Below are 57,671 nucleotides of genomic sequence, written 5' to 3' on the forward strand. Positions count from 1 at the left end.
GTGATCCTCTATGGCGATCAGCGCCTCCACCAGCGGTTGCGGCACCTGATCCAAGCGGATCAAAATGCGATCCTCGCGCCGAGCAGGATAGATGTTTGCGATATGGGCTGGATCCAGTCGGACCAGAGGCAAGGCTGTACCGTCTCGAGCATTGCCCAGCTCCGCTACGCGGTCATCACCGCCAAAGCGCACATGCAAAATTCGCGCAGGCTCCCCTCCGTCCCAGAATCGAAAAGCCCGCGTGTGGACTCGGAAGGTCTCGCCCTGATGAACATACGAACCAGGCTGCTCCACACTCGCCGATTGGCGGTAGCCGGCGGCTCGCAATTCGACCAAAAAATTCTCCGGACTCAGGCGCTCGCCTGGGTACAGCTCAAGTGGGCGGGCGAAAACTCGAGCCGGGATAGCCCAGCGCTTGCCTTCGAACTCGTTGACGATGCGACGATTCAACCAATACGTGTAGGCTGCGCCGCCGGCTACCAGAAGCAGTAGGAGAAGCAGAAACAAACGCCGCAGAAACCGACCGCCCCGGGGCGAATTTCGTTTGCGGTTAGGCTGCTGCTTGCGCCGACGTTTGGCCATGGTTTGGATAGCTCGGATGCAACGCCCGCGTCAACGGCGGGAACCGGGCGGATGCGAGCGCGCACGCCCCCAATTCACCAGCACGCTCGCCACGCCGAGGGCGACGAAACCCGCCAGACTCCAGGCCGGAAGGGAAACCCCCAGCAGTCGATCCACCTGCGCGCATTCACCGGAGCCCTGCAGCACCATACGCACTGCATCCGCGAGTGGGAGCGTCTCGAACAGGTAGTCCAGGCCCGGCCCACACGCTGGAACCTGATCCAGGGGCAACGATTGGATCCAAATATGGCGTGCGGCCAGCCCACTTCCTACGGCCGCGATGGCGAGCAGCACCACAGCATAAACGCGGGCGCCACCCCGGTGCGGTGCATGCACCCCGGCACTAAGGAATCCGCCGCCCAATACAAGGAACCCAATGCGCTGGAATACACACAGCGGACACGGTTCCATACTGTGTGCAAACTGCAGGTAGTAGGCAAACACCAGTAAAGCCGCGCAGGTCGCGGCGCCAACCAGATTCAGGGGTCGACGCCAACCGACTAATCTTTCGAGCATAATCTTCGTGACGTCGGCTGCTACAGGGAGTCCAGCCATATTACCAGAACTCAGCTCTCGACCCAGTTCCAACGGCTTGTCCAGAATCGACGAATTTCCATTTTCCATACGCTATAGTATGGATTCGAGCGAGCCCAGCTTGCTAGAGGGTATGGGCGCAACATACCGCAAGATTTAAGGAGCGACCTGATGCTGACTCTTTTATGGCTGGCCTTGTTCGTAGGTTTGATCGGTATCCTCGCGTTCAATCGTGCCCCTCTATGGCTCAACACGGCGGCAGTAGCCGCTTATTTGGTCTTGATCAGCATAGTGGGGAATCATCCTTGGCCCTGGGATGTAACGCTTTGGGTAATCTTCTTGGGAATCGCCATCCCTCTCAATGCCCCTGTATTGCGTCGTCTGATGCTCACCAAACGTCTGTTCATCCGATTCCAAAACACGCTGCCGAGCCTATCGGATACCGAAACCGCAGCCTTGGAAGCCGGCACCGTCTGGTGGGACGCAGAGTTGTTTACCGGCCGACCCGACTGGAGAAAATTGCTGGCCTATCCGCTATCCAAGCTATCCGAAGAAGAACGGGCCTTTCTCGATGGTCCGGTGGAAACGCTCTGCCGCATGGTAGACGACTGGGACGTTACTCATAACCGTTTGGACTTGCCTCCGCAAGCCTGGCTATTTCTCAGGGAGCAAGGCTTCTTCGGGCTGATCATTCCGAAGGAGTATGGCGGCAAGGGCTTCTCAGCGCTGGCACACTCCGAAATCACCATGAAACTCGCCAGCCACTGCAATGATCTGGGCTCTACGGTCATGGTTCCCAATTCCTTGGGTCCAGCCGAACTGCTGATACGTTACGGAACCGAGCAACAGCGTGACCATTATCTCCCGCGGCTGGCACGGGGCGAGGAGATCCCCTGCTTTGCCCTGACCGGACCGGAAGCGGGCTCCGATGCCAGCTCCATCCCGGATAAGGGAATCGTTTGCAAGGGGAATTGGAACGGTGAGCAGATCATCGGTCTGCGCCTGAACTGGGAAAAACGCTACATCACGCTTGGCCCGATCGCTACGCTGCTCGGCCTCGCCTTCAAAGCCTATGATCCGGATCATCTCTTGGGGGAACAAGAAGAACTCGGCATTACCTTGGCCCTTATTCCCACGTACACGCCCGGTGTGGAAATCGGTCGACGGCATTTCCCACTCAACGCGGCATTCATGAATGGTCCCAATCGGGGCCATAACGTCTTCATCCCGCTGGCTTGGATCATTGGCGGGCCCGAGCACATTGGCCAAGGCTGGGTCATGCTTATGGACTGCTTGGCCGTCGGTCGCTCCATTTCGCTGCCATCCGGCGCAACCGCATTGGCGAAAAAAGCGGCTCTTACGAGCGGCGGATATACCCGTATCCGCCGCCAATTTCAGCGCCCAATCGGGGAGTTCGAAGGGGTTCAGGAAGCGCTCGCTAGGATCGGCAGCAACACTTACGTGATGGATGCGGCGCGCAAACTGACCGTCAGCGCCATCGATCGAGGGGAAGAGCCGGCCGTTTTGTCCGCCGTAGTCAAATACCACCTGACCGAACGGATGCGCGCTTGCATCAATGATGCGATGGATATTCAAGGCGGCAAGGGTATTTGTCTAGGACCGAACAACTATCTCGGCCGTGCTTACCAAACGGCGCCCATCAGCATCACCGTAGAGGGCAGTAACATCTTGACCCGGAGCATGATGATTTTCGGTCAGGGTGCGCTGCGCGCTCATCCCTATCTGCTCGCTGAGCTACTCGCAACCCGCAATCTCGATCCCGAAGCCGGCCATGCCGCATTCGACCGGTTGCTGGTCAAACACGTTGGCTGGCTCGCAAGCAATGCCGCACGGGCCTTTTTATTGGGCATCAGTCGTGGTTGGCTTACCCCGGGAGCCGGAGCCATACCAACGCGCCACTACTATAGACAGCTCAGCCGCATGGCGGCGGCTTTCGCCCTTACGGCCGATGTTTGCATGCTTGTTCTGGGCCGCTCGCTCAAACGCCGGGAACGCATCTCAGCTCGTCTCGGCGACCTGCTGAGCTACCTCTACCTGGCTTCGGCAACCCTGAAACGTTATGAGGATCAAGGCTGCCCACGAAGCGATCTGCCGCTGGTGCAATGGGGGGTGGAAGATGCCTTACACGTCATGCAGAGCCGACTGGATGAGATATTAAAGAATCTACCGACGCGCACCGCAGCGACCCTACTGCGGCTGCTGATCTTTCCCGGCGGCCGTTGGTATCGCCCCCCTGCAGACGCAATCGGCAGCCACATCGCCCGCCTGCTGATGCAACCTGGTGAGGGTCTTGAGCGACTCGTGGCCGGCGTCTACCGCAGTGCGGATCCGGGGGATGCAACCGGACAGCTGGAGGATGCCTGGGCAAAGGTTATTGCGGCCGAACCCATCGAGCGTAAAGTCGACGAGGCACGACGCTTGGGCAGCCTGAGGCTGCATTGGCGCTCGAATTTGATCGAAGCAGCGAGCAAGGCGGGAGTGATCAGCTCCGAGGAGGCAGAAATACTGCGTCAGGCCGAGCAAGCGCGCCGGAACGTAATCCGGGTAGATGATTTCGAGCCACAGGAACTGATCCGTGCAACTGACTCGAAGCGGAGTCTGGCTCCAGAGCAGACGGGAGGGCCCCATATCGCTCACGACGATGAGATCCTGTGATATCGCAGGACTGACGGTCAACGGGAAGAGATACTGATAATCGATTCACGATTTCCTCTTCGAGGCGCCCACCTCATATATTACGATCCGATTGCGACCGGTCTGCTTAGCTTTATAGAGCGCCTGGTCGGCCCAATACATGAGATCGGTCGAGTCGTCGATCTCGGGAAACGCGGCCACTCCCGCGCTGAAGCTCGCTTGGAAAGTACCATTCAGAGCAATCTGGCTGATCCGGCCGAAGGCAATCCGAATTTCATCCAGCGTACGTTTCCCATCCTCCGCGGTCGACTCGGGCATGATTACCGCAAACTCCTCTCCGCCATAACGTCCTACGTAATCCGAGCGCCGCAGCCGCTGCTTAAACAAGCGCGCCAGCGTCTTGATCACACGATCTCCGGCCGGATGGCCATAGGTGTCGTTAACAGCCTTAAAATCATCAAGGTCCACCATGGCAAAGGCCAGCGGTGTCTGGCGGCGAATAGCACGGGCAAGTTCCTTACCGAGCTGTTCTTTGGTGCAGGTATGATTGAGTAATCCGGTCAGGTTGTCAGTGAGCATCAGCGAGCGCAACTTACGCCCACGTTCGGCACGGATTCTCACGAAGCGAACCAGATAACTGGCGTGGGTCGGCCCTGAGAGGAAATCATCGCCTCCCACGCCGATGGCGTCGAGCTGTTGATCCATAGCCGTTCGTGGCCCGAGAAACACGATCGGGATGCTGGTATGGATCGGGAATTGACGAATGATCCGGGCCAGCTCAGCACCCGTGCACTCATCCAGATACATGGCCATGAGGATGACATCCGGGGAAAACTCCTGCAAAGCGGTCAGCGCCTTCTCCGGCTGGCTCACCGCAGTCACCTCCAACCCCCCGTCTTCGAGTATCCCACAATAATTGTTCGCCCGCGCTACGCTCGGCTCCACCAGAAGTACGTGCAGGCGATCCGGCTCGCGCCGATGAGTCAGCAAATCGAGCTCCATTACCAAGTCATGAGGATCAACAGGGGGGATGAGATAAGATGCCACCCCGGCGCGTACTGCATTGAGCCGGGTTTGAAAATCGTCATTATGGCTGACGCCAAGTACCGGCAGCAGGCGCCCGGCCGAGTCCCGCACTTGAACCAATAACCGTGTGAGCGCTTCAGCACTGCCCGGTGCGTCCAGATCCATGATGATTGCATTGGCTGGATAATCGAGTAAGGCCGCAATCAAACCATCACCATCGACAACGGAGCGAAGCCGGTAGCCGAACAGACCCATCTCGCGACTGAGCTGATTGACAATATCGTAACTTTGCTCCAGCACCAGTATCTGGTGGCGCGCATCTTGATCGCTCAGAAGGATAACCCCGTCAGCGGGTTCTTCGATGCTACTGCGCAGAGCTTCCAGATCCTTAGCAATATGCATGAGAAACTCTGGGCCCAGATGCTCCTGTCCCGCCGCTGCGGGAGCCAACTTGTGGCTCAGGTTCTGGACGAGTTTGGCGGCATGCTCGAGCCCAGCTGCTTGGAGACGTTTAGTGAAAACCTCGATCAGCTGCACCATCCGTATCAGGTTGCCATACTCGGAACCGTATCTGATTGCATGCCATGTGCGTTCAAGCTCAGTGACAGTCTGACGAATGGAAGTCATCTCTATATTATTTGCATCCTGCACCTGTGCCCTCCTTGCGCCCGCTGCCCAGGTTGCCGCCTTTCCTCCAAGCCACGCTGCCAGTGGAACTCATCCGATGAGGCCAGCAGACGACTCTCAATATAATTCCATGAAAGTATTTTGGATTAAAAATTAAACACGTCACGCATTATTTTTATTTTAACTGGACTATTAGCTTAATGCTGCCCGAGTTGGAAGCGGGGTATATGTGACAGCGGTCGCGAACAGGCATGGAGGCAGTTGATCTTCGCGCTGACGGCTGAAGCGATAAACGGGCTCATCGATCTACCCTGGTAGATGTTGCCCGCAGGCGCCTTCCGACTACCCGTGAGAGGGGGGAAGAAGGAGATAGTTTCCCTTTGATCCGAATTAACTATAAGACCATGATATCAGGGAAACAATCTATCGAATAACAGCGACATCATAGGTAAGCTTACGGCAACTCCCTCAGATGAGTCCCAGCTGGAGCTTGCCTGCTTCGGATACACGATCGGAACTCCACGGCGGATCCCAAGTCAACTCGACCTCAGCCGCCCGCACACCAGCAACCTGCTCGACGGCGGATTTGACCATACCCGGCATTTGGCCTGCAACAGGACAGGAAGGGCTCGTCAGCGTCATCACAACATCCACGAAGCCCTCGTCATTGACATCCAATTCGTAGATCAACCCCAGCGCGTAGATGTTGATCGGTATCTCCGGGTCGTAGACACACTGCAGTGCCTCCACCACCGCTTCGCGTAGCCTCTCACCACCCACTTTTGCGGTAGCGGCCTCGCTCATTCGATTCACCTCACTCGGTGGTTACCTCGTCCTTCTCTGTCAATGCCGCATGCAGCGTATGCCACGCGAGAGTGGCACATTTGACCCGCATGGGGTAATCTCGCACGCCCGCCAACACTGCGATTTTGCCGAGGGCTGCTTCAGGGCAGGCCTCGTCGCGAGTCACCAAATCATGAAATTGATCGAAGAGAGCTTGCGCCTCGTCGACAGTCTTGCCTTCGAGCACCTCGGTCATGATGGAAGCCGACGCCGTCGAGATCGCGCAGCCATCGCCTTGGAAGCCGATACTGGCGATCATCCCGTCTTCAACACTAAGCTGGATCGTCACACGATCGCCGCACAGCGGGTTGTAGCCATCCGCCTGGTGTGAATGCGGCTCCACACTTCGGAAATTCCGCGGGTGCTTATTGTGGTCGAGAATGACCTCTTGATATAGGTCGCGTAGATCAGACATTCAGATAAACAACTCCCTAACCTTGCCCAGTGCGCGCACGAGCGCATCCACGTCATCGTAAGTGTTGTACACTCCGAACGAGGCTCGGGCTGTAGCCGCTATGCCGTAGCGCTGCATCACGGGTTGCGCACAATGATGGCCCGCCCGAATCGCCACCCCTTCCAGATCCAACACCGTCCCGATGTCATGCGGGTGCACGCGTCCCAGCACAAAGGAGATAACCCCCGCCTTGGCGGCCGCGGTGCCAATAATGCGCACGCCTTCTACTTCACCAAGCCGCGCCGTGGCATAATCGAGCAGGGCATGCTCATGAGCGGCGACCCGCTCCGTACCGATGGCATGAACATAATCGATCGCCGCACCTAAACCGACGACACCGGCGATATTCGGAGTACCGGCCTCGAAGCGTTGCGGCGGCTCAGCAAATTCGCTGCGCTCGAAGGTGACGTAGCGGATCATCTCGCCACCGCCCTGATACGGCGGCATTTCACGCAGTAGATCCAACCGTCCCCATAAAACGCCCACCCCGGAGGGCCCATAAATCTTGTGGCCCGAGAAACAGTAAAAATCACAGCCTAACTCGGCCACATCCACTGACAGATGAGGAACTGACTGGGCGCCGTCGACCAGCACTGCCGCACCACGCTCATGTGCCGCGGCGATCATCTCCTGCACTGGGTTGACGGTACCCAAGGCATTGGAAACGTGTACCACGCTGACGAACTTCGTTCGCGCCGTGAGTCGGCTGCGAAAATCCTCTAAATCCACCTCACCCGTATCCGTTATCGGCGAAACCACGAGCGTGGCGCCCGCTTGCTCACACAACAACTGCCAGGGGACGATATTGGAATGATGCTCCATACCCGTAATCAGAATTTCATCGCCGGGACCCAACCGGGGCCGCACATAACTATGCGCCACCAGATTAATAGCCTCGGTGGCACCGCGAACGAAAACCACTTCCCGGTCGTCAGCGCCGTTGAGCAGCGCTCGAACCTTGCCACGCACTGCCTCATACGCCTGCGTGGATCGCTGTGAGAGTTGGTAGACGCCACGGTGAATATTTGCATAATAGTTCTGGTAGCACTCCTCGATCGCCCGGATCACGGCTACAGGCTTCTGTGCGCTGGCTGCGCTATCCAGAAATACCAACCGCTTGCCGTTCATCGGCTGAGCGAGGATCGGAAAGTCCGCTCGTATGCGCTCCACCGCAAGAGGTGCGACTGCGGCATGCTCCTGCACTGGATTGACCGTGCTCATAACACTTCCCCCGTCAGCTCGGCGCCTGGTAGCCGTTGCAACAGCAACTGGCGTTCGTATTGATAAAGCCGATCCAGACGAATTGGCTTGAGCATCTCGGCAGCGAATGCAAACGTCAGCAGACCTTGAGCCTCATCAAGCCCGATGCCGCGGGTATTGAGATAAAACAACGCTTCATCGTCGAGCTTGCCCACGGTGGAACCATGCGAACACTTGACGTCGTCGGCATGGATCTCGAGCCGTGGATTGGAGTGCGCGAGCGCCAGCTTTCCCAGCAGCAAATTGCGATTCTGCTGTTGCGCATCAATCTTCTGCGCGCGTTCGAACACCTTCACCAGTCCATCGAAGACGGTCTCCGAGCGCCCCTGCAAGACACCCTTGAATACCTGCCGGCTGGTACCGTGCTCCGCCTTGTGATTGACCCAGGTGTGGTGGTCGCAATACTGCCGGCCCGTGGTCAGGTACAGACCATTGAGCGTGACATCGGCACCCGGGCCGATCAGATTGGCGTAGATGTCAGTGCGCGCGAGCTTGGCACCACAGGCGAGCGAGTGAATGTGGACGGTTGCATCCCGAAATGTCTCGGCATGAACCGCTCCGAGGTGAGCGCTGCCCGCGCCCTCCTCCTGTACCTTGTAGTAATCGACGTTGGCTCCTTGTCGGGCCACGATCTCCGTAACCGGACAGTTCAGCGCAAAAGGCTCGTCGGCGCCGACAAACTGTTCTATCAGGGTAACCTGAGAGGCCTCTTCGGCTACGAGCACGGTGCGCGGATAAACTGCGCGGCGATCGGCCTCGGGGGTCAACAAATGGACCACCACGACCGGTTGCTCCACCGTTGCCCCACGAGCCACATGCATTATGGCACCGTCGCGAAAGAAAGCCGTATTGAGCGCCGTGAACGGATGTGTTTCGGTATCAACAAAACCACCAAGTGCTTCCTGGATAACCGCTGGCAAACGCTCGCCGTACTCGGACAACGGCGCCAGTGTCAACCCGTTCGGCAACTTGTCCACGTCGGATAAGCCCGGATCGAACCAACCATCGACGAATACCAAGCGATGTACTTGGCCCAGCACGCCCACTTTTTCGAGCAACTCCGGCCCCATCTGGCCCGGTCCGCTGGCGGGCACGAAATGCTCGCGCAGTACCGGCGTAAGATCGGTCTTGCGCCACGCCTCCACCTTCCGCCCGGGGAATCCTTGCGCTTCGAAGCACTCGATGCCGTGCTGGCGCAGCCGCGCCAACCACTCGGGTGCGTCTTGATGAGCCGAATGCGCCTCGTAATCCTGTAAGTAAACACTTTTCTGTTCAGCAATCGCTTCCATCCGGACCTCCGTCGCCAGTTAAGCGGCGGCCTCCTCAAACAGTGCGTAACCGCTCTCCTCTAACTCCTCGGCAAGTTCCTTACCACCGGTCTTGACGATTCGTCCACGGAGCAGCACGTGCACCTCATCCGGGACGATGTAGTTGAGCAGGCGCTGGTAATGCGTAATGACCAGGAAGCCGCGCTCTTCGTTGCGCAGGGAATTCACGCCCTCCGCCACGGTACGCAAAGCATCGATGTCCAGCCCGGAATCTGTCTCATCAAGGATCGCTAGATACGGCTCCAACACGGCGAGCTGAAAGATCTCGTTGCGCTTCTTCTCTCCCCCTGAAAAGCCTTCGTTGACGGGGCGTCGCAACAGCGACTCATCCAGATTCACGGACTTGGCGCGCTCTTTGATGAGCTGGAGGAATTCCATGGCATCCAGCTCCTGCTCGCCTCGGTACTTGCGAATCGCGTTCAGAGCGGCCTTGAGAAAGTACGTATTAGATACCCCAGGAATCTCGACCGGGTACTGAAAGCCCAAAAAAACGCCTTCCCGAGCCCGATCCTCGGGCGACAGCTCCAATAGATTACGATCTTGGAAAAATACTTCGCCGTCGGTTACCTCGTAGCTCGGGTCGCCGGCCAGAACTTTCGCTAACGTACTCTTGCCGGAGCCGTTCGGCCCCATGATCGCGTGCGTCTCCCCGCGCTCGATCTTGAGGTTTATCCCCTTAAGAATCTCCACGCCTTGGATCTTGGCATGCAGATTTCGGATCTCAAGCAGTGCCATGAATGGCCCTCCGTCGACGTCGTCTTATCTCGATTTCAGCTTTGATCGATACCGCCGCCACGCTGCGATCAGCGGCCTCGCGCACCCAACCAAACCGCGCGACACGTTGTGCGCTCCGTAATCCACGGTCTTTTCCACCCGCGCCGACAGCGTCAACCCACGCTGCCCTCCAGGGTGATCTCCATCAGTTTTTGCGCTTCGACCGCGAACTCCATCGGCAACGTGCGGAAGACTTCCTTACAGAACCCGTTGACGATCAACGAAACCGCATCCTCGGTGGCGATCCCGCGCTGATTACAATACAAAATCTGCTCCTCGCCGATCTTCGAGGTCGTGGCTTCGTGCTCGAGCTGAGCGGTCGAGTTCTGAATATCGATGTAGGGGAAAGTATGCGCCCCGCAGGTAGAGCTCATCAGCATGGAGTCGCACTGTGAATAGTTGCGTGCGTTCTCCGCCTTGGGCGTGACCCGTACCAGGCCGCGATAGCTCTGCTGGCCATAACCGGCCGAGATGCCTTTGCTGACGATGGTGCTGCGGGTGTTCTTACCCATGTGGATCATCTTGGTACCCGTGTCCGCCTGCTGCCGACCCCGGGTCACCGCCACCGAGTAAAACTCACCGACCGAGTTGTCACCGCGGAGCACGCAGCTCGGATACTTCCAGGTGATCGCCGAACCGGTTTCGACTTGAGTCCAAGAGATCTTGGAGTTGTTCCCGGCGCATAAACCCCGCTTGGTGACGAAATTGTACACGCCCCCGCGGCCTTCCTCGTCACCCGGATACCAATTTTGCACCGTCGAATACTTGATTTGCGCATCGTCCAACGCAATCAGCTCCACCACGGCGGCATGCAGCTGATTTTCGTCGCGCACGGGGGCGGTGCAGCCCTCGAGATAGCTCACATGCGAACCTTCCTCGGCGATAATCAGCGTGCGCTCGAACTGGCCCGTGTTCGCCGCATTGATCCGGAAGTACGTCGACAGCTCCATCGGACAACGCACGCCTTTCGGGATAAAGACGAACGAGCCGTCCGTAAACACCGCCGAGTTCAATCCCGCGTAATAATTGTCGGTGTAGGGCACCACGCTGCCCAAGTACTTCCGTACCAGCTCCGGGTGCTCTCGTATCGCCTCCGACATCGAGCAGAAGATGATGCCCTTCTCCTTGAGCTTCGCCTTATAGCTCGTCGCCACGGATACTGAGTCGAACACGGCATCAACAGCCACTCCGGCCAACATCTCCTGCTCGTGCAGCGGTATGCCGAGCCGATCATAGGTCTCTTTCAATTTGGGATCGATCTCATCGAGGCTCTGCGGCATGTCTTCCTTGCGCTTCGGCGCGGAATAATACGAGATCGCCTGAAAATCGATCGGCGGATAATATACGTTGGCCCATTCCGGCACGGGCATTTGTAGCCAGTTCCGATAAGCCTTGAGCCGCCATTCGAGCATCCATTCCGGCTCGGCCTTCTTCTCGGAAATAAAGCGGATGATGTCTTCATCGAGACCGGGCGGAACAGTGTCCTGCTCGATATCGGTGATAAAACCCGCCTCGTACTTTCGATTAGTCAGTTCTTCCAACGTCTTGGTGGTTGCCGACATAATGGACTCCGCTAAACGCAAGAGTGGTGTACCGTGATCGCCTGACCGCCGGTCGGTGTGCCTGTTGGCTCCGAGACATCCATCTCCGCCAGGCTGATGGCTTCCAGCGCCATGCGAATCTTTTGATTAATGTGGCGCCAGCGGGCACTTACGGCACAGTTGGCGCCATACTGACAGGCATCCGCGCCCCCGATGACACACTCGGTCAGCGAGATCGGACCCTCCAGCGCGACGATAATGTCCGCCAAAGAGATCTCCTCGGGCGAACGCGCCAAAGCATAGCCCCCCTGGACCCCGCGATAAGAAATAAGGATCCCATTGCGCGCCAAGTGCTTGAGTATTTTGCTAACGATCGGTTGCGGCAGCCTCCGCCACTGGGCCAACTCGGCGGCGTTGAAACGCTCCCGCCGGCGCCGCGCCATAAGCGTAAGAATGCTGATCCCGTAGTCGGTTTCACGGTTAATTCGGATCATGACGGTTCGAATTATAGCGGATAGTGGACTCTTTGAGTACCCTATTTTTACTGGCGCGCACCCATCGAATGCCGGATCGAGCACCCCGCAGCTGTGGCAATGGCCTCGATTTCCGCCTGCGAGGCATTTGTCGTTAAAGGTTGACTCTTGGGACTCTCTTGCCGTCTATCGAATGATGCAGGCACATTCGCGGACTGAGGCTGACAAAGACCGTTGACCAGAGCGGGCGTGAGTGTCACGCCTCGGTGCTGACACCGCTGCTACGGATAGCCTGCGCTAGTGCATTTTCGCCCCCCGGCCGCTAGCTTTGCTTTAACCACGGCCGCGACTCGCACGGGAGGAAACTGACATGACCATACCCTTCGAATGGGCTGATCCATTGCGCCTGGACGAGCAGCTGACTGAGGATGAGTGTATGGCCCGAGACGCGGCGCGTGATTATGCGCAGCAACGTCTCATGCCCCGCATTCTAGACGCCAACCGGCACGAGCGTTTCGACCGTGAAATCATGCGCGAGATGGGCACGCTCGGACTCCTCGGCCCAACGCTACCGGAGCAATACGGTGGCGCCGGCGCAAATCATGTCTGTTATGGGCTCATCGCGCGCGAGCTGGAGCGAGTCGATTCCAGCTATCGTTCCGCCTTGAGCGTGCAATCCTCGCTGGTGATGTTTCCGATCGCAACCTTCGGCAGCCCGCAGCAACGATCCAAATACCTTCCCCGACTCGCAAGCGGCGATTGGGTCGGCTGTTTCGGCCTTACCGAACCCGACCACGGTTCGGATCCGGGCGGCATGACGAGTCACGCCCAAAAGGTCCGGGGAGGCTACCGCGTGTCCGGAGCCAAAAGCTGGATCACCCATTCGCCCATCGCTGATGTCCTGGTGATCTGGGCAAAGCTCGATGGCGAAATCCGCGGTTTCATCCTGGAACGTGATATGACGGGCCTCGAGACCCCGAAGATCGAGGGCAAATTCGCGCTGCGCGCTTCCGTAACCGGGCAAATCCATATGGACGAGGTCTTCGTTCCCGAGGCGAACGCGCTCTTGGTGGAAGGGCTCAAGGGTCCGTTCAGCTGTCTGAGCAAAGCCCGCTACGGCATCATATGGGGCAGCATGGGTGCGGCGGAGTTCTGCTGGCAGGCCGCACGCCGCTACAGCCTGGAGCGCACTCAGTTCGGACGGCCGCTGGCGGCCAATCAGCTCATACAAAAAAAACTCGCCGATATGCAAACCGAGATCACGCTCGGGCTACAGGCGGCGTTGCGCTTGGGCCGGCTCATCGACGCGGATCGTTGGGCACCGGAAATGGTCTCGCTGCTCAAACGCAACAACTGCGGCAAGGCACTCGAGATCGCCCGTACGGCACGCGATATCCACGGCGGCAACGGCATTGTCGACGAATACCACGTCATCCGTCACATGCTGAATCTAGAGGCGGTGAATACTTACGAAGGCACGCACGACATCCACGCCTTGATACTCGGCCGAGCCCAGACAGGCATCCCCGCTTTTACCGGCTGAAACCGTCCGCCCGCCGACGCGGCCACAAGGCGCTCCCAGCCAGCCCGAACAATACGCCGGCGACGACCGGATAGTCGGTCCAGATCACATAGGGGGTGGCCCCTATCCGGGGTTGCGCTTGCCCAGTGACTACGACTGGCTGGAACAAGGGTCCATGCTCGCGTACCCGACCCCGCGCGTCGATGATGGAGGTAAGGCCGGTATTGGTCGCGCGCAGTAGATAGCGCTGCGTCTCCCGGGCGCGCATGCGCGCCATCTCTAGGTGCTGATAGGGCGCCAAAGAATCGCCAAACCAAGCGTCATTGCTGACGTTGACCAGCAGATCGGCTGCTGGCAGCGCGGCGGCAATTGCCTTGCCAAAAGTAATTTCATAGCAGATGGACACTCCGATCCGCTGGCCAGCCACCAGCAGCAGAGTCGAAGACTCGCCAGCAGCGAAATCGCCCATGGGCGCGCCCAGAACATCAAGCGTATTGCCGAACACGGCACGGAAAGGTACATATTCGCCAAACGGCACGAGATGGCGCTTATAGTAAAAAGCGGGCGGGACGCCAAGTCGCGCTACGGCGTTGAAAGCGATATTACGGACCGGATCCACAACCGGCACCCCGGTAAGGATGGTGGTACCGTACCGCGCCGCCTCCCGTGCCAGCGGATCCAGATAAGCTGCACTAACCTCATGGTAATATGCCGGCACGGCGGTCTCCGGCCAGATTACGAGATCCGCCCCAAAATGACGCTCGGTCAAGTGCCGGTAACGTTCCAGCGTCGCGAGTCGGTGCTGCGGCAACCATTTCTGCTCCTGTGCAAAGTCGCCCTGCACCAATGCAACGCGGATCGGCTCGCCTTGAGGCGCTGTCCAGGACCGATCCAACCCCCAACCGCCAAGCAGGCTGACGCCCAGGGTTACCACAAAAACCATCAGCCAAGTTCGCGCCGGCCGTAATACTACTCCGGCCAAACTGCCGGCAATGAGCACCACGGCCAAACTGATACCATAGGTGCCGAACACGGGGGCGATACCGGAGAGCGGGCCATCGATCTGAGTGTAGCCGACGGTCAGCCAGGTCGTTCCACTGAAAAGCCAGCTTCGAATCCACTCGATCAACACCCACGCCAATGGCAATGCCAAAACCAGCGTGCGACATCGGTTACCACGCCCGAGATATTTACCCAATGCGCAGGCCAGCAGCGGGTAGAGCGCTGCAATTAGCGTGAGCAACATCGTAACCAGCACACCCGCGAACACTCCGCCACCGTAGTGGCTGACGCTGATGTAGATCCAGTAGCAGCTCAGAGCGACATAAGCGATCCCGAACAGATAGCTCGCACCAAGTGCGCGGCGAGTTGGCGCCACAGTCACGATCGCGAAGAGGACGGCCAAGGCAACCACCGGTACCAACCACTGATTGAACGGAGCAAAACCCAATGGCATAGCGGCACCGGCCAGCAACGCAACCCCAAGGCCCCACCGCGAGCCCAAAACCCGCGGCACCGCTTCGGCCATCGAACATATGAGATCGTACGATTGCTCGTGCTCGTCGGATTGGCTCGTTACGGCGGGCTCCGCCGACGACTTGAGCGTACCCGCCGAGTCCTGGCCCCTAGCATGACTCGGCTGGCTACGGGAACCGCTTCCAATTCCATCCTCTGCTGCGCTCATCTCTTGCGGCCCCTTGTCGATCACGCGTTGGCGTAAACACTCACGCAAGTGCCAACCTCACGGCCAGCGCAGGATGGGGAAAGGCGCTGAATTATAGAACCACCGAATAGTCGGTCAGCCCCTCGGACAAACACCCGCCCCACCGCATCGGTTGCAACCATGGCCATTTGCGTACACTCCCGCCGGCCCGCTCTGAGCCGATGCGACTCTACAGTAGCGTTGGATTTTAACGCCACCGCCCATCGCCCATCGCCTCGCACTGACCCGGGCCGCTGGCAGGCGTCCCCACATGCGCATTCTTGGCATCTCAATGGGCTTGTCGGGTATTTTCCGTGGCCTCGAGCGGTCGGACCGCCAGCAACTGAATACGTCGGCTATCGGCACTGACCACCTCGAAGTGCAGCTGCCCGATATCGGTCGACTCCCCGCGGCGTGGCACATGGCCAAATCGATTGGCCACCAAACCGCCGATGGTGTCGAACTCCTCGTCACTGAAATCCGTATTGAAATGCTCATTGAACTCCGCAATGGGTGCCAGCGCCTTGACTACGGTGCGACCATCCTCTTGGTGGTTGAGAATGTAGCTCTCGTCGTTGAGATCGTGCTCATCGTCGATATCACCAACGATCTGCTCGATCACATCCTCAATGGTAACGATGCCCGCAAGCCCCCCGTACTCGTCGACTACGATCGCCATATGATTGCGGCTCTCCTGAAAGAGCTTAAGTAACGCATCGAGGCGCTTGCTCTCCGGAATGAACAAAGCCGGTCGCAGTAGCTCTCGAAGGTTGAACTCGGGCTCGCCCTCCCGGGCCAGATACGGCAACAGATCCTTGGCGATCAGGATTCCGATGACATCGTCACGGCTCTCTCCGGTTACCGGGAAGCGGGAGTGCCCAGTTTCGGTTATGGTGGGAAGCAGATCCCAAATGCGACACGAGCGCTGCAGCATGGCAACCTGCGAACGTGCGACCATGATATCCCGCGCTTGCAACTCGGAAACGCGGAGCACTCCCTCGATCATGGACAGTCGGTTCTGATCCAGAATACCGCGCTCACGGGAGAGCCTGAGCAATTCCGTGAGTTCTTCTCGATCCTTTGGCGCACCGGCTAAAGCCTGTCCCAAGCGCTCCAGCCATGATTTATGGCTGCTGTCGGTATGGTTGATACTGTCAGATTGATCCTCGTTCATGGGTATTACGGTCGGTTGCCACGGAAATCGGCTCGCTCGGTGATTACTGCTGATTCGTTAATTGATTGCACTGTACCGCCCAAAAGCGCTCAGTAGGTCAAAGGATTAACGGATCAGCCCAACGCCGTACCGTCCGCATAGGGATCCGGATAGCCCAGCTTCGCAAGAATCACCCGCTCTTGTGCCTCCATCACCGCCGCCGCGGCCTCTTCTTCATGATCATAGCCAAGCAAATGCAGCACGCCATGGACCACCAAATGAGCCCAATGCGCCGCCAGGCGCTTATCTTGCTCGTCAGCCTCCCGAGCCACTAAGGGGGCGCAGATGACGAGATCCCCGAGCAGCACGGCCTCTACCCCTTCAGGCAACTCCGCCGGAAACGCCAAGATGTTGGTAGCATAATCGTACCCTCGGTAGATTGCGTTGAGCTCTCTACCCTCCTCCTCATCCACTATTCGAATGGCGATTTCCGCCGCATCACGGGCTCCCGCAAGCGCAGCGGCCACCCAGCGTTCGAACTGCTCGAGCTCCGGAACGTCGGGGTTACAGGAAGCCAACTGAAGATCGATCTCAAGCATCCTGATCAAAGCCTAGCGTAATCAGCGGAGATTCGGCCCATGCATGGCGGCGTCGCCGAGTTCCATCGAAAAAGCTCTCCCCCACTGGCATCAATTCCTGCGATCAGCCCCTAGGCTCTCCTCACCGGCCGCATCCCGTCGGTCCCTACTGTCGTAGGCTTGAACAATGCGCTGCACCAGCCGGTGGCGGACGACGTCTGCGGAATTGAAAAAAGTAAAGCTCACACCGTCCACATTCCATAATACCTCGATGGCATCCCGCAGCCCGGATAGCTTGCCTGGTGGCAGATCCACTTGGGTGATATCGCCAGTAACCACCGCGGTCGATCCGAATCCAATGCGGGTAAGAAACATTTTCATCTGCTCGACAGTAGTGTTTTGCGCTTCATCGAGAATGATGAAGGCATTGTTCAGCGTCCGACCGCGCATGTAAGCAAGCGGTGCCACCTCGATGACATTGCGCTCGATCAGTTTGCCCACGCGTTCAAGCCCCAGCATTTCGAACAATGCATCATAGAGCGGCCGCAGATAGGGGTCGACTTTCTGCGCTAGATCGCCGGGGAGAAAACCCAGACGCTCGCCGGCTTCCACGGCCGGCCGGACCAGAACCAGGCGGGTGACGAGATTCTGCTCCAAGGCGTCCACAGCACTGGCTACCGCTAAGTAGGTCTTACCGGTGCCGGCCGGACCGATACCGAAGCTAAGATCATGAGTTACGACGTTACGTAAATAGGTGCGCTGATTGGGACCGCGCCCCCGGATCTGACCCTTGCGGGTTGAGATAACGATCTCCTCGGCACTCTCCCGCGGAAGGCTTGACCGATGCGCGCGCGCCTCAACATCCGAGCTTTGTAAGTACAAGTGCACGTTCTCTGCGTTAATGGTTTCATTGCCCGATAGGCGATACAACTCCTGGAGCACGCGACTGGCAGCCAAGGCCGACTGATCTTCACCGATGATCCGAAAGCGATGTCCACGATTTTTGATCTCGACGCCGAGACGCCGTTCAACTTGGCGCAGGTGCTCGTCAAACTGGCCACAGAGGTTCGCCAAGCGATCATTATCCAGCGGCTCGAGGGTGAAAACGATGGCTTCGGGTGATTGGGACAAGGTTGCAGTGACCTGCTCAGATAAAGCCTTAGGCGCTGGTGGCGGGCACGCTATCGGGTTCGAGTCGGTCATCCACGCTGATCAGTTTCCCGCGCAGTGAATGGGCCAACGCCTGGGTAATCTCAATCCGCACGAACCGTCCGATCAAACGGCGCGGACCGGGGAAATTGACAACCCGATTGTTCTCGGTGCGCCCCGTCACCTCACTAGCGACCTTCTTGGAGAGCCCATCCACCAGAATCGTCTGAGTGGTGCCTACCATGGACTGACTGACATGCTGCGCGTTGCGGTTCAAGATTTCCTGGAGTCGGTAAAGCCGCTGTTTTTTCGCCTCTAGCGGTATGGCGTCGGGCAACTGCGCCGCTGGCGTACCCGGTCGTCGACTATAGATAAAGCTAAACGACTGATCGAAACCGACCTGCTCGACCAATGCCAGGGTGTCCTCGAAGTCCCGCTCGAGTTCGCCAGGAAAGCCGACGATGAAATCCGAGGAGACCACGAGATCCGGGCGCGCGGCCTTGAGCCGCTCGATGATATCGAGGTAATAGTCCCGAGTATGATTCCGCTTCATGAGCCGAAGAACCTTGTCCGAACCACTCTGCACCGGCAAATGCAGATGGCTCACCAACTGCGGCACCTCGGCGTAGGCCTCGATGAGCGTCGCATTAAAATTTAGCGGGTGCGAGGTAGTGAAGCGAATGCGATCGATACCGTCCACCGCCGCTATGAAGTGGATCAGCAACGCGAGGTCGGCCACCGTGCCGTCATCCATCGTACCCAAGTAGCCGTTGACGTTCTGGCCCAGCAACGTCACTTCGCGCACACCTTGTTCGGCCAGCTGCGCGACTTCGGCCAACACATCCTCGAAGGGCCGGCTGACCTCCTCACCGCGAGTATAGGGGACAACGCAGAAAGTGCAGTACTTACTGCAGCCCTCCATGACCGAGACGAACGCCGTTGGTCCGACCGCCCGTGGCTCGGGCAAGCGGTCGAATTTCTCGATCTCCGGGAAGCTGGTGTCGACCACGGGTGCCCGCGTGCTGAGCACCCGATCATACATCTCGGGTAACCTATGCAACGTTTGCGGGCCAAAGACAAGATCGACGAACGGCGCGCGATCGATAATGGTCGCCCCCTCTTGGCTGGCGACGCAACCGCCGACACCAATCACCAACCCCGGATTTCGCTCCTTCAACGGCCGCCAACGCCCTAGCTCGGAGAAGACTTTTTCTTGGGCTTTTGCACGGATCGAACAGGTATTGAGCAAAATGAGATCGGCATCCAGCGGAGAGTATACGCGTTCAAACCCCCGCTCGGCGCCGAGCACATCCACCATTTTGGTGGAATCGTACTCGTTCATCTGGCAGCCGTGTGTATGGACGTAAAGTTTACGACTCATTGAACCGAACTGACACCTCACATTGCCGTTGCTTTGAGGATAACGCCGCCGCTTGGGCTTCAGCAATCCCGAACATCCCCGTCTCAGGTAGAAGCGGTACGATTTCAACAACGACCGTACTTGTCCTCATAGCGCACGATGTCGTCTTCACCAAGATAGCTGCCGGTTTGGACTTCCACCAGCTCCAAAGGAATCACCCCGGAATTTTCCAGGCGATGGACGGTGCCGAGCGGAATATAAGTCGACTGATCCTCGCTAATAAGGTAGCTCTCCTCGCCGCGAATCACACGCCCGGTGCCACGAACGATCACCCAATGTTCGGCACGATGGTGGTGCATTTGCAGGGAAAGGCTCTTACCTGGATTGACGATGATCCGCTTGACTTGAAAACGCTCCGAACTGGCAATGCCTTCGTAAGAGCCCCAAGGACGATGCACGCGCCGGTGGCTAGTGAGCTCCGGGCGTTGCCGGCGGCGCAGGATCTCCACCAAACCCTTCACCGACTGGACTGCCCCACGGGCCGCCACCAGCACCGCATCCGAAGTCTCCACCACGATGTGGTCGTGCACGCCGACCAGCGCCACCAAGCGGCCATCCGCACGGACATAACAGTTCTGACTATCGTGCAGCATCACGTCGCCGATCGCCGCGTTACCCGCCTGATCGCATTCGGTTTCGGCCAACAACGCACCCCAAGAGCCGAGATCGCTCCATCCCCCAGCGAACGGAATAACCACAGCATCGGCCGTATGCTCCATCACGGCGTAATCAATGGAATCCGCTCGGCAGCGCTCGAACGCCTCCGCGCCGAGGCGCAGGAAATCCAGGTCCTCGTTGGCGCTCTCCAACGCCGCTTCACAAGCTTCGAAAATATCTGGGGCAAATCGCGCCAGCTCCTCCAGATATTGCGCGGCACGAAAAACGAACATGCCACTGTTCCAGAAATAGTTACCCGCGGCAAGATAGGATTGCGCCGTGTCCTGCTCAGGCTTCTCGACAAAGCGGCACACGCGCCTCGCTTTATTGTTCTCCGACAGCGGCTCACCGGCCTGTATATAGCCAAACCCTGTCTCGGCGGCCGTAGGCCTGATGCCAAAAGTGACCAGGTAATTGTTCGCGGCCGAGGCCACCCCAAGCGCCAGGACTTCACGAAAGGCTTGCGTATCGCGGATGACATGATCCGCGGGTAATACCACGAGCACCGCCTGTGGGTTGCGTTGAATGGCACGCAGCGCCGCCACCGCGACCGCCGGCGCCGTGTTGCGACCGACGGGCTCGAGCAGAATGTCCAAGACATCCAGCGCATTGGCACGCAACTGTTCAGCGAGCAAAAAACGATGCTCGTGATTGCATACGATGATCGGCGCCGTAAACTCGCCACCCACCAAGCGTTCCACCGTCGCCTGCAACAACGTGCGACCACAGGCGGTGAGATCGATAAACTGCTTGGGATAGAGCTCGCGGGAGAGCGGCCACAGCCGCGAGCCGACCCCGCCGGAGAGAATTACTGGAACAACGCATGCGGCCTGCGACTCGGTTACCGATTCCATATTCACCATTCACTCCCGCCGTCGTCTACCACGCCAAGTGTCGGCTCGAGACCCGGCCTGCCCAGCTAAGCGCTCGCCGAAGAATCGAGCGGGCGTCCCACCGCATAGTAGGTGAAACCCAGCGCGGCCACTGGTCGGGGTTCATAGAGGTTGCGGCCGTCGAAGATCACCGGTCGCTTCAACCGGGTACGCATACTCTCGAAGTCAGGGCTGCGGAAGACATTCCATTCGGTGACGATGACCAAGGCATCCGCCCCGTCCAACGCATCCTCGAGTTTAGAGCAAAGCACCAGATCCGAGCGCTCCCCATAGATGCGCCGTGCCTCGCCCGCCGCCTTGGGGTCGAAAGCGCGCACGCTCGCACCCGCCGCCCAAAGGGATTCGATGAGCCGGCGGCTAGGAGCCTCGCGCATATCCTCGGTGTTGGGCTTGAATGCCAGCCCCCACAAGGCAAAAGTAAGCCCCGCCAGCTCGCCGGCGAAATGCGCTTGGATGCGGCTATAAAGATAGCCCTGCTGACGCTCGTTGACATCTTCCACGGCCTGCAACAACTGCGGTGCGTAATCCATATCGTAGGCCGTTCGAACCAACGCCTTTACGTCCTTGGGAAAGCAGGAGCCACCGTAGCCGGCGCCCGGGTAAATGAAATCGTAGCCGATGCGGGGATCGGCACCGATGCCGATACGCACTCGCTCGATATCCGCATCGACCCGGTCGGCGATGTTGGCAAGCTCGTTCATGAAGCTGATTTTGGTCGCCAGCATCGCGTTGGCGGCGTATTTGGTGAGCTCGGCGGAGCGCACGTCCATCATGATCAGACGATCGTGGTTGCGGTTAAACGGTGCATAGAGCTGGCGCAGCAGCTCAGCGCTCGCCTGACGCCCGGTGCCGACGATCACCCGATCGGGCTTCATGAAGTCATCGACGGCGGCCCCTTCCTTGAGGAATTCCGGATTGGAGACCACATCGAAATCGATGTCCGCGCCGCGGCGTTGGAGCTCAGCGCTTATACACGCGCGCACGCGATCCGCCGAACCAACGGGCACGGTCGATTTATTCACCACAATCTTAGGATCGGCCATATGCTCGGCGATGCTCTGCGCCACCGCCAACACGTGGCCCAGGTCGGCCGAGCCATCTTCCGCCGGGGGTGTGCCCACGGCAATGAATTGCAACCGCCCATGCGCCACCCCTTCGGCCGCTTCGGTGGTAAAACGCAGCCGCCCCTCGGCACTGTTACGCCGAATCAACGCGGCCAGCCCCGGCTCGAAGAACGGCACCTCGCCACGTTGCAAGCAAGCGATCTTGGCCTCGTCCACGTCCACACAGACTACGTGATTACCGACCTCGGCCAGACAGGTGCCAGTGACTAAGCCGACGTAGCCGGTTCCAAAAATGGTAATGCGCATGAAGCCTCCTTTGCCGCCGAACCGCTGCGTCCCCAAAGGGATTCACGGTGTGGCATCACTGCCGTTGTTTCTGGACCCCATCGCCGGCCGCGGCGCGAACAAGCCGCTCGCGACGGCTCATCGAAGCTTGATCGGCTATTGGCATACCCGTTTGCTCCGTCCGCTTCCCTAACGGTTGCTGAGAACAACCAATGATTCTTGCTTCCAAGGTATATAATTGGATGGCTTAGCTGAGTGACCGGAGTGTAGAGCTAATCCGCCTCGAGACCGATTTGCGCTTCCAGCCAATGCAGAATTTCGGCCGTTTTGTGCTCCATGAGCGCGCGATCCCCACGTGCTTCCACGTTAAGACGAACTACCGGCTCGGTATTCGAAGAGCGCAAATTGAATCGCCAGCGCTCGAAAGTCATGCTCAGCCCATCGGTATGATCGACGTCCTCGGCAATGCTGCGATAATGCGCCTCCAAACCCGCCAATGCGCGGTCGGGGTCCTTGAGTCGTCGATTGATCTCACCGCTCACCGGGAAGCGCTCGAGGCGCTCGCTCACAAGCTCTGAAAGCGGCTTGCCGCTAAGCGAAACCCGCTCCGCAACCAGCAACCACGGGAGCATTCCACTGTCGCAATAGGCAAAATCGCGAAAGTAGTGGTGCGCACTCATCTCACCGCCGTAGATGGCATTTTCGGCCCGCATGCGCTCTTTGATGAAGGCGTGCCCGGTTTTGCTTTGCACTGGAACACCACCGAGTTCGCTGGCGATGTCGATGGTGTTCCAAATCAGTCGCGGGTCGTGAATAATCTTCTCCCCCGGGTGGCGGCGCAGAAAAGCCTCCGCCAACAAGCCGACAATATAGTAGCCTTCGATAAAATGCCCGCGCTCATCGAACAGAAAGCAACGATCAAAATCCCCATCCCATGCTATACCCAGATCAGCCCGACTTTCGAGCACCTGCTGCTCGGTCTCCCGGCGATTCTCCAATAGCAACGGATTCGGCACTCCATTCGGGAAACTACCATCCGGCTCGTGGTACAAACGCACGAACTCGAATGGCAACCGCTCGGCCAGAGCATCCAGGACCGGCCCGGCGCCGCCATTGCCGGCATTGACCACGATACGCAGAGGCTTCAAGGCGGCGCGGTCCACGAAGCCGAGCAGATGCTCGAGGTAGGCGGGTCGATGTTGCAACGGCTGCCTCGTACCCGGCCGGCTCACCTCACGCCAAGACGCGGCCACCGCCCGATCGTGAATATCGAACAATCCAGTATCCCCACTGATGGGGCGGGCTTGTTCGCGCAGCAGCTTCATGCCATTGAAATCGGCGGGATTATGACTTGCGGTAACCATGATGCCGCCATCCATCCCAAAGTGGGCGGTGGCAAAGTACACCTCCTCGGTCCCACACAGACCAATATCATGTACGTTCACCCCACCGTCCAGCAGACCGGCCCCCAATGCTTGACTCATCCGCGGGCTCGTCAAGCGCACGTCGTAGCCCACCACCACGTCCCGTGGTTGCAGCCACTGCGCGTAGGCCCGTCCGATCCGGTAGGCGATATCCGCATTCAACTGCTCGGGTATCCGGCCGCGGATATCGTAAGCTTTGAAGCATTCCAATCGCTTTGTCATTCCCTCGATTCATCTTTAGCTAATCGGTGCGCTACCAAAAGCCGGCTGCCGAGCGGTCCGAATAGGCATTTACTTTACCGACTTGCAGCGGACTGAAGGGGTTTCGTGATATTCGATCTGAGAATCGTTTGCAGCATGGATGCTGCAAAGCAAGTCTCCAGGGATGGATTTACGGTGCCCCGCAGATCGAATACCAAAAACTCAAACACTTAAGCAAGTGCCATTTGGGTCAGAACATCTCGGTAGGATCGATTTTCACCGCACCCGATCGAACCGTCATCTCGCGTGCCGGAATATAGCTCCCGGTGACCATCTGCTGATAGCCCAGACCCGGGCCGACCATCGGGTAAACGCCCGCATCCGGATCGATCATGACCTCGAGAAAAGCCGCTTCGGGAAATTCAATAAAGGCCGCCAGCGCCGATTCGAGCTCCTCGCGTTGACTCACACGGCGCGCGAACCCGAAACCGTCGGACTCCGCAGCCTTAATAAAATCTTTTCTATGTAATGACTTATCACTAGCCGAGAAACGATCCTCGAAGTAAAGGCGCTGCCATTGTCGCACCATCCCATCCCCGCAGTTGTTGAGCAGCAAAATCTTTACCGGAAGACCATAGGTGGTTACGGTTTCCATCTCGCCAAGATTCATCCGAATGCTGCCATCGCCGTCCACATCGATGACCAGGCGGTTCGGATTGGCGAACTGCGCACCAATGGCCGCGGGTAACCCAAAGCCCATGGTCCCCATGCTGCCGGAAGTCAGCCATAACCGCGCCTCCCGGAAATCCAGGTATTGGGCGGCCCACATTTGATGTTGACCCACACCGGTGCTGACGATGGCCTTGCCGCCGGTGAGCCGATTCAGTAGCTCCATCACCAGCGGCGGCTGAATTTTTAGATTGTCCCGATCATAGCCCATCGCATGCTTTTTACGCATGGCCTGCACGTGTTTGATCCAAGGCGTGAAATTCTTTGCGAAACCCACCGACCGCCCATACTCGAGGAGCTGGCGCAGCGAGCGCCCCGCTTCACCCACATGCGCCCAGTCAACCTTTTTGACCTTGCCGATCTCCGCGGCATCGATATCGATGTGCGCGACATGCTCGGCCAATGGGGCGAAGAGCTCCGCCTTCGCGGCCACCCGGTCATCGAAGCGCGCCCCCACCGCAATAATGAAATCGCAGTCCTCGACAGCGTAGTTGGCATAAGCCGTACCGTGCATGCCGAGCATGTGCAAGCACAAATCATCCTGGGTATCGATTGCACCAAGCCCCATCACGGTGGTCACGACGGGGATATTGAAGGTGTGCGCGAATTCGGTCAGATCCTTGGAGGCATTGCCGCTGGTCACACCCCCGCCCACATACAGCAACGGCCGGCTGGACTGCTTGAGCATATCGAAGAATTGACGGCACTTGCGATCGGAGAGCTTGGCCGTGGCCAACGATTCCATGCGCTGGCGATAGCCGCGGATGTCGAGTACCCCCCCCCCTTTGAACTCACCCACCCAGTTCTGCATGTCCTTGGGCAGATCCACGACTACCGGCCCCGGGCGCCCGGAACGGGCGACCTCAAAAGCCGTGCGCAGAGTCTCTTCGAGCCGCTCCGGCTGTGTGACCAGGAATACATGCTTGGCGCAGGCACCCATAATGTTGACGATAGGCGCTTCCTGGAACGCATCGGTCCCCATCGCCGGACGAGCCACCTGTCCCGTGATCAGGACTACCGGCACGGAATCGGCCATGCAGTCGCGCACGGGTGTAACGGTGTTGGTCGCCCCTGGGCCTGAGGTCACCAGGCAGACGCCCACCTTACCGGAACTCCGGGCATAGCCGGCCGCCATAAAGCCAGCCCCCTGCTCATTGGCAGGCACCACCAAGCGCATCGGTTCCTGGCCATTGGCGCCGCGATGCTGCTCGTTGTAGCGAAAAATCGCATCATAAGTGGGGAGGATCGCGCCACCGCTGTAGCCGAACACGGTTTCGACACCCTCGTCCGCGAGTACCTGTATAACCGTGTCCGCGCCGCTCATGCGTTCCCCCGCGCGTGGGTGCTTGGCCGCTTTGTGTCTGATCATGGTCACATCTGCCGTCATTGCCCACCTGGCTGAGGTTGCGCCGCAACAACAAAGATAATAGAAGGAATCATCATGGTCCGACAAGCTCGGGCCTCAGCGGGCCTCGAAGCTCAATGCCGCTGAGTTGGCGCAATCATAGTTCATCGGCCCTTTGGTTCGCCATGGCGCGATCCTCCAGCTGCCGTCAAAGTGGATTTCATCTCGGCAATGGCCGCAAGCTCCGTCATTAATCCAGACGCAGCACGTCACCCCAACCACGCATCGGGGTAGCCGGCCGCGTGGCCAGCACGAGCGGATTGAGAATGGCATACAATGGGCATTTATTTATCTGCCGTTGGTCCCTACCAGACCCTACCCACGCGAGGATCGCTGCTATGAGCGAGATCGTGCAAATCAGTGTCTCCGGCCAGAGCAAAAGTGGGCTCACCTCATCTTTGCTGAATATCTTGGCCGTACACGGCGTACCGATGCTCGACGTCGGACAAGCCATGATTCACGACACGATGGTTCTTGTCATATTGGCACAATTACCAAGCCCAGATGGGGCAGCACCGGTGCTCAAGGATCTACTGTTCGAGATCCATCGGCAGGGCCTACAGGCGCATTTTACCCCCATTAACCAAGTGCCGCATGGCCCCTGGCTCGGCAGTGAGGCGCACCCGCGCCACATCGTCACCTTGCTCGGGCGCAGCGTGAGCGCCGAGCAAATCGCCCGCATAGCGCAGGTGATCACCGAAAATGCGCTGCACATCGAGGATATCGTACGACTCTCCGGTCCCGGCTCGCTGCATACGGCAGAGGATGGGGCGGGACGTGCCTGCATCGAACTCACCTTGCGCGGCCAACCGTTGGATTTGGACGCTATGAAAGCCGCGTTCGTGACCCTCTCCGAAGCACTCGACGTGGACATCAGCTTCCAGGCGGATGATTTCTATCGACGCAACCGCCGGCTGGTGGTCTTCGATATGGACTCAACGCTGATCCGACAAGAGGTCATCGATGAGTTGGCGTACGAGGCCGGGGTTGGCGCAGAGGTCAGCCGGATAACCGAGGCGGGCATGCGGGGCGAACAAGACTTCAAGGAGAGTCTACGCCAGCGCGTGGCGCTGCTCGAAGGATTGCCCGAGACCGTACTGGCACGGGTCGCCGAGCGGCTCACGCTCACCGAAGGTGCGCAGCGGCTGCTGCAGACGCTGCGTAAGCTTGGCTACAAGACGGCCGTGATCTCCGGCGGCTTTGCCTATTTTGGCCATTATCTGCAGCGTAGCCTACCCCTTGACTATGTCTATGCCAATGAGCCGGAGATTAGGGACGGCTGCCTGACGGGGCGAGTCGTTGGCGAGATTATCGACGGCGAGAAGAAGGCGCAACTACTGTGCACGATTGCCCAGCGCGAGGGCATCGAGCTCGAACAGGTGATTGCCGTAGGTGATGGCGCCAACGACCTGCCCATGTTAAAACTCGCCGGGTTGGGGATCGCTTTCCATGCCAAGCCGATGGTACAAAAGAGTGCTCGCCAGGCCATTTCCACCATCGGCTTGGATGGCATCCTCTACCTGATGGGCATGAAAGACGCCGATAATCCCCATTAAAAGCTCACATCGCACACCTCATCCCGTCCACCGCGCTGCGCCGATCCGCCCGGACGGCTGCCTACAGGTGGCTACTGCGCCGCGCAACATAGCCGCCACGATCACGGGGACGGCAGACGCTATCGAGGAGATCCAAACATCATGTTGGTAGCTGTCCCCAAGGAGATCAAGAATCACGAGTACCGGGTCGGCCTCACCCCGGACAGCGTCCGTGAATTTGTCGCCCATAAGCACGAGGTACTCGTAGAGAGCGGCGCCGGCGAAGGCATCGGCTGCTCCGATGACGCTTACGAAGCCTGTGGTGCACGGATCGCTGCCAGCACCGAGGAACTCTATCGTACGGCCGATTTGATCATCAAGGTCAAGGAACCACAGCCCGAGGAACGGCGGCGGCTGCGGGAAGGGCAGATTCTCTTTGCCTATCTGCACCTCGCGCCCGATGCAACGCAAACCCGTGAACTGCTGCGCAGCAAAGCAGTCTGCATCGCTTATGAGACGGTTACCGGTCCGAACAATCAACTGCCGCTGCTCACTCCCATGTCGCAGGTGGCAGGACGGATGTCCATTCAAGCAGGTGCCTATTGCCTGGAACGGGTTCATGGCGGCAGTGGCATGCTCCTGGGCGGGGTTCCCGGCGTGCCACCGGCCCGAGTCGTGGTGATTGGGGGCGGTGTGGTAGGCCAAAACGCGATCGCCATGGCACTCGGCATGGGCGCCGAGGTGGTAGTCCTCGACCGCGATCTCGAGGTGCTGCGGCGGCTCGCCTATCATTTCGGCCCGGCCTTGACCACCGTTTACTCCACACGGACAGCCTTGGAGCAATACGTTCTGCAAGCCGAACTGATCATTGGCGCCGTTCTGATCGCAGGAGCCGAAACGCCGAAGCTGGTTACCGCCGAGACGGTGCGCCGGCTCAAACCCGGCACCGTGCTAGTGGACGTAGCGATCGATCAAGGCGGTTGCTTCGAGACCTCACGGCCAACGACCCACGCCGACCCCACTTACATCGTCGACGGCGTAGTGCATTACTGTGTAACCAATATGCCCGGTGCCGTCCCAAGGACTTCCACATTTGCGCTCAACAACGCCATTTTGCCCTACGCGCTTGCGATCGCCGACAAGGGCTATCGGCAAGCCATGCTCGATGATCCGCATCTGCGCCAGGGGCTCAATATTCACCAGGGAGCGGTGACCCACCGCGCCGTGGCCGAGGAACACAGCCACCCGTTCGTCGAACCGCTAGCGGCTCTGCAGGACAGGGATTGAACAAAGGACAGACAGCGGAGGCAATACCGATTTTTCGCTTCCGCATTCGCGATTAAGCCGTGGTGAGCGCCCGTTGCAGCCAACTCAGCAACCAATCGGCACAGCGCTCCCAGCCCGGCTCGATCATAAACATATGGGCACGATCGATCAGCACGAGCAATTCGGCGCCCTGATAACGAGCGATCTCGCGCTGCATCGGAAAAACGCAGATCCGGTCAGCCGTACCCGCTACCACCAAGCGCTTGAACGCTCGCCCTTGCAAACTGTCGAGTTCATGGTTGAGGCGGCCCCGCAACAACCCCAATAGAGCCGTGCTAGACTCCGGGCCGCAACGAGAGAAAACCTGCTGATGCTGTTCGCGGGGTAACCGGTTAAAAACCATACGGCGCATGGAAGGCAAGTGCGGGCGCACCACTCCGCGACCTAAGACCGCCGGTAGGGCACGGACCGCCTGCACCGGAAACCAAGGATGCCATGGTGGCCGATAAAAGCGCACACCGGCCACCGGAGCCGGCGCTGCCAGAATCAGCGCCGCCACCTCGCATGTGGCCGCCACGGCCTGCACCAGAGCCCCCCCCATGGAATGGCCGATCAACACAGCTTCCGGTAGCCGCTCGAGCACATGGTGGATATCGCTGACATAATCAAGCAACCGCACCCGCCCCAGTGCCTGCATCGGATTGCTCGGAGGATGTCCGCGCAGCGCCAGCGCGTGGCAATCGTAGCCCGCGGCCGCAAATCGCGCCATGAAGCCCCGCCAACACCAAGGCCCCGCGCTGGCCCCATGCACGAACAAAACGGCTCGCCCGCCGCCGTTAAGACGATCTACCTGCAGCATCCCGAGTCGATAGCGACTCCAGGTATGCGCACCGGCCGGCGCGGACCGAGCAACGGGCATGCCCGCGCCTCGCGTCAACGACGCGTTGGCCGATCAGCCATACGATTTGGCATGACCAGCAGATTTCGCGCCAGATTTCGCGCCAGATTTCGGGCGAATCTTCTCGCGGATGCGGGCGGCTTTGCCCTGGCGGTCGCGCAGATAATAAAGCTTAGCCCGGCGCACCGCACCACGACGCTTGACCTGGATACTCTCAATCAACGGACTGTAGAGTTGAAAGGTCCGCTCGACACCCTCGCCGTGAGAGAACTTGCGCACGATGAAAGAAGAGTTGAAGCCGCGGTTGCGCTTGGCGATGACCACGCCTTCGAAGGCCTGGATGCGCTGGCGGCTGCCCTCCTTCACCCAAACGTTAACGCAGACGGTATCACCGGAGGCGAAAGCCTCGCGCTCGACCCCAGCCATCTGCTCTTTTTCGAGCTCCTGAATGATATTGCTCATGATTTCGTCTCCCCTAGCGTCCCCGAATCGCCCTGGTATTCATCGATGAACTCCTGCAGCAGCGACCTAGCCTGTGCATCGAGCATACAACGCTCCAGCAATTCAGGGCGGCGCAACCATGTCCGCCCCAATGCCTGCTTATGCCGCCACCGCGCCACGGCTTGGTGATCTCCGCTCAACAACACTTCGGGCGTTCGGCGGCCACCGATTTCAACCGGTCGTGTGTAGTGCGGACAGTCCAACAAACCCGCGCCAAACGAATCCTGTCCGGCCGAGCCCGGATGCCCCAGCACCCCTGGCACCAACCGTGCCACGGCATCGATGACGATCATGGCCGGTAGCTCGCCACCGCTGAGCACGTAGTCACCGATCGAGCACTCCTCATCGACCTCGGCCTCGATAAGCCGCTCGTCAATACCTTCATAGCGCCCGCATAACAGGATCAGGCGGGAATGCTGCGATAACTCCTGCACGCGCACCTGATCCAGGAGTCGGCCCTGCGGACTTAAACAGATCACGCTGGCCCGGTCGGCCACTGCAGTGCGGGCGGCCTGAATGGCATCGCGCAAGGGTTCCACCTTCATGACCATCCCTGGGCCACCGCCGTAGGGACGATCATCGACGCTGCGGTGGCGATCACGCGCATAATCGCGCGGATTCCAGGCCACCAACTGCAGCAACCCGCGCGCGCACGCTCGCGCCGCAACACCGTAGCTGACCGCAGCCCGGACAAAATCCGGGAACAGGGTTACCACGTCGAATCGGATGCCGCCGCCCGCATTCATTCTCCGGCCCTGGAAAAGCTGGCAACTCGACGGTGACGCGGCCGTCTGCCGGCGCGACCAAGCCCAGCTGCTAGAATTGCGGATCCCAATCGACGCGGATCAGGGCCGCATCGAGATCAACCATGACGACATCTCGTCCCGGCACGAAGGGGATCAGCCGCTCGCGGTCGCCGATGACCACGAGCACATCATTGGCACCTGTCTCGAGCAAGTGATCAACCCGGCCGAGCTCGACACCCTCGAGTGTTTGGACGCGAAGCCCTATCAGGTCCGCCCAATAATATTCCCCGGCCGGCAATGGCGGTAATAAAGCACGCGGTATTGCAATATCGCAACCGGTGCGGGCGCGCGCTTGATCACGTCCGGCGACGCCCTCGAGCTTTGCTAACCAACTCTTGCCGTGCCGGCGCCAATCGGCCAGCTCCGCTGGCTGCCACTGACCCGGCCGCCCCACCAGCCATTGGTGATATTCGAATACGCCTTGTTGCGGACGGGTGTAGGAGCGAATCTTCACCCATCCCAGCACACCATAGGCGCCTACGATCCGCCCGATGATGATTCGCCGCCCCGCGTCGGGCTCTCGAAGCACCATCCTGCCTTTAAACCGGCGCGGCCTCCGCCGCGGCAGCCTTGCGCGCCTTAGCAATCAGCTGCGCAGCACTCTCCGAGGGCTGCGCGCCTTGCTTCAACCAATACTCGGCGCGTTCCAAATCGAGCTGCAGCGGGATCTCGTTACCGGCGGCGATCGGGTTGAAAAAGCCCAGCCGCTCGATGAACCGCCCGTCGCGACGGCTGCGGACGTTTGCCACAACCACGTGATAAAATGGTCGCTTCTTCGCGCCACCTCTTGCCAGACGAATGGTAACCATTTTGCCTACGCTTAGCCCCTTGAGTCGGCAAACTGCCAAGTTGTGTAATTGCAGCGGCGCATTCTACTGGAATCCGGCCGCGTATGCAGCAATTGTATGGCCCGCGTGTTCAACCACCTCCCAATCCCGGCGGAATGCCACCCGGGGGCATACCACCACCGAACTGGCGCATCAGCTGTTTCATGCCGCCCTTGCGAAATTGTTTCATCATCTTCTGCATTTGCTTGTGCTGCTTGAGCAACCGATTGACAGCCTGGACCTGAGCTCCGGCACCGGCGGCGATGCGGCGCTTGCGCGAGCCGTTGATGATCTCGGGCCGGCGCCGCTCGAGCAAGGTCATGGAGTTGATGATCGCCACCTGCCGGCGCACCAGCGTATCGTCGACCTGCCCCTTGACTTGCTCCTGCATCCGCCCTAAGCCCGGCAGTTTTTCCATTATTCCCGCCAACCCGCCCAGGCGATTGATCTGCAACATCTGTTCACGCAGATCATCCAGATCGAAGTTTTTGCCTTTCTTGAGCTTCTGGGCCATCCGTTCGGCCTGGCGACGATCGACGCTACGCTCGACCTCTTCCACCAGAGTCAATACATCGCCCATGCCCAGAATGCGCGAGGCGATGCGATCCGGATAGAACGGCTCTAGGGCATCGGTTTTCTCTCCCACCCCGATGAATTTGATGGGCTTACCGGTCACATAGCGGATCGACAGCGCGGCCCCCCCGCGGGCATCGCCATCGGTTTTGGTCAGGATGATGCCGGTCAATGGCAGCGCCTCATCGAAAGCCTTGGCCGTATTAGCGGCGTCCTGACCGGTCATACTGTCCACCACGAACAGTGTCTCGACTGGCTGCGCCGCCGCATGGATGCGGCGCACCTCATCCATCATCGCCTGATCCACGTGTAGCCGGCCGGCCGTATCCAGCAACAGCACGTCATAGTAGTGATTACGTGCATACTCCAAGGCCGCACTGGCGGCCCGCACTGGATCGTCGCTGGCCTGGGTCGGGAAGAACCCGATCTCGACATCTCGGGCAAGGCGCTGCAACTGCTCGATCGCAGCTGGCCGATAAACGTCCAGGCTGACGGTGAGAACCTTTTTCTTTTGGTGCTGGAGCAACCAGCGCCCGAGCTTGGCGAGACTGGTCGTCTTCCCCGAGCCCTGCAAACCCGCCACCATTACCACAGCCGGAGGTCGAACGTTGAGCTCGAGCGCGTCGTTGCTCTCCCCCATCATCCGCACCAATTCGTCACGGACGATCTTGACGAAAGCCTGACCCGGCGTGAGGCTTTTCATCACCTCCTCGCCCAGCGCCCGCTGCTTGACCTCGTCGATAAAGGCCTTGACCACGGGCAATGCGACGTCCGCCTCCAAAAGGGCCATGCGGACCTCACGCAGCGTTTCCTTGATATTGCCCTCGGTCAATCGACCTTGGCCGCGCAGCCGCCGGGCAATCCCGTCGAGTCGGTCACTCAAATTATTGAACATGGCCACGTCGTGATGTCCTCGCACTGATTACCCGCATTATACCGTGCGGACGATTTTCGTTGGGGCTCGAACAACTGCGAGTTCTATGCGATTATGCGCCGGAGCCTAAACTAGCGCTCAACACGAGCCGATGAATCACACGTTGTTGACTTTTATTGCCTCCGGATTGTACTTGGCCGCGAGTACGGGGCTTACCCTGCGTCTGGTATCCCGCCCCACCGGCAAGACGATCCGTAACATCAGCCTGCTGCTCGCCCTACTGGCGGTCATCGCGCATGCCATGCAGGTTTACCAGACCAGTTGGACCGCGGCGGGACTCAATTTGAGCTTCTTCAACGCGGCCTCCCTGATCGGCTGGCTGATGGCGGCATTCCTGCTGCTGGCGACGCTGCGCAAGCCCGTGGAGAACTTAGGGATCGTTATCCTTCCAGTGGCCGCCGTAACCGCTTTGCTCAGCCTGATCTTCGGCCGCACCCAGGGCAGCAGCGCACCCATCGGGGCCAACATCGACTGGCACATCCTCTTCTCCATGGTGGCCTATAGTCTGCTCGGCATCGCCGCTGCGCAAGCCCTCCTGCTCTGGGTGCAGGAATATCATCTGCGCAATCGCCATCCAGGTGGTTTCATTCGAATGCTGCCGGCTTTGCAGACCATGGAAGAGATGCTGTTCCAACTCCTGCGGTTGGGCTTTGCCGTGCTGACGGTCGCACTCATCACGGGCGCATTATCGCTCGATAATATTTTCGCCCAACATCTGGTTCATAAGACCGTCCTCTCGATTACGGCCTGGATTGTATTTGCCGTATTGCTTTTCGGACACTGGCGTTTCGGTTGGCGCGGACGTACGGCCATACGTTGGACGCTCGGTGGCTTTATCGCCCTCATGCTGGCTTATTTTGGCACCAAGTTGGTGTTGCAGTTCATCCTCCATCGTTGATCGGGGAAGTCTGTCGAGCCAACCGTCGGCCCCGCTACAATTCCCCATAGCCCACAAGACGTCCCACGACAATCAGGGGTAGCTTGCTTGCACGAGATCCCACTAGGCGCTCTATTTGGACTGCTCGGGGTGCTGATTGCTCTGTCGGGCTGCTTCTCCGGGTCGGAAACCGCTTTGATGATGCTAAATCGCTACCGCCTGCGTCATCTCGCTCGCTCCGGACACCAGGGCGCACGCCGGGCCGAGCGGTTGCTGCAGCGACCGGATCGCCTGATCGGCCTAATCCTGCTCGGCAACAACTTCGTGAACATCCTGGCCTCCGCCGTGGCCACACTGATCGCCCTGCGATTGGGCGGTGAGGGGGCGATCGCTGCTTCTACTGGCCTGCTCACGCTGGCCATCCTGATCTTTGCCGAGGTCACACCCAAAACGCTTGCGGCCCTGAGGCCGGAGCGACTGGCCTTTCCAGCCGCTTTCGTACTGGCCCCGCTGCTGCGATTTTGTTATCCCCTGGTTTGGATCATCAACTGCATCACCAATACCTTGCTGCGGCTGCTGGGCGCGCATCCCGAGGATGCGGGCAACACCAATCTCAGTCGGGAAGATCTGCGGGTCGTGGTCAATGAGGCGGGAGCCATGATCCCCCACCGCCATCAGAAAATGTTGCTGAACATCCTTGACTTGGAGAAAGTCGAGGTGGACGACATTATGGTGCCCCGCAGCGAAATCGTCGGCATCGATCTGGATGATAGCTGGAGTGAAATACTCGAACAGATCGCCGGTAGCCAGTACACACGCATGCCGGTCTATCAGGGCAGCTTCGATGCTGTACAGGGTCTTCTACACGTGCGGCAAGTACTCAGCAGCATGCTGCGCAGCACGCTGACCCGAGAAGAGCTCAGCGCCAATCTAAGCGAGCCTTATTTCATCCCAGAGGGCACCCCGCTACCTGTGCAACTGCTCAATTTCCAAGCCAAGCGCCGACGAATCGGCCTGGTGGTCGATGAGTACGGGGAAATCTTAGGTTTGATTACACTGGAAGATATCCTTGAGGAGATCGTGGGCGAGTTCACCACCGATCCAGCCGCCGCCATTCAGGACGTGTACCCGCAGCCTGACGGTAGCTTCCTGGTCGACGGCAGTGCGAGCGTGCGGGAGCTCAATCGGCTGCTTAAATGGAACATGCCCACGAGCGGACCCAAAACGCTCAACGGGCTCATACTCGAGCATCTGGAGGCCATCCCGGAACCGGGCACCAGCCTGCTGCTCGACGATTACCCAGTCACCATCATCCAGACCGAGCGCCACAAAGTGAAAACGGCTCGGATTCAGCCTCGTCGACGACGCCGACGTAGGATGCAGCCAACCGAGTAGCCGGGTAACCCGCTCGCCGTTTGGCGCGTGGCTGACGCGGGCCTAGCACAGAAGCCGGCGCCCGCTTCCTGGGCGCCGTCAGCCCCGCCGAGACCGCCGCCAGGCCGTGCCCTGCGGCGTATCCTCAAGGGCAATTCCCTGGGCCTGGAGCTCATCGCGAATGCGATCCGCCGTGGCGAAATCACGGTTTTTACGAGCCAGGGCGCGTTCGGCGAGCAACGCCTCCACCCGTTCACTAGCGATGCCGACGGCTACCGACGACCCTGCACCGCCCTTGAGGAAAACCTCCGGCGCCACCTGCGCCAGTCCGAGCAGCCCACCCAACTCGCGCAACGTGGCGGCAAGCGCCGCCGCCTGGCTCTCGAAGCGGTCCCGCCGGCGGTTGATCTCACGGGCAAGGTCGAATAGCACGGCCAACGCCAAAGGGGTGTTGAAATCATCGTCCATCGCTTGCCGGAAGGCCTCGCGGTAGGGGGCGGCCAACGCCGGGGAGGCTTCGGTAAACGGTAGATCACGCAACGCCAAGTAAAGACGCTCCAGCGCCGCGCGGGAGTTATCCAAATCGCTCGTGGAATAGTTCAGCGGGCTGCGGTAGTGGCTCGAGAGTAGAAAGTAGCGGATTTCCTCCGCGCGGTAGACCTGCAGCACCTCCCGCACCGTAAAAAAATTGCCCAAGGATTTGGACATCTTCTCGTCGTTGATGCGGATGTGGCCGTTGTGCATCCAAAAATTGACGTAACGCCCGCCCCAAGCCGCCTCGGATTGGGCGATTTCATTTTCGTGGTGCGGAAACTTGAGGTCCAGACCACCGCCGTGAATGTCGAAATGCTGCCCCAAACAGGCACCGGCCATGGCCGAACATTCGATATGCCAACCGGGACGACCCTCACCCCAGGGGGCCGGCCAGCTAGGCTCGCCAGGCTTGGCCGCCTTCCACAAAACGAAGTCGGCGGCATCCCGCTTGCCGGCCCCAGGCTCGACCCGGGCCCCGGCACGCAGCGCCTCCAGCCGCTCACCGGAGAGCCGGCCGTAGCCCTCGAAACGCTCTACAGCATAGTAGATACTGCCCTCGTCAACGGCCTGGTAGGCATAGCCGCGATCCAGGAGGCGCTGGATCAATGCGACGATCGCATCCATGTAGGCCGTCGCCCGCGGCTCGGCGTCCGGGAGCAGGCAGCCCAGCGCGGCCGTGTCCGCGTGCATTGCCGCAATGAAACGCTCGGTCAAAACGTTCACGGGCTCGCCCAACTCGGCGGCACGGCGAATGATCTTGTCATCCACATCGGTGATATTACGTACGTAATCCACCCGATAACCGGCTGAGCGCAGATAACGAACCACCGTGTCGAATACCACCATGGCCCGGGCATGACCGAGGTGGCAATAATCGTAGACCGTCATGCCGCAGACATACATGCGGACGCGACCGGGTTCGATCGGCCGAAACGGCTCCTTGCGGTTGGTCAAACTGTTGTAAATGTAGAGCATTGCTATCCGGCTGCTTTTATCGGGCGCGGGCCAGCTCGCCGGCCCGACGCAATCGTTCGCGTAGACGTTGGGGGCTGATCAGCATCAACAGCTCCGCCAACTCCGGACCATGCGGCTCTCCCGTAAGCGCAAGCCGCAACGGCAGAAACAGGGAGCGCCCGCGCAGACCGGTTGCCTGGCGCAACCGTTGCGGCGATAACGCTTCGTCCTCGTCAACCAGACGGAGCGCCGCATCGAAAAACCCCGCACCCGCCGCGCGCAGGACCTCGCACACCGACTCATCGGGCGGCGGCAGCGACCCATAGATTCGCTCGGCCCAATCCTGAAGCTCGCTTGGAAAGCGTACATTGGCGCGCAGAACTTCTACCAAGCGCCGCTGCTGCTCGGCCGGCACTGTGGCACCGTCGAGCCACGCCTCGAGCACTGCAATCGGGGCCTCGGCCACCGCCTGTTGCTGCCAATAATCCAACTGCTGCGGGTCGAAACGCGCCGGCGCGCGCCCGATCCGTTGCACTTCAAAAGCACAGGCAAGCCCCGTGAGCCCCTGCAGACCGATATCGCCGTAGGCATGGCCCAGCCGCGCCAAATAGTTCAACAGCGCCCCGGGCAGATAGCCCGCCTCACGCAGCGCCGCCACCGAGCGACTGCCGTGGCGCTTGGCGAGCGGCGCGCCGTCGGGGCCCACGATCATGGGCAGATGACCGTAGCGGGGCGCACTCAATTCCAAGGCTTCCAGCAATAGCAACTGGCGCGGCGTGTTGGCCAAATGATCCTCGCCGCGCAATACCTGCGTGATCCCCATGAGCGCATCGTCCACGGCGTTGCAGAACAAGAAAGCGGCCGAGGCATCGGCCCGGCGTATGATGAAATCACCGAGCTCGTCCGTAGCGACGCGCTGCTCGCCACGAACCAAATCCGAATAGACAATCGCGCGCCCCGCGGGGACGCGGAAACGAAGCGCGGGCCGCTCACCCCGGTCGAGCCGAGCATGGATTTCAGCGCCGCTCAGGCGCCGGCAGGTACCCGGATAACGGGGCGGCCGCCCGGCGGCAAGCTGTGCCTGACGCTGGTGTTGCAGCTCCTGATCGCTGCAGAAACATGGATAAGCCTGTCGGGATTGCTCGAGACGCGGATAGAATTCGGCATACACCGCCGCGCGTTCGGACTGCCGCCAAGGTCCGCCAGGCTCGGTGCGTTGTGGCCCTTCATCCCAGTCCAGCCCGAGCCAGCGCAGCTCCTGCATGAGCGCCGTCGCGGCACGGGCGCTGCTGCGCTCGCGATCGGTGTCCTCGATACGCAGCACGAAACAACCACCCGCAGGCCCGCGGGCAAGCAGCAGATTGAACAGCGCCGTGCGAAGATTACCCAGGTGCATCAAGCCCGTGGGGCTGGGTGCAAAGCGAGTCTTGATAGGGCAGGATTGCATAAGCGCTCAATCGTAAACGACAAAATCGGTCAGCGGCATTGCGAGTCACAATGCACTGGCCCCAAGGAGTCGGCAGCCCCGATGCATATCCATGATACCAACCACCGGCCGGTGTTATTCATCTCCGATCTCCACCTGGATCCTAGCCGTCCTGCGGTGACCCGGCTATTCGTCCAATTCCTTGCGCAAAACGCACGGCAGGCGCAGGCATTGTATATACTGGGCGACCTTTTCGAAGCCTGGATCGGCGATGATACCCTCAACGCCGAAGACCCGGTAATCGCCGGGTTAAGAGCGCTCAATGCCGCCGGTGTCCCTGTGTACGTGATGCGGGGCAACCGCGACTTTCTGCTCGGCGAGGGCTTCAGCCAGGCCACCGGCGCGTTACTCCTCGACGATCTGAGCCGCATCACGCTGGATGGAGTGCAGGTACTGCTGCTGCACGGCGACACGCTCTGCGCTGATGACATCGAATATCAACGCTTTCGCGCCATGGTCCGCGATCCGCATTGGCAGGCGGAATTCCTGGCCAAGCCCCGCGCGCAGCGGCTGGCCTATGCGACCCAAGCACGCCGCGAGAGCACCGAGCACAATCGCCGTACCGACGCGGCCCGGCTGGATGTGAATCCGCACAGTGTCCAGCAGACCCTGCGTGAACAGGGTGCGCGGCATATGATTCACGGCCACACCCATCGACCGGGCGTGCATCGCTTCGAGCTCGATGGCGAACCGGCCCAACGTATCGTACTGGGTGACTGGTACGAGCAGGGCAGTCTCCTACTCTGCGAGAGTGGCCGCTGGCAATTGCGACAGCTAACGCTGGACTGTTGTGGGTCGACCGACGCCCCCCAAAACTGCTAATAGGCCGCATCGGGAGCCCCATAAAGCTCATCCGCCCGGTGCACGAAGGAATCCACCAGCGTATTGGCCATCTGATGAAACACGCGGCCGAACGCCATCCCCAGGAGTCGGTTCGCGAACTCGAACTCGAGATCCAAGGCCACTTTGCAGGCATTGTCCGGCAACCCGTGGAAACTCCAGAAACCGTTGAGGTGCCGAAACGGCCCCTCGACCAGACGGATGTCGATCATCTTGCTGGGATGGAGCCGATTCTGGGTGGTAAAAGATTTCTCCAAACCGCTTTTGGAGACAACGATCATCGCGCGCACACAGTCCTCATCCCGATGCAGAATTCGACTCTCCTTGCACCAGGGAAGAAAATGATGATACGCATCGACATCCTCTACGAGCCGAAACATAACCTCAGACGAATACGGCACCAGCGCCGAACGCGAAACCAATGTCATAGGACTTCCCAACCCAACAACCCCATGGCTTGGAGGAACAGCAAAACTACGGCTACGGGTGTAGCGAACCGTATCAGGACGAGCCATAAACGATAGCCCCAACCGCCGCCCAGCTCGATGCGGCTGCTGTCCGCCGACATTCGCCAGCCGACAAACACCGCGGTCAATATCCCGGTCAGCGGCAGCAACAACCCGGTAATAAAAAAGTTCAACACATCGAAAAAAGTCCCTCGCCCGAGGCGGGACCAGCTCCCCAACGGCTGCAGATGCGACCAGAGATTGAACGAGAGCAGCGATAACAGTCCGAACGACCACACCAGAACACCGACCAGGCTGGCCGCGAGCGATCGCTCGACCCGCCAGCGCTTCATTACATAGGTAACCGCGGGTTCGAGCATCGAAATGGCCGAAGTCCAGACGGCCAATACCAGCATAGTAAAGAACAACGTGGCCATAAGGTGGCCACCCGGAGTTGTGCCGAAAGCAAGCGGCAACGTCTGGAAGATCAACCCCGGTCCCGCCGCAACGCTCAAACCCGCCTGAAAAACCACCGAGAATATAGCAAGGCCAGCCAACAGCCCGACCAGCGTATCGGTCAACACCACTATAGGCGCAACGGCCAGCAAGGATACCCGCTCCGGAGCATAAACGCCGTAGATCACTAACGCGCCCAACCCCAGGCTGAGCGAGAAAAAGGCATGCCCAAGGGCGGCAAGCAAAGCAGAGGCATCCAACCGCGCGAAGTCCGGCCGCAACAGGAAATCCACGGCCCGATCGAAACTCGGCTGGCCATGAGCATAGAATACCAAGATCCCGAGAATCGTCAGTAGCACCGGCACGAACCAGCGCACAGCCTCCTCAAGGCCGTAGCGCACCCCCCGGCTGACCACGAGAATCGTCATTGCCATAAATAGGGTATGCCAAGCCAGCAGGCGTTCGGGATCATCCGTGAGCTCCTGGAACAAGCGCGCCGCCGCTACCGCATCAAGCTCATGGAAAGCACCGGCGGCCGAACGGAACACATACGCCATGCTCCAACCGCCGACGATGCTGTAGGCGGAGAGCACCAGCAGGCCCGTAACGCTGCCGAGCCAGCCGATCACCGACCAACCCCCGCTTAACCCCTCTTCACGAGCGATTCGCAGCAAACCGTAAATGGGCGTGCTGCGAGCGCGACGCCCGAGCATGAGCTCAGCCACCATGAGTGGCAGCCCCACGGCCGCCACGCAGGCAAGATAGGCCAATACGAAAGCACCACCGCCATATTGCCCCACCAAATAGGGAAACTTCCAAATATTGCCCAGCCCCATGGCCGAGCCGATGACGGCAAGAACAAAGATGCAGGGAGACGACCATTGGCCGTAGCGTGGCAACGATTTTAAGCGCAGCGGCCGCTCTCGGGCCAGCGATCGAAGCATGCCTGGGCGGACCCCCCTATGCAGTGCGCCGCTCACGCGCGAGCGACACTGCGAGTTGGCACTGTAGTAGGCAGCGCGGATAGAATAATGCGCGTGAGCAAACAAAACCCCAAATCCAAAGCGGGCAACAGCCCCAACATCAGCGTTAACCGTCGGGCCCGACACGACTACCACATCGAGGACACCTTCGAGGCCGGCCTCGTGCTGGAGGGCTGGGAGGTAAAAGCCCTGCGCGCGGGTCGAGGGAGTTTGCAGGAGAGCTACGTCATCATCAAGGATGGCGAGGCTTGGCTGATCGGCTGCAACATCTCCCCCCTGCCGACGGCGTCCACTCATATCCAGCCCGATCCCATACGCACCCGCAAACTGCTGCTGCACGAGCGCGAACTCAGCCGTTTGATCGGTGCCACCGAACAGCGCGGTTACACTCTGGTGCCACTTAACATGCACTGGAAGCGTGGCCGAGCCAAACTCGATCTCGCCCTAGCCAAAGGCAAAAAGAAATTCGACAAGCGTGCCGCTCAGAAAGAACACGACTGGCAGCGCGAAAAGCAGCGCCTGCTCAAACATCGACAATAACCAGTCTCCTCGGTCAAGCGCCTTTTAGCGACCGGATCAACTGTTGCAAAAACAGCCGCACCTCCCCGGGATCCTCCAGTGCATAGTGCGCGGTCGTGGGATGGTCATCTTCACGCACCAAAATGCCGGTACCGCGGCGACACACGATCCGGAAGGCGTTCTCATCGGTCCGATCATCGCCAATGTAGATCGGGTGCCGCCGCCCGCTGGCGTCTAGCTGCGGCAAAAGCCACTCTACGGCCTTGCCTTTGTCCCAATCGAGACCCGGCTGAATCTCGACTACTTTCTTGCCCAGCGTAACTTTTAGCTGCGGGTGTTCCGAGAGCACCTCTTGTACCCGGGTTTGAACTTGTGAGATATCGACCTCCGCGACCAAGCGGAAATGCACGGCGAGAGATGCGCGTTTGCGCTCGAGAAACGCACCGGCAATACCAGCCAAGCCTTCTCGCAGGCGTTGCTCTACCGCATCCAGCGCCGGCAGATAGGCCTGCACGTCCTCCAACGAATGGATCTCGCCTGCAAGGTTCTCCATTTCGAAGCCATGATTGCCCACGTACACCAGCCCTGGCACATCGACCAGCTCTCTCAGCACGTGCACCTCACGGCCGCTCACTATGGCAACGGGCATAACCGAGACCAGATCGCACAAGATGGCTCGTGTCTCGGGTGCGAGCACCGCCAATTCCGGACGCTCCACGATGGGCGTGAGCGTGCCGTCATAGTCGAGCAGCATTAATAGTCCATCTTGCCACGTTTGCAGGAGCTGCGGCAGCGCGGCAAGCCCGGAGGGCAACTGGACCGCCTGCCGCGGCTGGCAATCCATCTCAGCCACGGTCACCTCGATAAAATCGGTCTATATCTTAAAAAACAAAATTGCGCTGATTCGGACGTGAGCGCGTGTGAACCGGAGCAAAATTAATCGTCAGCTCAATTATGGACGCTTTGACAATGAAAAATGCGAAGTATACACGGGAGCGTTTACTGATGATGAGACGCCATTTTCGACATATCGTGAAGCATTTCCCCTAAACAGCCGGTCGATACCAGGCCAGAACACACTTCCATGATCGCGATCAACACTTTCTGCTTTTAAATTGTCAAACTATCTGTGATTTCGATAAGCAAACGTGAGGTGTACCATGGCGGCTCATGATCTAGGGACCGAGCACCGAACACATAGCCACAGCCCCCTAGCCGCCCTCCATCGAGAACCCCGCTTATTAACGCCGCTTCCACCCAGCCAACGCATCGTCATCGCCTCCAATCGACTCCCAATCACACTGAATCGCTCCGAACGTGGTAGATGGGAAGCCAAACCCGCTGCGGGGGGGCTGGTCGCAGCCCTCCGCCCTATTCTACGGAAGCGAGGCGGCCTATGGGTGGGTTGGTCGGGCGCGGCGACCGTTGAAGATGCAGAGATCGCCGATATTTTCAAGCATCTAGCGGCGCGCGATAACCTGCGTATGCGGGCCGTTTCCCTGAGCCACGAGGAAATCGACGGTTTCTATCAGGGCTTCTCCAACGGCATTATCTGGCCATTGTTCCACGATATCCTGAAAAACTGCAACTTCAACCCCACCTACTGGCCCATCTACTGCCGGGTCAATCGCAAGTTCGCCGAAGTACTGGCAAGAGAGACCACCCCCAATGATTTTCTCTGGGTGCACGACTACCACCTGATGCTGCTTGGACAAGAGCTGAGCCGACTGCAGCTCCCGAATCGGCGCGGATTTTTTTTGCATATTCCGTTTCCATCCCTCGATTTTTTCCGCAAGCTGCCGTGGCGAAGGCAGATCATCGACGGTCTGCTCGACTTCGATCTCATTGCCTTTCAAACGGATCGAGATCGCCACAATTTCCTACAATGCGCCGAAGCATTGGCCGAGCGTTTCACGGTTGCAACGGATGGCCCACAGGTTACCCACGTGCGCTTCCTGAAGCGCACCGCAGCGGGCGCCAATGCCTGGCGCACTATCCAGATCGCCACTCTGCCGATCAGCATCGACTATTCAAAAATGGCCGCCGACGCCGCCTCGGCCCGGGTGCAACACCGAATGACACAACTTCGGGCCGACCTGCAAGAACGACAGATGATTTTGGGGGTAGATCGGCTCGATTATACGAAAGGCATTTTACATCGATTGCGCGCCCTGCGTCTGACACTCGAGCGCCACCCCGAACTGCGCGGCAAGATCATTTTGGTCCAGCATCTGGTGCCCAGCCGGGAGAGCATCGGCGATTACGCCCAGTTGCGCCGCGACGTGGAACAGCTCGTCAGCGAAATCAACGGACAATTCCGCACACCGGATTGGGTGCCGGTCCAATATCTGTATCACAGCCTGTCCCGGGAAGATCTGCTCGCCTACTATCGCACAGCGAACATTGCCCTGATCACGCCGCTCAAAGACGGCATGAACCTGGTTGCAAAAGAATACTGCGCCGCCCAGATCGATGAGGACGGCGTGCTGATTCTGAGCGAACTCGCCGGCGCTGCCGCGGAGTTACAAGTCGGAGCGTTGCTGGTCAACCCACACGATATAGAATGTACCGCAGAACGCATCTACCAGGCGCTCGTGATGCCCAGGGACGAGCGGCTCGAGCGTATGCAACGGCTGCGCCGGACCATCCGCAATCATGACGTCTTCCAGTGGGCCGAGGCCTTTCTCACCGCGGCTGCAGCCCCACAAGCGCCCGTGTCGAAAGGTGCGCAGATGGACTCGACTCAGGTTACAACTGCACTATGAGGAGATAAGCACCCCCCGAGTCCACTTCAGTCTCTCGCCGGGAACTTCCTCTTCTGTTAGACTCTCTAACGTATTGAAGAAGGGGGCGACTAGGCTTCGACGTAGGTCGCGAAACTTCAGGTGCATGCCGAGGATGTCACTCACCTCGTAAAACATGTGGCAAAAAAGATAGTTGCCAACGACGACAACTACGCCCTCGCGGCCTAAATAACCGCGAGCCGCTGACTGGCGATTGCCTATGGTTTCTTTTCAGCGGGCATATTACATAGGATAGCTTCGGGGACTGCCCGGATCCCTGAGGCGAAACCCTAACGGGCTCGCTAGCTGCATTCCCTGCCCGTCGGGAAGCGGTTGGTTAAAAAAGAAAGGCGCCGGCTAAGCATGTAGATCCCTGGAGCGGAGGTCTTGCGGACGCGGGTTCGATTCCCGCCGCCTCCACCATCACCGAGTTTTCAAGCCCCTGAAAACTCAAAAAAAGCGCCCTCAGCGGCGCTTTTTTCTTCTCTAAATCAAGCAAATACGTTTAACAGTCAGGTATCTCGCGCCATCGCGTTATATCCGGCCTTCGCGACCTTTCCGGGGGTACGATTGGGAGTATAAAACACCCAAGATCAAAAATACCCCCCAATGCTCACGGTCCAGGAAATCAAGAACGCGAAGGCCAGCGACAAGCCGTGGAAGCTCTACGACCGCGACGGCCTGTATCTTTTTGTCACCCCAACCGGCGGCAAGCTCTGGCGCGGCAAGTACCGCGTCAACGGCCGCGAGAAGACCCTCAGCCTGGGCCCTTGCCCCAAGGTCGGCCTCGCCGAGGCCCGCGAGAAGTGGCAGGACGCCCGCAGGCTCGACGACCCCTCCGCGGTCAAACAGGTGGAGAAGCAGGCCTCCGATTCGACGACGCCGACCTTCCTCGCCGTCGCCAAGGAGTGGCGCACTCGCCAGACGCCCGGCTGGACCCGCAAGCATGCTTCCCAGGTCTGGCGTTCACTCGAGATCGACATCCTGCCGACGCTGGGCCCCCGCCCCATCGACGAGATCCAGCCGCGCGAGATCATGGCCCTGATCGAGGGCATCGAGGACCGTGGCGCCGGCGAGATCGCGACGCGCGTGCTGCAGCGTGTGCGGGCGGTGTTCTCCCGCGCCGTCGCCCTCGGCTACCGCGAGGCCAATCCGGCGGGCGAGCTCCACAATCACCTGAAGCCGCGCAAGAAGGGTCAGCAGACTGCCCTCGCCACCGAGGAGCTGCCGACCTTCCTGCATGCACTCGAGACCTACCAGGGTGACGCGGCAACCCGGCTCGGACTGCGCCTGCTGATCCTCACCCTGGCCCGCACCAGCGAGGTCCGCGAAGCCAAATGGGCCGAGTTGGACCGGGAGGAAGGCGTGTGGACGGTCCCCGGGGAACGGATGAAGAACCGCCGCGAGCAACGAGTCCCCCTATCACAGCAGGGCTCGCCACGCTCGAGGAATTGCACAAGGTCTCGAGCCATTCGCAGTGGCTGATGCCCGGCCGCCTCGAGGACAAGCCGGCGAGCCAGAACACCATGATCTTCGCCGTGTATCGGATGGGCTTCCACAAACGCACCACCGTCCACGGCTTCCGCGCCCTCGCCTCGACGATCCTCAACGAGGCCGTCACCGAGGTCGACGGCAAGAAGCACCGTATGTGGTCCGTCGACGCCGTAGAACGCGCGCTGGCCCACACCGAGCAAAACAAGGTCAAAGGCGCTTACGACCGGGGTGATCGGTTCGAGGAGCGCACGCGGATGATGCAGTGGTGGGCTGATTACCTGGACACGATCGCCAAGTCCGCGGCCACGATGGAATTCGAGCACAATGGTAGCCGATGATCAGTTTCTTCCGCACATTCAGTCGTTTGGAAACCACGACGCAGGTTGCATTGGTTTTCTGCAGCCATCGCCAGCGATATCAATACCATCCTCACAAGTGAGGTCGCGATAGCACAGGAGACCAACAATGAAACGACTGATTACCGACAAGCAACTCAAGGAAAAACTCGGCGGCTGCTCCGACATGACGATCTGGCGCTTGCGGCGTGACGGCAAGCTCCCGAAACCCAGGAAGCTGGGCAGCCGAAACGTGACGCCCGAAGAAGAGGCCGATGAGGCGATAGCGAAGCTGGTCGGGCTCTGAACTCAGCTCCCTGCTCCCGCGCCAAAACAGCCCACCGCGTGCGCAATTGGGCAAACCACTGCATGACAAATAGAACGGCCTACCAAGCCATCCGCCCGGCAATGCGACGGTAATTCGCTATCGATTTGTCAAGAAAGTCGGCGCTACCGTTTCCAAAACCGGCCGCCAGCAAGGCGGCCTTCAAGTCGTCGGAGAGGATTTCGGAAAGAATCCGGTCACGGATGGAACTGTGCCAGCCGCTGCGACCGACCGGCATCCATACCCAGGATTGAGGGTCTTGCCTTCCGAGCATATCGTCCAACTCGGTGATGTCGCTGCTTTCAATATGAACGAGCGAGGCCAGGATTTCGAACTGCTCTAACAGATGCTCGAAGTGAGCGGTAATGCCCACAAAGCTTTTACTCCATTCCTCGAACAGAGCAACGAGATGATCGCTGAGCGGCGTCTTGCGCTTTTCAAGCCCTTCAAGATGTTTCCAGTAATCTTTGTCACCGCCTTCCCATGACCAGAGAAACAAGGCTTCGACGATCCGCTTGGGATCATGGTGCTCGCGGGAGATGGATGCCGATAGCAGGCGATGAAGCGTCTGCCAGCGTTGAGAACGGAACCAGGCCAAGGCCGTAGGCCGTGAAGATCAGCACCACCGGGTAGGTGCGTATATTCAGCCAGACGGTGAGGCCACCGCCGACCTTATCAGCATGAACGCGAATAGCGCTGAGAACATCCACGACCAGCGATAATTCGCTGCCGTCACCCCAGCGTCCCAGCACGCCCGCCATGCGGGCAAGCGGCTCGGTCGCCGCCTCGTAGAGCGCGACACGGCGGCAAAACTCATCCTGATTCCATCCACCCTGGGCCGCAAACGCGGATGAGTCGATCTGCTCAATGAGACGTTCTGTCTCCTGGCTGAAAAGCTCATCGAGCTGGATTCGGTATTCGGGCTTGGCAAGATACCGCTTCGTACTGTTGACCAGCAGGTCAACACCAAGCGGATTCTGACGGTGGGTTTGTTCCAGCGTCTGCACTCTTTGCCAAAGCCCGGTAAAGAAGCTGTCCGCGTCGGTAATTTCGACCAGCCTGGCTCCACGGTGGGTGATAATCTCCCCTGCACCGGTGCCGGGCTTGCCGCGCGCGCCCCAGTACATGGGATAGCGCCTGTTGGGCGCGCGCAGGAAAGCAGCGCGCAAAGCATGGTCCCACTCGCCGGACCAGCCGCAGACAATCAGGCCGTATTCATCAAAGATACGATCAAGCAACGCGTCGTACTCTGCCGTATAGCCGCTCAGCTCTTCGTCGGTGTTGAGAATCCGCGCGTCCTTGTAGTCGCCGTGTAGCTTAAGGATGTAGCAGGCACTATGCGCGAGAGGCTCCGCACCTTTGAGGGCATCGACCGAAGCAACGATGGTCGGCTCAACGCCGTGCTCGCGCAGGGCGTTCTCCATCAGGCGATCGAAGTTGGTCGTGACAATCACCCTGACGTAGCCTGCGCGCACCAGATCGGCCAGCGCCTCATGGGCAGGGGTGGGGACCTTTTTCCATTCCTCCCGGTCCTGGTCGGTCGGCTCGATGTAGCTGTGCAAGATCGAGCGCCGCTCATCGGGTGAGGAGGCGAGCTCTTCGAGCAGGGCTGAATAGCTGGGTTCGTGTCCAGTCTCTTCCCGGTACCACTTCGCCCAGTCGGGCTGCGCCTCTACGCCCTGGGCGAGCGCCACCCGGCGGATGAGATCGAGCGTGATCTCCCAGCCGGTGGGAATCTCCGCCGAGCGGGACAGCCCCGAACCGAGCAGGACAGCAAAGACGCCCGGATTTTCGTAAAGAGCAAACGCGAGCTGCGTATGCTGGTCCTTCGCAAGAATGCTCATGACAGCGCCCTATGCTGCCCACAATTCCGAAAGAACTTCCGCTTGCTGCAAAACGGTCTGCACCGCAGCCTCTTGCAGATCGGGCGGATAACCGTATTTGCGAAGAATGCGCTTGACCAGAACGCGCATACGGGCACGCGCAGAATCGCGGTGCGCCCAGTCAACGGATACGTTCCCGCGAACATTGGTGAGAAGTTCATGGGCGATGACGCGCAGCTTCTCGTCCCCCATGACTTCAACCGCGCTTTCGTTCTCGGCCAGCGCATCATAGAAGGCGATCTCTTCCTGGGAGAGACCTTCTTCTTCCCCGCGCTGCCGCGCCGCCCGAATGTCTCTGGCAAGCTCGATCAGCTCCTGAATAACCTGTGCCGTGGTGATGGCATTGTTGTGGTAGCGGGCAATCGCATCCTCAAGACGCTCGGAAAATGCTCTGGTCTGGACCACATTGGTCTTGCCATGGGAGCGGATCTCTCCGTTGAGCAGCTTGCGCAGCGCTTCCATGGCAAGGTTCTTCTTCTCCATGCCCTGCACTTCGGTAAGGAATTCGTCCGAGAGGATCGAGATGTCCGGCGTCTTGACGCCTGCTGCTTCAAGAATGTCCACGATCTCAGTCGAGACCACGGCGCGACTGACGATCTGCTGCACGGCCAAATCGCGTTCAGCCGTGCTTTTCCCTTTGCCCGGAACGCTCTTGGCAAGCGCTGCCCGGATGGTCTGGAAGAACCCGACCTCGTCGCGGATTTCACGGGCTTCGTCGCTAGCACTGGTCAGCGCGAAGGCTTTCGAGAGCGCCAATACGGCGTCGTTGAATCGCCGGTTCGCGCGCTTCTTGCCTTCCTCGGTAGTTTCTTTCGCAGCGCCTTGTTGCTGCATATCGAGTACCCACTCGATGGCTTCGGCCATAACAGCAAGACGCTCCTGAGCCGTGCCGGTTAAGCCTCGCATGTAATCGAAGCCATAGAACATGTCCCGCACGATCTCGTACTTTTCGAGCATGACGCCGACGGCCTGGGCCTCGTCGATACCGGCATGCTTGCGGTCGTCCTTTGAATACTGCCCCAAGGCACTCTTGAGGTTCTGGGCGATACCGATGTAATCGACCACGAGCCCGGCGGGCTTGTCCCTGAACACGCGGTTGACCCGCGCGATGGCCTGCATGAGCCCGTGCCCCTGCATCGGCTTGTCGATATACATGGTGTGCATGCAGGGCGCATCGAACCCAGTGAGCCACATATCTCGGACTATGACGAGCTTCAGCTCGTCGTCGGGGTCCTTCGCCCTTTTGGCGAGTAGGTCGCGCCGGGCCTTGCCGCCGATATGCGGCTGCCATGGCTGCGGATCGGACGCCGATCCCGTCATAACGATTTTGACGATACCTTTCTCGTCATCATCGCTATGCCAGTCCGGGCGGAGCTTGACGATCTCGTCATAGAGCGCCACGCAAATCCGGCGGCTCATGCAAACGATCATTGCCTTACCGTCCATAGCCGCAACACGGTCCTCAAAATGCTGCACCAGATCCTCGGCCACCATGCTCAGTCGCTCCTTGGAGCCGACTACCGCCTCGATGGTGCTCCATTTGCGCTTGAGCTTTTCCTGCTCATCCTGCGCTTCATCCTCGGTCAGCTCGGCGATTTCATCATCAATGAGCGCCCGCTCTTCGTCGTTCAGCTCGATGCGAGCCAACCGGCTTTCGTAATAGATCGGAACAGTCGCGCCATCCTCGACGGCCCGATTAATGTCATATACGTCGATGTACTCGCCGAAAACCGCCGGGGTGTTCACGTCCTCTTTCTCGATCGGCGTACCGGTGAAGCCAATGAACGAGGCGTTCGGCAAGGCGTCCCGCAGATACTTGGCGAAGCCGTAAGAGATTTCGCCCGTCTTGCGCTCGACCTTGGCTTTGAAACCGTACTGGCTCCGGTGAGCCTCATCGGCAATGACAATGACGTTCCGCCGGTCGCTGAGCGCCTGGTACTCGCTCTCCCCTGAAGTTGGCGAGAACTTCTGTATAGTCGTGAAGACGACACCACCGGAGGGGCGCGTCAGAACCTTCTGGAGGTCTTCGCGGCTTTCTGCCTGCTGCGGCGTCTGCCGCAGCAAATCTTTGCACATACTAAACGTGCCGAAGAGCTGGTCGTCGAGATCGTTTCGGTCGGTGATGATCACAAGCGTCGGGTTTTCCATCGCCGGATGGGCGATGATCTGCCCGGCGTAGAATGCCATGAGCAGGCTCTTGCCAGAGCCCTGTGTATGCCAGATGACGCCGATACGGCGATCTCCTCTTTCCTGCGATGCGACCGACGGCAGTCCATAATCCGCCGGGTCTTCGGCCACTTCTCCAGTCACAACCGGCATGGCGCGTACTGTGGAGGCCACGGCGCGGCGCACCGCATGGAACTGGTGATAACCGGCCATGATCTTGACGAGACCAGCCCCCGTGTCGCCAAAAACCGTGAAGTCGCGAATCATTAAGAGAAAGCGGCCCTTCTCGAATACTCCTTTTATGACCGTACCTAACTCGGGCGATCCTTTCGGGGCGATCTTCGAGCCATCGACCGTCCGCCACGGCATGAACCGCTCGATATCCGCCGTCAGGGAGCCGACACGGGCATGAAGCCCGTCGGACGTGACCAACAATGCATTGGTCCGGAACAGCGTAGGTATCTGGCTCTTGTAGGTCTGGAGCTGGTTGAACGCGCCTTCCAACGTCGCGTTCTCATCGCCGGGATTCTTGAGCTCGATGACGGCTAGCGGTAGACCATTCACGAAGATCACGACATCCGGGCGGCGGTTGTTCTGGTGCTCAATGACCGTGTACTGATTGAGCGCCAGCCAGTCATTGTTTTCCGGGTTGTCGAAGTCGATCAGCCAGGCCTTATCACCGCCAACGGTACCGTCTCCCCGCGTGATCTCGACATCAAGCCCGTCCACGAGGACGCGATGCAGCCGTCGGTTCTCCTCCACGAGAGACGGCGTTTCGGTCTGCTGTATCTTCTTGATGGCCTCATCACGTGTATCCGTCGGAAGGTGCGGGTTGAGCGACTCAAGAGCCGAACGAAGCCGATCCACAAGAACCACGTCACCATAGCTGGCCCGCTCCGGGCTCGCCCCGTCCGGGCCAATGTCGGGGCCATGCCCAACGCTGTAGCCGAGTTCTTCCAGCCAGGAAAGGGCGGCATCCTCAACGTGGCTTTCAGCGAATTTCGGCAAGGTCAGACTCCCTCCCCGGACAGGACTTCCCAAATTTTGCGGTATCCCGCACCGCTCAGGAGCGCGTCGGCAGGCCTTGCACGGTTCCAGTCTCTCGGTGACATCGCTTTCAAGAAGCTGCGCGCCTTGCCGACGGAATAACGGCTTTCATCATCACCGAAGGCCTCTTTGTAGAGCGATCCGAGCTCTTCTGCCGCACTGCGCGGCGCGGCGTTCATTCGCATCAGGACGGCGTCCTCTGTGCGGACACCGTGATAGATCATCGCTGGCAAGGCGTTGATCCTTCGGCGCTCGGCTTCACTCATGCCTTCGAAGTCCATCCCCGAGACGCGGCTCAGAGCCGATACTCCCCATGTTCCGTTGTTGACAATGGCCCGGTAGATCGCCTTGCACGCATCAGTGAAGGCTTCGGTTTCCGACCGGTCGGCATCGTGGGAGAAATAGGTTTTCGCGATGTCATCCAGCCGCACACCGTTGACCCAATCTCGGGTGATATTGGAAAGATGCGAGTTGTCGAAGCCATCGCCGCCAATCTCTTCAAGCTGCTGCTTTAATTGCGGAACCTTGAGCATGACGCCGAACAGATCAGCCATGCGCCCGGCATCTCCAAACAGGCTATCTGGTGCCCAGTCATCCGGCCTCAACTGCTCTTCCAGGTTCCGCATTCCGGCCATGGCCTTCTGAACGCCTTCCGGCGAAAACCCGGTCGAATCCGCCAGCTCTGCGGCTCCCGGCATTTCGGCCAACCTTCGCGCATAGCTCTTCGTCGCGTTCAGCAGGGCGTCGGCCTTGTCCCGCTGTGCCGGATCATTGCGGAGGGTCGTATATCCGTAGGTCTGGCGCAGAAGCTGTTCGGATTCCGCAAGCACCGCGTCGAGGTTCTTCTTCTCCGCCCAGAGGTGGGCGACATAGCAACGGAAATCCTCCCACTGGTCCTGCCAGAGAACAGCATCGAGATTGTTGAGCTGTCCCTGGGCAGCGAGTTCGTCCAAAAGCGCCACAAGGCGGGATGCCAGAGCGCCGGTATTGCGACGAACGAAGTCAATAATTGCGTCGCGGTCTTTGCCTTCCGCCAGGCCCACAACACCGACGCTATCGTGCCCGATGCGTCCGGCGCGTCCGGCAAGGTTCCAAAATTCCCTAGCCGACATTTCGACCGAACGCCGCCCCTGCGGCACGAAGCGAGAGGCCAGAAATATCGACGATACGGGGAAGTTAATTCCCTGCGTAATAGTCGAGGTCGCGCACAAGACGCGAAGATGGCCGGACTCCGCGAGCCATTCCATGAGCGTTCGGGTTTCATCGGAAAGACCTGCATGGTGGACACCGACACCATGATCGAGCATGCCGATCAGTTCGAAACCCGGACTAACCTCTGTTTTGAGAAAATCCTGAACCAACCGCACATCGCCGGGCACAACATCAAACTCCGGCACACTCTGCGCCGCATGACGAGCCATGGTCCAGACGGTGTTGATGTTATTGGCAACACCGATGCTCGTACCGCGTGCGGACATGACGGAGGCCATGGCGGCTGTCTGCAAACCGAAACCTTTCTGCTGCCCTTTTTCGAGCACCTTGCTCTTCGGCACGTCGATAGGCCTGCAATCCCCCGCGCGATGCGTGCCACGCAATTTCATGGCTCTTTCGGTGACGGCCAAGGTCTCGTAGTCGAGCCGCCATCCGGCGCGCTCGCTGTCATCAGCAATAGCCCGGTAGAGACCGACTATCCGTTCGTTCGGTTTCCAGGCCGTTGTGCTGAAACTGATCGCCTTACCGGCATCTATGTCCTGCGCAAGCCAGCGCGCCACGGTCTCGCTGCTATCGACATAGGGCATCAGCAGCAGGAAGTTGGCTTGCGGACAATCACGCTTGATCGTCGCAAGGAGAAATTCGATCCGAAGGCCCCTGGCCTCGGTTTCCAGATTGTGCGCTTCGTCCATCACGACGAGAGCAAGCGGGCGCGGCACATTCTTGTTGCGAATGACGAAGGAAAGCTTCTCGGGTGTTGCAACGAGCACATCGAAAGGCCGTTCCTGATCGGTCAGCAGTTCTTCCTCAAAGGCGTCCACGTCAATCGCGCCACTGAGTTGTTCGACCCTTAACCCGATGGGCTCGAAATCCCGGCGAAGGCGCCGTGTAATCTGAGCCGTCAGCGCTCTTGTCGGCGCGACATACGCAACCCAGCCCTTGTCGGCATCGAACTGGTTAAGGGCCTGAAGAATCCGAAACTGTGCCAGCAGTGTCTTGCCGCCGGATGTCGGCATGTCGATCACGATTGCTGTCTTGGCCTGATCGAGGAGTCCTTGCTCTAGCAGCGCCGCGCGCTGCGGAGGCAAAAGCTCGAACATGGCCTGATGCTCTCGTTTGGTTAGTGTCTTGACGAAGTCGGACACGCGGGAATTGACGGTTCGCGTTCCCCACCACAGGGAATTCGTAACCATGATGCGGACAGCGGCATGAAGCCAGCGAAGAATGACTTCATGCTGAGCGTCGCCTGATGCGGTCGCCGCCTTGATGCCGGACTCAAAATGCTTGTCGAGATCACCGAAGATGGTCTGCGACTGTCCTTGGAGCATGTACTCCGCGAGGACCTCAGTGCCTTTGGCCCAGTGATAGAGAGCAATCAGGCGCAACGCGACTGCGCGATCTTCGGCGGCAGACCCGTTAGCCAGCCGCGCCGCTTCATGTGACTTCTGGTCCTCACGCAATCCGGCAATGATCTCTCGGATGCGATCCAGATCGTCCCAGCCATCTTTTCGGAACAGACGGACCCAGCAATCGAACAGTCGGTACAGGAGCCGTCGGTCCCATGGCGCATCGGCAACGGTGGGCACGGCAACACCAGCAGTGTTTTCCTTAAACCAGCGCCGCAGGTCGGACCAGCGGTCCCCACAATAGGCAAGCGCCGAAAGCTGCAAGACGTGGAAGATACGTTCATACGTACTTTCGGGTATCTCCACCAATCGACGAATATCGAAGGCATGGTGGGAAGCTGCAGTCGCCTGGTCCCTCAGTGCGTCGTCACCACCAGCCGGACGACTCAGGGCGTCGAGACCTTCGATAGCAGCCATCTCATATGCAAGAGCGACACGGTCGAGCAACGGCTCGTCGGATTCAGCCTCAGCGAACGCGAAATCAATCTGACGACCAACGGCCCGCTGTACCAACCGTTCATTGACCAACTCTGAGGCGCGGACGCGCTCTTCTTCACCGATGGCACTTAGCGCCCAGTGGGACTGGAGGACTTCAATAGCGGTAGCGGTGAGCGTCATGCGCAGCCTCCCGCCCGTGTGGCCAAGGCCTTCGATGCCAGGTTACCGATAACCCCTACCGGTAAATAAAGGGCGAGCAACTCTATCTCGGTGCCCGCAGGGCAGTTATCGCCGAGCTTCTCTACCCGCACACGAACGTCGTCCTCATGCGGAGTAACGTCACGCACGAGAACACCGAAGAGCTGCACATCGGACGTGTTCTCAAGATAGCGCTTAGTTGCCGCCTTGAAGCGATCGAGCCAAGGCGAATTCTTGGCGCGATGGCCAAGGTATTTGAACAGGTCGCGCCTAATCTCGACTTTGTCCCGAAGCTCTTCGAGCTGCTGTTTCAGACCGGTCCGGCCATACATAGCACCAGGTGGATGCTTGGCTTCTCCCGATGTCTTAACTTCGCCAAAGGCGAAGCGGTCACCTTTCGCATCTTGTTGAATCCCTACCAGATCGGCTCCGGGCAAACTCGATCCGCTCTTGCGCTCGTCACGACCATCCGGCCAGGGAAACAGGCAATCCCTGTGCTCAGTCAGATAGGCTTCGGCAATGGCTTCGCCAACACGCCAGTCCTCAATGTCGTCGGGATCGGCGAGGGCTTCTGCGAGCTGCTCCTGCGCAAACTCCGTTTCCGCGACACCAGCGAGAAGCTCCTCAATGTCCGCTTTGCCCTGATCGTCAAAGACGAGCCTAGAAACCTGACCGCCTATGGCCTCGTCAAGCTCGCCTTCCGTCCAAGTGCGACCTCCCCCTTTACAGGGCGGCGCGCCAAGGTTGTAGCATTCCTCTCCCAGAGCGACCGTCATGCAACGGCCTCCACAGCTTTCTCAGCATCGCGTAGGCGGATCTCGCCGGTCAGTAACTTTGGAAGAAGGAGGTCTCTAGTCCGTGCAAGGGTGCGGGACTCGAGGGCGTTCGCAATTATTCCGCCCATCATCGGATCGATTAAGTCACCTAGAGCCTTCCAAAGGCGACTGTCACTGGGTGCAACAATAGGGTACTGACGCAAAGCCTCCGCATTAACGCGCTGTCGGCCCGAGGTTCCTGTCATGCTCCGTTCGGCATGAGCACGGAACCCCGGGTCGCGGGCCAGAACATAACTGGCGGGCAGCGGCAAAGGTGGGCGCGACCGGATTACGATGAACTCTGTCGATCCCGCACCTATCACTTCATCCCCGAGACCGAAGACATATGCTGTCTTTCCGTTTTCGAGACACGGTGTAATTCGTGCAAAGAGTGTGTCTCCGTCCCTAAACTTCGAACCGGATTTGTATTCTCGGATAGAAGGTGCGTCTGGCACTGGGCCGATCGTCGGAAGGGCCGCCATGTCCAGATATGGCGCTTCAGAGCCCTTCCTCAGCGATTCGCGTCGATTGAACTCGAACAGGTCGCTTGCTGGGCGGACTAGCCATCTGGCTGGCTTATGTTCACCGTCCAGGGTACCCGCGAACAGGTCCCAGACATCAGGAGCGAGATAGGGGGCGCGACCTTCAGCTTTGGCGCGTGTAGGACCGAAATCGATGAACCAGTCCTTGAAAATCGCCCGCGCCATCGCCTCCAGCGTCTCGTTCATCCGCCGGTTCAGCTCAATCTTGTCATCCAGCACTCCAAGAGTCGCTCCTATGCTCTCCCGAAGCTCACCATCAAGATCTGCGACATCGAAATTTGTAAGGGACTGCCAGTTCACACGTTGGCGACCAGATGTTCCCGTCATTTGTTGAATAGCAAATTTGCGAAATTCTGGAAGGCGAGAAAGGTAATACACGAACTGCTCGTCGGACCTTTCGCGAGCTCGCATCACGATGAACTCGGTCGAGCCGTGTCCTACGCCATCGCCGGGGAGGCCCCTGACCTGTCCGCCTTTCCCGTTCTCAAGACAGGGAGTAATCTTTGCCAAGAGCGTGTCACCGTTTCGAAATTTGCTACCAGAGCCCCCTGCGACCCGATATTGGAAAGTCGGTATGTCTCGCTCAGAAATTGGCAAGGCCGCCATTTCAATGAATGGTAATTCTTTACCTTTCTCGAGCGGCGTCGTGGGATTGAATGCAACTATTTCAGTGACCTTCATGTTTGAACTGCCCCAAGCTTCTGCTGAATAAGGGCGCTCAGTTCCTCCGCGTGAGCAAACTGCTCAGCCAAGATTTCTTTTAGGTCCGCGAACTGCTCCTCGAACGACAAATTGTCTGCCTCTTCCGCCGCGGCGCCGACATAACGCCCCGGCGTCAGAATGTGGCTATGTTCCCTGATTTCATCCAGCGTCACAGCTTTACAGAAGCCGGGCACGTCC

General features: G+C 59.3%; 49 protein-coding genes and 1 other RNA gene (2 of these 50 only partly in view). 13 read left to right on the top strand and 37 right to left on the bottom strand.

From position 1 onward, the window contains the following. Together mrcB and NB231_RS04750 are read right to left on the bottom strand one after the other, a co-directional pair. On the bottom strand, window positions 1–582 hold the start of the coding sequence (gene mrcB, locus NB231_RS04745; protein WP_005000202.1) for a penicillin-binding protein 1B. The gene continues 1,737 nt to the left of window position 1, outside the view; 582 of the gene's 2,319 nt are visible here — the first part of the coding sequence; the start codon lies at window positions 580–582; its stop codon lies off the left edge, out of view. Between the two features lie 30 nt (window positions 583–612). Continuing rightward, window positions 613–1,137, bottom strand: coding sequence for a disulfide bond formation protein B (locus NB231_RS04750; protein ID WP_156776898.1), 525 nt, complete (start codon window positions 1,135–1,137; stop codon window positions 613–615). 189 nt (window positions 1,138–1,326) lie between these two features. Here NB231_RS04750 and NB231_RS04755 point away from each other — a divergent pair, with 189 nt between their 5' ends. After that, window positions 1,327–3,831, top strand: coding sequence for an acyl-CoA dehydrogenase (locus NB231_RS04755; protein WP_005000204.1), 2,505 nt, complete (start codon window positions 1,327–1,329; stop codon window positions 3,829–3,831). Between the two features lie 45 nt (window positions 3,832–3,876). Here the strand turns inward: NB231_RS04755 and NB231_RS04760 are convergent, their stop codons facing one another. From NB231_RS04760 to NB231_RS04795, 8 genes are all read right to left on the bottom strand, one after another. After that, window positions 3,877–5,487: a GGDEF domain-containing protein gene (locus NB231_RS04760; RefSeq protein WP_156776899.1), complete on the bottom strand. Its 1,611-nt coding sequence runs from the start codon at window positions 5,485–5,487 to the stop codon at window positions 3,877–3,879. Window positions 5,488–5,931: 444 nt separating this feature from the next. Beyond that, on the bottom strand, window positions 5,932–6,267 hold the full coding sequence (locus tag NB231_RS04765) for an SUF system Fe-S cluster assembly protein (RefSeq protein ID WP_005000206.1): 336 nt from the start codon (window positions 6,265–6,267) through the stop codon (window positions 5,932–5,934). A 10-nt stretch (window positions 6,268–6,277) separates the two neighbouring features. Next, a complete protein-coding gene (sufU, locus tag NB231_RS04770) occupies window positions 6,278–6,721 on the bottom strand; it encodes a Fe-S cluster assembly sulfur transfer protein SufU (RefSeq protein WP_005000207.1) in 444 nt (147 codons plus the stop codon). Further along, a complete protein-coding gene (locus tag NB231_RS04775; protein ID WP_005000208.1) occupies window positions 6,722–7,981 on the bottom strand; it encodes a cysteine desulfurase in 1,260 nt (419 codons plus the stop codon). Then, window positions 7,978–9,309 (bottom strand): Fe-S cluster assembly protein SufD, encoded by a 1,332-nt coding sequence (gene sufD / locus NB231_RS04780; protein WP_005000213.1) that lies wholly within the window; start codon window positions 9,307–9,309, stop codon window positions 7,978–7,980. The genes NB231_RS04775 and sufD overlap by 4 nt, the downstream gene beginning before the upstream one ends. 18 nt (window positions 9,310–9,327) lie before the next feature. Continuing rightward, the gene (gene sufC, locus NB231_RS04785; RefSeq protein ID WP_005000220.1) at window positions 9,328–10,083 is read right to left on the bottom strand and encodes a Fe-S cluster assembly ATPase SufC; all 756 of its coding nucleotides are present in this window, start codon (window positions 10,081–10,083) and stop codon (window positions 9,328–9,330) included. Window positions 10,084–10,235: 152 nt separating this feature from the next. Next, a complete protein-coding gene (gene sufB / locus NB231_RS04790) occupies window positions 10,236–11,684 on the bottom strand; it encodes a Fe-S cluster assembly protein SufB (RefSeq protein ID WP_005000226.1) in 1,449 nt (482 codons plus the stop codon). An 11-nt stretch (window positions 11,685–11,695) separates the two neighbouring features. Continuing rightward, on the bottom strand, window positions 11,696–12,157 hold the full coding sequence (locus NB231_RS04795) for an SUF system Fe-S cluster assembly regulator (protein WP_005000230.1): 462 nt from the start codon (window positions 12,155–12,157) through the stop codon (window positions 11,696–11,698). A 349-nt stretch (window positions 12,158–12,506) separates the two neighbouring features. On the opposite strand from NB231_RS04795, the gene NB231_RS04800 reads away from it, so the two are divergent. Beyond that, complete coding sequence (locus tag NB231_RS04800; protein WP_005000231.1) at window positions 12,507–13,679, top strand: acyl-CoA dehydrogenase; 1,173 nt, start codon at window positions 12,507–12,509, stop codon at window positions 13,677–13,679. On the opposite strand, the gene lnt is transcribed toward NB231_RS04800, so the two are convergent. From lnt to ilvB, 9 genes are all read right to left on the bottom strand, one after another. After that, complete coding sequence (lnt, locus tag NB231_RS04805) at window positions 13,669–15,186, bottom strand: apolipoprotein N-acyltransferase (RefSeq protein WP_005000232.1); 1,518 nt, start codon at window positions 15,184–15,186, stop codon at window positions 13,669–13,671. The genes NB231_RS04800 and lnt overlap by 11 nt on opposite strands. 463 nt (window positions 15,187–15,649) lie before the next feature. Continuing rightward, window positions 15,650–16,534 carry an HlyC/CorC family transporter gene (locus NB231_RS04810; RefSeq protein WP_005000233.1) on the bottom strand — a complete coding sequence of 295 codons (885 nt, stop codon included), beginning with the start codon at window positions 16,532–16,534 and terminating at the stop codon, window positions 15,650–15,652. Between the two features lie 113 nt (window positions 16,535–16,647). Next, window positions 16,648–17,112: an rRNA maturation RNase YbeY gene (gene ybeY / locus NB231_RS04815; protein ID WP_005000234.1), complete on the bottom strand. Its 465-nt coding sequence runs from the start codon at window positions 17,110–17,112 to the stop codon at window positions 16,648–16,650. Window positions 17,113–17,202: 90 nt separating this feature from the next. Next, window positions 17,203–18,222: a PhoH family protein gene (locus NB231_RS04820; RefSeq protein ID WP_005000236.1), complete on the bottom strand. Its 1,020-nt coding sequence runs from the start codon at window positions 18,220–18,222 to the stop codon at window positions 17,203–17,205. A 28-nt stretch (window positions 18,223–18,250) separates the two neighbouring features. Further along, window positions 18,251–19,621 (bottom strand): tRNA (N6-isopentenyl adenosine(37)-C2)-methylthiotransferase MiaB, encoded by a 1,371-nt coding sequence (gene miaB, locus NB231_RS04825; protein WP_040661830.1) that lies wholly within the window; start codon window positions 19,619–19,621, stop codon window positions 18,251–18,253. 104 nt (window positions 19,622–19,725) lie between these two features. Continuing rightward, entirely contained in the window at window positions 19,726–21,180 is a 1,455-nt protein-coding gene (locus NB231_RS04830) for a mannose-1-phosphate guanylyltransferase/mannose-6-phosphate isomerase (RefSeq protein ID WP_005000239.1), read from the bottom strand. 56 nt (window positions 21,181–21,236) lie between these two features. Beyond that, entirely contained in the window at window positions 21,237–22,580 is a 1,344-nt protein-coding gene (locus NB231_RS04835; protein WP_005000240.1) for a UDP-glucose dehydrogenase family protein, read from the bottom strand. Between the two features lie 251 nt (window positions 22,581–22,831). Further along, window positions 22,832–24,205, bottom strand: a complete 1,374-nt coding sequence (locus NB231_RS04840; protein ID WP_005000244.1) for a phosphohexomutase domain-containing protein — start codon at window positions 24,203–24,205, stop codon at window positions 22,832–22,834. A gap of 229 nt (window positions 24,206–24,434) precedes the next feature. After that, window positions 24,435–26,282, bottom strand: coding sequence for a biosynthetic-type acetolactate synthase large subunit (gene ilvB, locus NB231_RS04845; protein ID WP_040663202.1), 1,848 nt, complete (start codon window positions 26,280–26,282; stop codon window positions 24,435–24,437). A gap of 374 nt (window positions 26,283–26,656) precedes the next feature. Between ilvB and serB the strand changes: the two genes are divergently transcribed. Both serB and ald read left to right on the top strand, forming a co-directional pair. Next, entirely contained in the window at window positions 26,657–27,874 is a 1,218-nt protein-coding gene (serB, locus tag NB231_RS04850; protein ID WP_005000246.1) for a phosphoserine phosphatase SerB, read from the top strand. Window positions 27,875–28,015: 141 nt separating this feature from the next. Next, window positions 28,016–29,140 (top strand): alanine dehydrogenase, encoded by a 1,125-nt coding sequence (gene ald / locus NB231_RS04855; RefSeq protein WP_005000247.1) that lies wholly within the window; start codon window positions 28,016–28,018, stop codon window positions 29,138–29,140. A gap of 52 nt (window positions 29,141–29,192) precedes the next feature. On the opposite strand, the gene NB231_RS04860 is transcribed toward ald, so the two are convergent. From NB231_RS04860 to ffh, 6 genes are all read right to left on the bottom strand, one after another. Further along, window positions 29,193–30,038, bottom strand: coding sequence for an alpha/beta hydrolase (locus tag NB231_RS04860; protein WP_005000248.1), 846 nt, complete (start codon window positions 30,036–30,038; stop codon window positions 29,193–29,195). 33 nt (window positions 30,039–30,071) lie between these two features. Continuing rightward, a complete protein-coding gene (gene rplS, locus NB231_RS04865) occupies window positions 30,072–30,479 on the bottom strand; it encodes a 50S ribosomal protein L19 (protein WP_005000249.1) in 408 nt (135 codons plus the stop codon). Further along, a complete protein-coding gene (trmD, locus tag NB231_RS04870) occupies window positions 30,476–31,264 on the bottom strand; it encodes a tRNA (guanosine(37)-N1)-methyltransferase TrmD (RefSeq protein ID WP_005000250.1) in 789 nt (262 codons plus the stop codon). Before trmD ends, rplS begins: the two co-directional genes overlap by 4 nt. 70 nt (window positions 31,265–31,334) lie before the next feature. Beyond that, on the bottom strand, window positions 31,335–31,856 hold the full coding sequence (rimM, locus tag NB231_RS04875; RefSeq protein ID WP_005000251.1) for a ribosome maturation factor RimM: 522 nt from the start codon (window positions 31,854–31,856) through the stop codon (window positions 31,335–31,337). A 7-nt stretch (window positions 31,857–31,863) separates the two neighbouring features. After that, complete coding sequence (gene rpsP, locus NB231_RS04880; protein ID WP_005000252.1) at window positions 31,864–32,133, bottom strand: 30S ribosomal protein S16; 270 nt, start codon at window positions 32,131–32,133, stop codon at window positions 31,864–31,866. Window positions 32,134–32,242: 109 nt separating this feature from the next. Beyond that, the gene (gene ffh, locus NB231_RS04885) at window positions 32,243–33,619 is read right to left on the bottom strand and encodes a signal recognition particle protein (protein WP_005000253.1); all 1,377 of its coding nucleotides are present in this window, start codon (window positions 33,617–33,619) and stop codon (window positions 32,243–32,245) included. Window positions 33,620–33,749: 130 nt separating this feature from the next. Between ffh and NB231_RS04890 the strand changes: the two genes are divergently transcribed. Both NB231_RS04890 and NB231_RS04895 read left to right on the top strand, forming a co-directional pair. Further along, window positions 33,750–34,556: a cytochrome C assembly family protein gene (locus tag NB231_RS04890; protein ID WP_005000254.1), complete on the top strand. Its 807-nt coding sequence runs from the start codon at window positions 33,750–33,752 to the stop codon at window positions 34,554–34,556. Window positions 34,557–34,643: 87 nt separating this feature from the next. Beyond that, window positions 34,644–35,930: an HlyC/CorC family transporter gene (locus NB231_RS04895; protein WP_040661834.1), complete on the top strand. Its 1,287-nt coding sequence runs from the start codon at window positions 34,644–34,646 to the stop codon at window positions 35,928–35,930. A gap of 78 nt (window positions 35,931–36,008) precedes the next feature. On the opposite strand, the gene cysS is transcribed toward NB231_RS04895, so the two are convergent. Together cysS and gltX are read right to left on the bottom strand one after the other, a co-directional pair. After that, window positions 36,009–37,418 carry a cysteine--tRNA ligase gene (gene cysS / locus NB231_RS04900; RefSeq protein ID WP_005000256.1) on the bottom strand — a complete coding sequence of 470 codons (1,410 nt, stop codon included), beginning with the start codon at window positions 37,416–37,418 and terminating at the stop codon, window positions 36,009–36,011. A gap of 16 nt (window positions 37,419–37,434) precedes the next feature. Then, on the bottom strand, window positions 37,435–38,844 hold the full coding sequence (gene gltX / locus NB231_RS04905) for a glutamate--tRNA ligase (RefSeq protein ID WP_040661838.1): 1,410 nt from the start codon (window positions 38,842–38,844) through the stop codon (window positions 37,435–37,437). A gap of 81 nt (window positions 38,845–38,925) precedes the next feature. On the opposite strand from gltX, the gene NB231_RS04910 reads away from it, so the two are divergent. After that, a complete protein-coding gene (locus NB231_RS04910) occupies window positions 38,926–39,705 on the top strand; it encodes a UDP-2,3-diacylglucosamine diphosphatase (protein WP_005000258.1) in 780 nt (259 codons plus the stop codon). Here NB231_RS04910 and NB231_RS04915 read toward each other — a convergent pair. Beyond that, window positions 39,702–40,151 (bottom strand): type II toxin-antitoxin system RatA family toxin, encoded by a 450-nt coding sequence (locus NB231_RS04915; protein WP_005000259.1) that lies wholly within the window; start codon window positions 40,149–40,151, stop codon window positions 39,702–39,704. The two genes, NB231_RS04910 and NB231_RS04915, sit on opposite strands and share 4 nt — an antisense overlap. Further along, on the bottom strand, window positions 40,148–41,569 hold the full coding sequence (locus tag NB231_RS04920; RefSeq protein ID WP_005000260.1) for a sodium-dependent transporter: 1,422 nt from the start codon (window positions 41,567–41,569) through the stop codon (window positions 40,148–40,150). Before NB231_RS04920 ends, NB231_RS04915 begins: the two co-directional genes overlap by 4 nt. Window positions 41,570–41,656: 87 nt before the next feature. On the opposite strand from NB231_RS04920, the gene smpB reads away from it, so the two are divergent. After that, window positions 41,657–42,148, top strand: coding sequence for an SsrA-binding protein SmpB (gene smpB, locus NB231_RS04925; protein WP_005000261.1), 492 nt, complete (start codon window positions 41,657–41,659; stop codon window positions 42,146–42,148). Between the two features lie 13 nt (window positions 42,149–42,161). Here the strand turns inward: smpB and otsB are convergent, their stop codons facing one another. After that, complete coding sequence (gene otsB / locus NB231_RS04930; RefSeq protein ID WP_005000262.1) at window positions 42,162–42,971, bottom strand: trehalose-phosphatase; 810 nt, start codon at window positions 42,969–42,971, stop codon at window positions 42,162–42,164. A 316-nt stretch (window positions 42,972–43,287) separates the two neighbouring features. Here otsB and NB231_RS04935 point away from each other — a divergent pair, with 316 nt between their 5' ends. The 5 genes from NB231_RS04935 to NB231_RS18305 all read left to right on the top strand — a co-directional run bounded on the left by NB231_RS04935 (window position 43,288) and on the right by NB231_RS18305 (window position 47,046). Continuing rightward, window positions 43,288–44,892 (top strand): alpha,alpha-trehalose-phosphate synthase (UDP-forming), encoded by a 1,605-nt coding sequence (locus NB231_RS04935; RefSeq protein ID WP_084766237.1) that lies wholly within the window; start codon window positions 43,288–43,290, stop codon window positions 44,890–44,892. An 81-nt stretch (window positions 44,893–44,973) separates the two neighbouring features. Next, window positions 44,974–45,333, top strand: a transfer-messenger RNA (tmRNA) gene (gene ssrA, locus NB231_RS17425). A gap of 186 nt (window positions 45,334–45,519) precedes the next feature. After that, complete coding sequence (locus tag NB231_RS04940; protein WP_005000266.1) at window positions 45,520–46,395, top strand: tyrosine-type recombinase/integrase; 876 nt, start codon at window positions 45,520–45,522, stop codon at window positions 46,393–46,395. After that, window positions 46,395–46,742 (top strand): tyrosine-type recombinase/integrase, encoded by a 348-nt coding sequence (locus tag NB231_RS16655; protein ID WP_005000271.1) that lies wholly within the window; start codon window positions 46,395–46,397, stop codon window positions 46,740–46,742. Before NB231_RS04940 ends, NB231_RS16655 begins: the two co-directional genes overlap by 1 nt. A 127-nt stretch (window positions 46,743–46,869) precedes the next feature. Further along, on the top strand, window positions 46,870–47,046 hold the full coding sequence (locus NB231_RS18305) for a helix-turn-helix transcriptional regulator (RefSeq protein WP_005000274.1): 177 nt from the start codon (window positions 46,870–46,872) through the stop codon (window positions 47,044–47,046). Between the two features lie 79 nt (window positions 47,047–47,125). Here NB231_RS18305 and NB231_RS18935 read toward each other — a convergent pair whose 3' ends face one another. The 7 genes in view from NB231_RS18935 to NB231_RS04975 are tightly spaced (at most 9 nt apart) and all read right to left on the bottom strand, a layout consistent with a single transcriptional unit that may run on beyond the window. Beyond that, window positions 47,126–47,662 carry a hypothetical protein gene (locus NB231_RS18935; RefSeq protein WP_198007236.1) on the bottom strand — a complete coding sequence of 179 codons (537 nt, stop codon included), beginning with the start codon at window positions 47,660–47,662 and terminating at the stop codon, window positions 47,126–47,128. After that, window positions 47,586–48,908, bottom strand: coding sequence for an SIR2 family protein (locus NB231_RS04950; RefSeq protein WP_005000276.1), 1,323 nt, complete (start codon window positions 48,906–48,908; stop codon window positions 47,586–47,588). Before NB231_RS04950 ends, NB231_RS18935 begins: the two co-directional genes overlap by 77 nt. A gap of 9 nt (window positions 48,909–48,917) precedes the next feature. Next, window positions 48,918–52,121, bottom strand: coding sequence for a type I restriction endonuclease subunit R (locus tag NB231_RS04955; RefSeq protein WP_005000277.1), 3,204 nt, complete (start codon window positions 52,119–52,121; stop codon window positions 48,918–48,920). Window positions 52,122–52,123: 2 nt separating this feature from the next. Further along, a complete protein-coding gene (locus NB231_RS04960) occupies window positions 52,124–55,396 on the bottom strand; it encodes a DEAD/DEAH box helicase (RefSeq protein ID WP_005000278.1) in 3,273 nt (1,090 codons plus the stop codon). After that, window positions 55,393–56,190: a hypothetical protein gene (locus NB231_RS04965; RefSeq protein ID WP_005000279.1), complete on the bottom strand. Its 798-nt coding sequence runs from the start codon at window positions 56,188–56,190 to the stop codon at window positions 55,393–55,395. The genes NB231_RS04960 and NB231_RS04965 overlap by 4 nt, the downstream gene beginning before the upstream one ends. After that, complete coding sequence (locus NB231_RS04970) at window positions 56,187–57,452, bottom strand: restriction endonuclease subunit S (RefSeq protein WP_005000280.1); 1,266 nt, start codon at window positions 57,450–57,452, stop codon at window positions 56,187–56,189. Before NB231_RS04970 ends, NB231_RS04965 begins: the two co-directional genes overlap by 4 nt. After that, window positions 57,449–57,671, bottom strand: the final stretch of a protein-coding gene (locus NB231_RS04975) for a class I SAM-dependent DNA methyltransferase (protein ID WP_005000282.1). It continues 1,346 nt past the right edge of the window; the window shows 223 of its 1,569 coding nt (coding positions 1,347–1,569); its start codon lies beyond the right edge, outside the window; it ends in the stop codon at window positions 57,449–57,451. Before NB231_RS04975 ends, NB231_RS04970 begins: the two co-directional genes overlap by 4 nt.

The sequence above is a fragment of the Nitrococcus mobilis Nb-231 genome, assembly GCF_000153205.1.
Lineage (GTDB): Bacteria > Pseudomonadota > Gammaproteobacteria > Nitrococcales > Nitrococcaceae > Nitrococcus > Nitrococcus mobilis.

What these genes read in the sequence shown, in the direction of transcription:
- NB231_RS04755 (WP_005000204.1), top strand. Translation starts at nt 1,327, where the DNA reads ATGCTGACTCTTTTATGGCTGGCCTTGTTCGTAGGTTTGATCGGTATC.
- NB231_RS04795 (WP_005000230.1), bottom strand. Translation starts at nt 12,157, where the DNA reads ATGATCCGAATTAACCGTGAAACCGACTACGGGATCAGCATTCTTACG.
- NB231_RS04965 (WP_005000279.1), bottom strand. Translation starts at nt 56,190, where the DNA reads ATGACGGTCGCTCTGGGAGAGGAATGCTACAACCTTGGCGCGCCGCCC.
- NB231_RS04950 (WP_005000276.1), bottom strand. Translation starts at nt 48,908, where the DNA reads ATGAGCATTCTTGCGAAGGACCAGCATACGCAGCTCGCGTTTGCTCTT.
- sufB (WP_005000226.1), bottom strand. Translation starts at nt 11,684, where the DNA reads ATGTCGGCAACCACCAAGACGTTGGAAGAACTGACTAATCGAAAGTAC.
- NB231_RS04775 (WP_005000208.1), bottom strand. Translation starts at nt 7,981, where the DNA reads ATGAGCACGGTCAATCCAGTGCAGGAGCATGCCGCAGTCGCACCTCTT.
- sufC (WP_005000220.1), bottom strand. Translation starts at nt 10,083, where the DNA reads ATGGCACTGCTTGAGATCCGAAATCTGCATGCCAAGATCCAAGGCGTG.
- NB231_RS04935 (WP_084766237.1), top strand. Translation starts at nt 43,288, where the DNA reads ATGGCGGCTCATGATCTAGGGACCGAGCACCGAACACATAGCCACAGC.
- NB231_RS04920 (WP_005000260.1), bottom strand. Translation starts at nt 41,569, where the DNA reads ATGCTTCGATCGCTGGCCCGAGAGCGGCCGCTGCGCTTAAAATCGTTG.
- serB (WP_005000246.1), top strand. Translation starts at nt 26,657, where the DNA reads ATGAGCGAGATCGTGCAAATCAGTGTCTCCGGCCAGAGCAAAAGTGGG.
- NB231_RS04915 (WP_005000259.1), bottom strand. Translation starts at nt 40,151, where the DNA reads ATGACATTGGTTTCGCGTTCGGCGCTGGTGCCGTATTCGTCTGAGGTT.
- NB231_RS04810 (WP_005000233.1), bottom strand. Translation starts at nt 16,534, where the DNA reads ATGAACGAGGATCAATCTGACAGTATCAACCATACCGACAGCAGCCAT.
- gltX (WP_040661838.1), bottom strand. Translation starts at nt 38,844, where the DNA reads ATGCAATCCTGCCCTATCAAGACTCGCTTTGCACCCAGCCCCACGGGC.
- NB231_RS04765 (WP_005000206.1), bottom strand. Translation starts at nt 6,267, where the DNA reads ATGAGCGAGGCCGCTACCGCAAAAGTGGGTGGTGAGAGGCTACGCGAA.
- rimM (WP_005000251.1), bottom strand. Translation starts at nt 31,856, where the DNA reads ATGGTGCTTCGAGAGCCCGACGCGGGGCGGCGAATCATCATCGGGCGG.
- miaB (WP_040661830.1), bottom strand. Translation starts at nt 19,621, where the DNA reads ATGAGTCGTAAACTTTACGTCCATACACACGGCTGCCAGATGAACGAG.
- NB231_RS04840 (WP_005000244.1), bottom strand. Translation starts at nt 24,205, where the DNA reads ATGACAAAGCGATTGGAATGCTTCAAAGCTTACGATATCCGCGGCCGG.
- NB231_RS04910 (WP_005000258.1), top strand. Translation starts at nt 38,926, where the DNA reads ATGCATATCCATGATACCAACCACCGGCCGGTGTTATTCATCTCCGAT.
- lnt (WP_005000232.1), bottom strand. Translation starts at nt 15,186, where the DNA reads ATGGCCGAAGCGGTGCCGCGGGTTTTGGGCTCGCGGTGGGGCCTTGGG.
- rpsP (WP_005000252.1), bottom strand. Translation starts at nt 32,133, where the DNA reads ATGGTTACCATTCGTCTGGCAAGAGGTGGCGCGAAGAAGCGACCATTT.
- trmD (WP_005000250.1), bottom strand. Translation starts at nt 31,264, where the DNA reads ATGAATGCGGGCGGCGGCATCCGATTCGACGTGGTAACCCTGTTCCCG.
- NB231_RS04940 (WP_005000266.1), top strand. Translation starts at nt 45,520, where the DNA reads ATGCTCACGGTCCAGGAAATCAAGAACGCGAAGGCCAGCGACAAGCCG.
- ald (WP_005000247.1), top strand. Translation starts at nt 28,016, where the DNA reads ATGTTGGTAGCTGTCCCCAAGGAGATCAAGAATCACGAGTACCGGGTC.
- cysS (WP_005000256.1), bottom strand. Translation starts at nt 37,418, where the DNA reads ATGCTCTACATTTACAACAGTTTGACCAACCGCAAGGAGCCGTTTCGG.
- ilvB (WP_040663202.1), bottom strand. Translation starts at nt 26,282, where the DNA reads ATGATCAGACACAAAGCGGCCAAGCACCCACGCGCGGGGGAACGCATG.
- NB231_RS04830 (WP_005000239.1), bottom strand. Translation starts at nt 21,180, where the DNA reads ATGGTGAATATGGAATCGGTAACCGAGTCGCAGGCCGCATGCGTTGTT.
- rplS (WP_005000249.1), bottom strand. Translation starts at nt 30,479, where the DNA reads ATGAGCAATATCATTCAGGAGCTCGAAAAAGAGCAGATGGCTGGGGTC.
- NB231_RS04800 (WP_005000231.1), top strand. Translation starts at nt 12,507, where the DNA reads ATGACCATACCCTTCGAATGGGCTGATCCATTGCGCCTGGACGAGCAG.
- NB231_RS18305 (WP_005000274.1), top strand. Translation starts at nt 46,870, where the DNA reads ATGAAACGACTGATTACCGACAAGCAACTCAAGGAAAAACTCGGCGGC.
- smpB (WP_005000261.1), top strand. Translation starts at nt 41,657, where the DNA reads ATGCGCGTGAGCAAACAAAACCCCAAATCCAAAGCGGGCAACAGCCCC.
- sufU (WP_005000207.1), bottom strand. Translation starts at nt 6,721, where the DNA reads ATGTCTGATCTACGCGACCTATATCAAGAGGTCATTCTCGACCACAAT.
- NB231_RS04750 (WP_156776898.1), bottom strand. Translation starts at nt 1,137, where the DNA reads ATGCTCGAAAGATTAGTCGGTTGGCGTCGACCCCTGAATCTGGTTGGC.
- NB231_RS04960 (WP_005000278.1), bottom strand. Translation starts at nt 55,396, where the DNA reads ATGACGCTCACCGCTACCGCTATTGAAGTCCTCCAGTCCCACTGGGCG.
- NB231_RS04860 (WP_005000248.1), bottom strand. Translation starts at nt 30,038, where the DNA reads ATGCCCGTTGCTCGGTCCGCGCCGGCCGGTGCGCATACCTGGAGTCGC.
- ffh (WP_005000253.1), bottom strand. Translation starts at nt 33,619, where the DNA reads ATGTTCAATAATTTGAGTGACCGACTCGACGGGATTGCCCGGCGGCTG.
- sufD (WP_005000213.1), bottom strand. Translation starts at nt 9,309, where the DNA reads ATGGAAGCGATTGCTGAACAGAAAAGTGTTTACTTACAGGATTACGAG.
- NB231_RS04970 (WP_005000280.1), bottom strand. Translation starts at nt 57,452, where the DNA reads ATGAAGGTCACTGAAATAGTTGCATTCAATCCCACGACGCCGCTCGAG.
- NB231_RS04890 (WP_005000254.1), top strand. Translation starts at nt 33,750, where the DNA reads ATGAATCACACGTTGTTGACTTTTATTGCCTCCGGATTGTACTTGGCC.
- NB231_RS16655 (WP_005000271.1), top strand. Translation starts at nt 46,395, where the DNA reads ATGCCCGGCCGCCTCGAGGACAAGCCGGCGAGCCAGAACACCATGATC.
- otsB (WP_005000262.1), bottom strand. Translation starts at nt 42,971, where the DNA reads ATGGATTGCCAGCCGCGGCAGGCGGTCCAGTTGCCCTCCGGGCTTGCC.
- ybeY (WP_005000234.1), bottom strand. Translation starts at nt 17,112, where the DNA reads ATGCTTGAGATCGATCTTCAGTTGGCTTCCTGTAACCCCGACGTTCCG.
- NB231_RS04835 (WP_005000240.1), bottom strand. Translation starts at nt 22,580, where the DNA reads ATGCGCATTACCATTTTTGGAACCGGCTACGTCGGCTTAGTCACTGGC.